The sequence below is a fragment of the Oceanobacillus sp. Castelsardo genome (assembly GCF_001659985.1).
Taxonomy (GTDB): Bacteria; Bacillota; Bacilli; order Bacillales; family Amphibacillaceae; genus Oceanobacillus.
Genome location: NZ_LYCS01000007.1, coordinates 1 through 57,671 on the forward strand (window position 1 = coordinate 1; position 57,671 = coordinate 57,671).

The window sequence follows — 57,671 nt, forward strand, 5'->3', positions numbered from 1 at the left end:
ATGATCAGTTACTATCATACTTGTTCTTCCCTAACAACAGAGTTTTACGATCCGAAAACCTTCTTCACTCACGCGGCGTTGCTCCGTCAGACTTTCGTCCATTGCGGAAGATTCCCTACTGCTGCCTCCCGTAGGAGTCTGGGCCGTGTCTCAGTCCCAGTGTGGCCGATCACCCTCTCAGGTCGGCTACGCATCGTCGCCTTGGTAGGCCTTTACCCCACCAACTAGCTAATGCGCCGCGGGCCCATCTGTAAGTGACAGCTTACGCCGCCTTTTAAACTTCTTATTATGCAATAAAAAGTGTTATCCGGTATTAGCTCACGTTTCCGCGAGTTATCCCAGTCTTACAGGTAGGTTGCCCACGTGTTACTCACCCGTCCGCCGCTCTTTCCACTACTTTCATCCCCGAAGGGATGAAAGTAGCTTCCAGCGCTCGACTTGCATGTATTAGGCACGCCGCCAGCGTTCGTCCTGAGCCAAGATCAAACTCTCCAAAAAAAGTTTGTTCAAATTGACACCAATCAATTTGAAGTTCTTAGCTTTTCAGAGGTTAAATACCTCTATCTTCAAAAGAAAAACGAGTTTTCTTTTTCCTTGACATACTGGTTGTTTTTGTTCAGTTTTCAAAGAGCAAATGTTTTACGCCGCTTCGCAACAGCGACTTTATTAATATAACATGGTGTTTTTTAAAAGTCAACACTTTTTTTAAAACATCTTTTTTGTTGTTTCTCTTTTCTAAGAGAAGCAACGTTTAATAATTTACCATTTATTAATATTTAAATCAAGTACTTTTTTTAAAAAAATAAATTTAATTTATATCTCATGCTAATGATAACCTATTTCATATAAAATATGCATTACTATTTACTAACAACAAACCATGTAAAAGGCACTTGATTGCTTTCTTCTAAAACCAAGTTCCTTAAAACACATAGTCTCTTATTATATATAGACCGTATAACTATTCGCTTTAACTCTTCCATTCTAACTGACCTTCGCTTCAAAAATGTTTTCAGATTGAATTGTTAAGCAATCACTAATTTAATATTATTTCTATTGCTCATATATTTAGCTAAGTATCCTAGCAATATACCTTATTTCCATTAAATCACATTACTCTTACCACATATAACCCTATCAACTGTACCCGATATAGGTTCGACACAGATAAACACATACAATTGGATAAGAGTCTAACTTGTATTGATTTCTCCCTATTTAAACTATGCTTTTTACATTGCTTAAAAAGCTTTGAACTAATATACCGTAATTTAGTCCAAAGCTTTATATTATTATTTATTACGCATTTGAGGGAATAGAAGAACATCTCTAATAGAAGGTGCATTGGTTAATAACATGACAAGACGGTCAATACCTATTCCAAGTCCACCTGTTGGAGGCATGCCATATTCCAATGCCTCTAAGAAGTCATCATCCATAAGATGTGCTTCATCGTTTCCTTCTTCTCTTTCCTTAACTTGTGCTTCAAAACGTTGGCGTTGGTCAATTGGATCATTCAATTCACTAAATGCATTCGCATGTTCACGGCCAACAATAAATAATTCGAATCGGTCTGTAAATCGTTCATCTTCTTTATTTTTCTTAGCTAATGGTGAAATTTCCACCGGATGGCCGAATATAAAGGTTGGCTGAATCAATGTTTCTTCTACCTTTTGCTCAAAGAATTCATTAACAACATGTCCAAATGCCATCGTGTCTTTCACTTCAACACCATGTTCTTTCGCTAGTTGGCGCGCTTCCTCGTCACTCATTTCATTCCAAAAATCTACACCTGTTTGTTCTTTAACTGCGTCTACCATATGAAGTCTCTTCCATTTCGGCTCTAGGTCCACTTCGTATTCGCCATAGGTAATTTTCGTTTTCCCAAGTACATCTTTTGCGATATGGGCAACTAGGTTTTCCGTTAATTCCATAATATCGTGGTAATCAGCATATGCTTCATATAGTTCGATCATTGTAAATTCAGGGTTATGACGTGTCGATACACCCTCATTACGAAACACTCGTCCAATTTCATAAACCTTCTCTAGTCCACCAACTATAAGACGTTTCAAATGTAATTCAATAGCGATACGCATATATAGCGGGATGTCGAGTGCATTATGATGCGTAACAAACGGACGTGCCGACGCTCCGCCAGGGATACTATGCATCATTGGTGTTTCTACTTCTAAATAACCATGGTCATTTAAATATTTACGCATGGATTGAATAATTTTACTGCGTAGAATGAAAGTTTCTTTGCTTTCCATATTCGTAATTAAATCTAAATAACGCTGACGATAGCGTTGCTCCACATCTTTCAATCCATGATATTTTTCAGGCAATGGACGTAATGATTTGGTTAACAGGTTAAATTCCTCCACTTTAATGGATAATTCACCCATATTCGTACGGAAAATTTCACCCTTAACCCCTACAATATCCCCAAGGTCAATAGATTTAAATACTTCATACGCCTCTTCACCAATTTCATCTTTTCGTACATATATTTGGATTTGTCCACTTAAATCTTGAATATGAGCAAAACCGGCTTTTCCCTTTCCTCGTTTTGTCATGATTCTTCCAGCAACGGTCGCTTCTTCTTTAACTTCCTCTAAATCTTCCTTAGAAGATGATTCGAATTTTTTTATAATATCATTTGCTAAATGGGTTCTTACAAATTTGCTTCCAAATGGGTCTAATCCTTTTTCTATATAATCATTTAATTTCCCTCGTCTTACAAGCATCTGTTCGTTTAATTCTTCTGACACAATAAACCCTCCAGTCCTTTTATAGGTGTAAGTATATAAGAAAAAAGTATTTTATTCACGTATATAGCATTAAAACCTTATCTTCTTCTATGGCATTATTACCTTTTCATTTATTATAAATACTTCCTTATTCAAAAACCCGCCAGTAAAGCCACTAGCAGGTTTTTGACATGAACTTTAGATTACTCCATCGTAATTTCCTCTCTTGGTATATCAAGGACTTCCGAAATTTGATTCATTAATTCGTCTGTCACAGGCTTTGTCCCTCTTTCTACATTTCCAATTTGAGAAATAGAAACATTTAATGCCTTTGCAAAATCTATTTGGGTATATCCCTTCAATTTGCGAAAGGCTTTTATTCTTCTTCCAATTCGTTTCGAATCCATTTCCTTACTCCCTTTATGTCTGACTCTTGAAGTTTATTTAGTAAATCTCCTGCATGCTGATTCCATGTTGGGATCCTAAAATTAGGAGCAATTTCTTGTAATGGAATGAGCACAAAAGCACGCTCATGCATTCTCGGATGCGGAATAAGCAATTCTTCTACTGTACTATTTTCGTTATTATACGTCAAAATGTCAAGGTCAATTGTTCTTGGGCCAAAACGTATTTCTCTCTTTCTGCCCAACCTACCTTCAATGCTTTGACAATACTTCAGAAGCTCCATGGACGAAAGAGATGTTGTTATACCAATAACGATATTCAAAAAATCACTTTGTTCTGTATATCCAACAGGTGCTGTTTCGTAAATGGAGGATTTGTCTTTGATTGATATATCACCACTTTCCTCCAATAATTCTAGAGCATCATTTAAATAATCTATTCGTGGTTCAATGTTCGTTCCTAAGGATAAATATGCTTTGTTCATTTTGTCTTCTCCCGATATATCTCTACCGCGACGGATTCATAGTGTCCTGGGATTGGCGGGTCTGGCTTAATTACCTTTACTGTACAAGCATTTAAAAGATAGAATGAGGAAAGTAGTGTATCGGCTATATCCTCCGCTACGGCCTCAATCAAGTTTTTGGATTCCCCTTCTACGATTCTTTTCACTATTTCATATGCCTCGCCATAATGAATGGATTCTAACATATCATCTGTTTGTCCCGCTTTACGTAAATCCGTGTATAGCACGACATTTACTAAAAATCGTTGACCTAATCTTTTTTCTTCTGGCATTAATCCGTGGAATCCGTAAAATTGTAACTGATTTAAAAAAATCTTATCCATGTTGTCTTCCCCCCGCGCGTTGCATTGCATCCATCATTCTAGCGAGCTCAACATTTACTCTCACATTATGTACACGAACCATATGAGCACCTTTAGCTATTCCTAAGCATGTCGTTGCGCCCGTCCCTATGTCGCGCTGTGTTGGCTCCGTAATATTCAAAGTGTTGCCAATAAACCTTTTGCGTGAAGTAGCTAGTAAGAATGGATAGCCCATTTGTACAAACTGTTCTAAGTTATTCATCACTACTAAATTATCTGTTTCGGACTTCGCAAATCCCACCCCTGGATCGAGAATAATATTTTCCTTTTGCACACCAGCTTTTAAAGCTATTTCAATGCTTCCTTCTAAATCCTCTTTCATATCATGTATAAGGGATTGGTAATTTTCATTGTCACGGTTGTGCATTAAAATAATTGGCACATTATATTCTTTTGCAACTTTTGCAATCTCCGGGTCTTTCTTTGCTCCCCATATATCGTTAATAATATCTGCACCCGCTTCAACAGCATGTCGGGCTGTTTTCGCTTTAAAGGTGTCTATGGAGATGGGTAAATCAACGTGCTCCTTAATTGCCTTAATGATGGGCACAACCCTATCAACCTCTTCTTTGGACGATACAGGAACATGTCCGGGTCGTGTTGACTCTCCACCTATGTCTATAATATCTGCACCTTCTTGTTCCATTCTTTTCGCCTGGTCTATTGCTTTCTCAATGGTTGTATAATTTCCTCCATCAGAAAAAGAATCCGGTGTCACATTCAATATCCCCATAATGTGTGTACGCTCAGACAAATGTAATGTTTTACTTGCTGTCTTTAGTTCCATTTTACTGCCCTTCTTCCGATATTTGTTTTATCTTATCCTACCATACTATATAAAGCTCCATCCAGCTTTCTCCCTAGAAGAAAAAAAGACAAAGGATAAGTTCAAAACTAATCCTTTGTCCTTCCGTGCACTGCTAAACACGCACTTCCACTTTTGGTATTAATTCTCTTCTTCAAATTGGTAAAGCGGAGTAGATAGGTAGCGTTCTCCATTATCAGGAATGATTGCTAACACCTTTTTACCTTTACCTAATTCTTTTGCTACCTTTTTAGCCGCAGCAACTGCAGCACCTGCTGAGATACCGCCTAAGATTCCGTTCGTTTTTGCTACTAGACGAGAGGTTTCGAACGCTTCGTCGTTTTCAATCTTAATAATTTCATCATATATTTTCGTATCTAGAATTTTAGGTACAAAGCCAGCTCCGAGACCTTGGATTTTATGTGGTCCAGGGTTACCTCCAGATAAAATTGGTGATGCTGAAGGTTCAACAGCATAGATTTTTATATTCTCAAATTTTTCTTTTAGAACTTTACCAGCACCTGAGATAGTTCCACCAGTACCAATACCGGCAACAAATGCATCTAATCCATCAGACATTTGCTCTACGATTTCCTTACCAGTAGTACGTTCATGTACTTCAACGTTTGCTTCATTATTAAATTGTTGTGGCATGAAGTAGCCATTTTCTTTCTGTAATTCCTCAGATTTGGCAATCGCACCCTTCATCCCATCAGCCCCAGGAGTAAGAATAAGTTCCGCTCCATAAGCACGTAATAAATTACGTCGTTCCATACTCATGGTATCTGGCATAACTAAGATTGCTTTATATCCCTTTGCTGCGGCAACCATGGCTAAACCAATACCGGTATTTCCACTTGTTGGTTCAATGATGGTGTCTCCAGGTTTTAATACTCCTTCTTTTTCAGCTGCCTCGATCATAGCCATTCCAATACGGTCTTTTACGGAACTACCCGGATTAAAAAATTCTAATTTCAAGTATATATCTGCACTATTCTCATCTGTCATATTATTTAATTTAACGATTGGAGTTTCTCCAATTAAACCTATTACTGAATCCGCCACTCTCACAAAAAATTCCTCCCTCATCGTAATCCTAGTATTCTTATATGATTAATTTATAACGTTTGATCCATTCTGTCAAGCACAAAGGCGTAAGCGCCCGTTTAGCAACATACAAACTGGAGCACTCCGCAATGAGATAAAGGAAACACGGCGAGGTACGAGCCGATGTTGACTTATCGTAGTGGAGGAGTGTGAAGTTTGCTAGTTGCTGGGCGCTGAAGCCGGACGTGGCCTATGCTGTTCTTATCAATCCAATCCAATCCAATCCACGTTCAACTATTCCCATAGCACTTCTGCATAAAGGGTTCGGTTATTGCTCTAATGCTAATTCACTTTCTATATAAGGCTTTATTTCCTTATACGAAAACTTAATGGATGGAGTACAATGATAATACTGAACAGTAAATCTTTTGGACATTTTTAAGGTTCCTTTCATTACTGTTTTAGTTCTTCCAATTCTTCAACTGTAAAATGGTATTTTTCATTACAAAAATGGCAACTAGCCTCAGCACCCTGATCTTCTTCTATCATGCTTTGAATTTCTTCATTTCCAAGTCCCACGATTGCATTTGCAATTCGCTCCTTTGAACACTTACAACGAAACTCAACTGGCATTTTCTCATGAAACTTAACTTCGCCTTCTCCAAACAAACGTTCTAAAATTTGCTCAGGTGTACTTCCTTCTCGAATTAGCGTACTAATTGCAGGGATACTTTTTACCCTTTCCTCTAACTTACTAATTATTTCCTCATCTGCACCAGGCATCACTTGAACGATAAATCCACCTGCAGCTAAAATGGTATGATCTGGGTTAACAAGTACTCCAGCACCAACCGCACTTGGAACTTGCTCTGATGAAGCAAAATAGTATGTGAAATCTTCGCTTATTTCCCCAGAAATAATAGGAACTTCTCCCGTAAAGTAATCTCTAAGTCCCAAATCTTTAATAACACTTACTCGACCTTCGGTACCAACAGCCCTTCTTACGTCTAATTTCCCCTTTTCATTTAAATCAAAATCTACATGTGGGTTTATGACATATCCACGAACTTCCCCTTTCGCATTTCCATCCGTCACAATCCCACCAATTGGTCCATCTCCATCCACTTTAACCGTAATGGAGTCTTCTCCTTTTAACATAGCTCCCATCATTGCCGTAATGGTAAGTGTTCTTCCTAAGGCAGCTGAAGCCGTTGCCCATGTATCCTGTCTTCTTCTAGCCTCTTCTACCATCTCCGTTGTTGATGCTGCATAAGCGCGAATCATTCCATTAAACGCTGTTGCCTTTATCAAATAATCTTTCATCTATATTCTACTCCTTTAATTATGGTTTTCTTTAACAATTTCCTTATAAATAATATATAAACCCTTTAATGTTAAATGTGGATTTACCTTATCAATCGTGTTAGAATCCTTCGCTATTAACTGTGATAGACCGCCAGTTGCAATGACCTTTGGTGATGTATTTAATTCATCTTTCATTCGGTTTACAATCCCATCAACCATTCCAATAGTTCCAAAATAAATACCAGATTTCATCGCTTCAATCGTTGTTGTTCCAAGTACCTTGCCAGGGGAGTCAATCTCAACCCTTGGAAGTTTCGATGCTTTCGTGTACAAAGCCTCCATCGATATATTCATGCCTGGAGCTATTATTCCCCCACAGTACTCTTCTTTTTCATTAATATAGCAATAGGTTGTAGCCGTCCCAAAATCAACTACAATAAGTGGTCCGCCGTATTCTTTTATAGCGGCAACTGCATTTACTACTCGGTCTGCTCCAATTTCCTTAGGATTAGGATAATTCATTTTTAAATACGTACTGAAGGTTTCTTTACCAATGATATATGGTTCAATTTTAAAATAATCACGACTCATTTTTTCTAATGAGAACATGATTGGTGGGACTACAGAGGAGATTATAATGCTATCTATTTCTGTAAACTTAAGGTTATTAAATTCAAATAGTGAGTGAATTAACATTCCAAACTCATCTTCTGTTTTATACCGATCTGTTTTTATTCGCCATTCGTATTGTAACGTGTCATCTTCAAAAACACCTAATACTGTATTTGTATTTCCTACATCTATAACAAAAAGCATTGTTACCAAACCTTCCTTGAGCTATTCTTACACATATATTGCTCTTTAAAATCATGTATACACACGTGTAAAATATACCATATTTTATCTTTAAAACAAAAAGCGTAATATCTATTTAAGTATAAAAAAACAGCCACTTTAATAAAAAGTGACTGTTTTCTCTTATTTATTATCTTTGTCTTCATCTGAAACTTTGGTTTCAGGCTCTATTACTTCTTCAGCTTTAGTATCTTCAACTTTAGCCTTAGCCTCTTCAAATGAAGAACCTATAGCATCTTCATCATCTTTAGAGTTAATGTTCACTTTGACATCTTCCTCATGATCGATGACATCGGGGTCTGGCATTTTTCCTTCTTCAAATAGAGATCTAATTTGTTTCGCATCTAATGTTTCTACTTCAAGTAGAGTTTGTGCAATTAATTCTAGTTGTTCTCTATGCTCAGTAAGAATTTTCTTAGCCCGGTCATAACAATAATTAATAAAGTTTTGCATTTCTTTATCAATTTCATAAGCGATTGTATCACTATAAGTCGGTTCATTCTGAATATCACGACCTAAGAACACATTGCCACCGCCACCGCTTGAGAATTGTAACGGGCCAATTTTATCACTCATACCATACTCTGTAATCATCTTATGCGCAATATTGGTAGCACGTTGGAAGTCATTATGGGCACCAGTACTTACTTCGCCAAACATAATTTCCTCCGCAACACGTCCTCCGAGTAAACCAGTAATCTTGTCAAACAGCTCAGGTTTTGTCAAGAAGTAACGGTCTTCCCTAGGGAGCATTACCGCGTATCCACCCGCTTGCCCACGAGGTACGATGGTAACCTTATGCACCATATCGGCATCATCTAAGACCATTCCAATAACCGTATGTCCACTTTCATGATGGGCAACAATATTTCTTTCTTTCTTAGAAATAACCCTACTCTTCTTAGCTGGCCCTGCGATAACCCGATCGGAAGCTTCATCAAGATCATCTTTATTAATGGTATTACGATTATCTCTCGCAGCAATTAAAGCTGCCTCATTAAGTAAGTTCTCTAGATCTGCACCAGAAAAACCAGGAGTACGCATTGCAATTGCTTTTAAATCAACTGACTCATCTAGCGGTTTATTTCTAGCATGTACTTTAAGTACAGCTTCACGACCATTTACATCTGGACGGTCTACTGTAATTTGACGGTCAAAACGTCCAGGACGTAATAATGCTGGGTCTAGTATATCCGCACGGTTTGTTGCTGCGATAATAATAATACCTTCGTTTGCATCAAAGCCATCCATTTCTACTAGCAATTGGTTAAGTGTTTGTTCACGTTCATCATGACCACCGCCAAGACCCGCACCACGTTGTCTACCAACGGCATCAATTTCATCTATAAATATAATACAAGGAGCATTTTTCTTCGCATTCTCAAATAAATCACGTACGCGGGAAGCACCTACCCCTACGAACATTTCAACAAAGTCTGAACCACTGATAGAGAAAAACGGAACACCCGCTTCACCTGCAACAGCACGAGCAAGCAATGTTTTACCCGTTCCAGGAGGGCCAACAAGTAGAACCCCTTTAGGTATACGTGCACCAACAGCTGAGAATTTACGTGGGTCTTTTAAGAAATCAACCACTTCAACAAGTTCTTGTTTTTCCTCATCTGCACCTGCAACATCTTTAAAACGAACCTTTTTCTTCTCTTCCGTATACATTTTAGCCTTGCTCTTACCAAAGTTCATTACACGGCCGCCACCGCCACCGCCTTGGGCTTGACTAAAAATGAATAATATAAATAGTCCAATCAACAAGAAAGGAAGGATTCCGGTTAAGAAAGTTAACCAAGGACTAGGCTGTTCTTCTTCAATAACATTAAGAACCCCTTGTTCTGTTGCTGTTTGAGTAACTTGGGAAATAACATCTGTATTATCAGGTACTTGTGTAACAAAAGTTGTATTATCTCTTAAATTACCAGTAATACGGTAAATCCCATTTGCCGGTTGTAACGTCATGTCCTCAATATTTCCGGCATTTAATTCATCCATAAATTCCCTTACATTATATTGTTCTCTATCTTCACCTTGTCCATTGAATACACCTATAACTCCGATAACTACAAAGAATATAAGGATCCAAAAGAACACATTCCGAAAAATCTGATTCATTTCGTACCTCCTCCCGTATGGGGAAAACTATAGTTCATCGTATCATATGAAAAACTTTAATTACAACTAATTTAGCTAAAATATTCAATAAATACTAAAGTGAAACTTATTCAATAGGAGTTTTCGACACAAAGGACGTTCTAGTACCGATATTATGACAAATCTTTACGATTTAACGAGTAATTAGAGTCCAGGGACGTCGCAGTTTTTAGTCGGTATTTTTCATCCCTATTGAGTTAGTAAGCCAAATTGGCTTATTCTCCACCGTAGATTTTTGGCTTAAGCACACCTATGTAAGGTAAATTTCGGTATCTTTCGGCATAATCCAAGCCATACCCTACTACAAATTCATTTGGAACATTAAACCCAACTAAGTCCGCTTTTATATTTGCAGTTCTTCCTTCAGGTTTATCCAATAATGTAACAATTTTGATGGAATTTGCCTTACGATATTTAAACAAATCGACAAGATAGCTTAATGTTAATCCACTATCAATAATATCTTCTATAATGACTAAATCTCGACCCTCCACTTTTGTGTTTAGGTCTTTTACAATTTTCACTTCTCCAGAGGATTTAGTTTCATTTCCATAACTTGAAACATCCATAAAATCCATTTCAACATGACAGTCCATGTTTCTCAATATATCAGACATAAAAGGTAAAGCACCTTTTAAAACTCCAACCGCCAACGGGAACTTCCCTTTATATTCCTCTGAAAGTTGTTGACCTAATTCTTTACATTTTAACTTTATTTCTTCTTCTGATATTAATGTTCTCTCAATATCATCATGAATATAATCGTTCTGCATCCGTATCCTCCTACTAGTTAGCTGCTGTGTATTGTAATTGTATCCATTGCCCTTCCATTTGAGTTATTTTAGGGTTCCCTTTCTTTAAGCCGATAAGCCATAAAATCTCACCATTATTATCAACTAAAATAGGCCATCTATTCCGCTTATCAATTGGAATCTTTTCATCAATAAAGATATCCTTTATTTTTTTACTACCATTTAAACCTGTCCAACTCATGCGGTCCCCAGGTCTTCTCGTACGAATATGTAATGGCAAAGCAACTTGACTTGAATAAAACCCATATGTAACCCTATTTTGTTCTTTATTTCTATTCATTTGCGCAGATACTACCGATCCGTCCGGTAATGTAACTTCCCCCGGAATAGTTAATAGTTGATGAAAGGTACTATCTTCTTCATTCAGTGAATCAGAAAAAAGAAAAATAATTTTTTCATATGATTTTTCTACTCTTAATTGTGATGGAAAGTCGATACGATTGTTCGCCTTTTTTGAGTATAATAATGAAAAAAATTCTTCCTCATGAATATATGATAAATCAGAAGGTAAATCATTATATAGATAGTTTAATATTAGATGAAGCGCACGCCTTTGTAAAGCACGGGGCCTCATTTTAAATGTTTGAATTTGAAAGGTTGCTGTATTCGATTTTCTGTCAAATTCGACTAAACTTTTCACCATTTCTGACGCCTCTTCTTGGAGAAATGTTTCATCTTCATGAAGCGTTTCATTTAAATGCTGTATGGTAGTATGTATATTGCTATTTTTCTCTTTTATTAATGGAAGAATATATTTTCTAAAATAATTTCGAGTATAGGTAGTATCAAAATTTGTTTCATCAATTCGAGGTTGGATATTAATTTCCTTACAATAGTTTTCAATATCGAACTTGGTTATACATAAGAACGGACGAATAATCCACCCGGTTGAAAACTCTCGCTTCACAGGGATACCGGAGAAGGCTGTTGATGAGGCAGACCTTGTAAGGCTCATTAGCATCGTTTCAATTTGATCATCTCCATGATGACCTAATGCTAAATAATCTGCTTGGAAGGCTTCCATTTGTTCGGAAAAGAATTGATATCTTAACCTGCGGGCTGCAACCTCTGTACCTAGACGATTTCTTTCTTTATATGCTTTAACATCTAAAGAGTCAGAAACGAACGGGATACCCCATTTGTTACATATATCACGGACAAATTCCAAATCTAAAAGAGACTCTTCTCCTCTTAATTGATGGTCAACAGAAAGAGCAACCACGTTTATTTCCCATCTATTTCGATTACTATGTAGAAAATGGAGCAAAGCTATGGAGTCTGCTCCACCAGATACTCCAACTAACACAGTTGCTCCCTTTTTTATTAATTGATGTTGATTTATAAACTTAAAAACGCATTTTTCCATACGTCAAACCCCACTAAATTAGCAAACTATTGATTCTAGTTACCATTATATTAAAAAAAGCATAATCTCCTCAACTAAAGTGTTAGAAAATCAAAGAAAGAATATAAAATCCAATGGCAACGACCGAAATTCCTCCCATCTCTATGTAAAAAGGAATATTCGTAACTTTTTGATTGCTCTTTTTCTTTAATCTACTTTTATTTTGTGCTTGATAAACAATTTGCAGGACATCATTCTTCATTTCGGAACTCGTCTTATATTTCCCAGCAATCGCCTTTTTTAAGGGGTTACGATAAGGTTGCAACGGCTTTACTTCGTCAATTTTTTTGTAGATAAGTTTTTCAGAATATGTCGTTTTTTCAAATCTCCGTGGATAATAAATATGGAGGAAAACCATTACTAAGGCAAATAAATCATAACTAGGTTCTGCTTTTCTCGTTCCTAATCCCCAATAACCTCTATCATAAAACTCCGTATACTCCTTTATCGCGCGGCCTTTTTGAGTTGTCCCGCCAACATCAACCCACCGTACTCTCGAAGGGGATGATAGGACCATTAAATTATCTAATTTTAGATCACCAAAAACCCATCCAGATTGATGTAGTTGTTCTAAATCCTCAAGTAGTTGAAGTAGAAATACTCCTACCCATACATTTCCATGATTTTTAATAAAATAGGCCATGGATTCTCCTTTTAAATACTCCATCACATAGAAAGAGTAAGTTGTTCCATATGGGGATACCCAATCATCTACATCCAATAAATAAGGCCCAAGCCTAGTTCCTTGGACCTGACCGAGTGATTTTAATACATTTACTTCAACCGTCATGGAAGTACCTTTATCACTTATCTTAAGTGCAGCTAACTTTCCACCCGATTCACATAAATAAACGGTACCTATTGCACCCTTACCAAGCTTTCCTTTTATACGGTATTGATTTTTATACCACTTTCCTGTAATTTTTGTCCCAGGCTTAAAGTCAATATCCGAATTCTTCCACGTCTGTGCTCTCATTTCTTAAGCTCCTTAATAAGCTCTTTTTACCAAATTGATATATCGCTTCTCGTAATGCTGGTCCTGTAGGTGTGATTCCGCCACTTGTTAATTTGGGGAAGACTTCGGAAATAGAATTTAATTGTGGTGACCAGTCTAACACTTTCTGAATATCTTTTCGTTTTCCAGGAAAGCTAAAAATACAAAAGCGGTTTTTCCCAATCCTGGAATTTAGACTAATAGATAAGTCAATTAACGACTCCTTTACGGTAGGAAGCTTGTCGTGCATACTCGCACTAGTATCTACTAATACGACAACCTCCAAATCACTCGATTCTCCCAAATCTTCAACTACTTCCATGATTTCTCCACGTTTTTCTGGGTCTATATCCTCTATAGATTGGTTGGAACCTAGTATTTGTTTCAATTCTTTATTTACAAACCCCTGTATAGTTTGAGTCATTGCTTGACGTGTTACCATTTTTACTGTTTGTGATAATATTTCTGGATAAACAATTTGGCTTACACCACCACCTGAAAGGGCGATATCTTCTACTTCTTTTAGACCTCCCACCTCTTCTGTTTGATTATTCTCTAATATTCCAATCACATTCACTGTTATTCCTTGTTCATAAGCAAGAGCTGCCACTCCCGCGGGATCTTCACCTTTATTCGAGCAACCATCTGTTATAAGTAAAATCTGCTTTAACGTCCCTTTTTTCAAGAAAAAAACCTCCCTTTTCATTCACTAGCATCATCGCCAAGATAGAGAGGATTTATACATTTATCAAGCTTAGTTATAGATAGTCTAGCATTCTAGATTTGCGTAAAGATAAGGGTATATAAAATCTATCTTAATATACCTTATCACAAGGAATGCCGCGGCCAGCTCCAGCGCCCAACGACTAGCGAGACTTCCTTCACCTTCGTACGATAAGTCAACATCGACTCACTCCGTTCGCCGTGTTTCCTTTATCTCCTACGGCTGTAGAATGTCCGACTAAGACCGCCGCTATGCGCGGCAACATCGGACCACCTGGCATGGCCAGGCGCAGTCCGTACGTCGCTACGAAGCACAGGATGTGCGAGTACAGGCGTTGCGACAGGACGTCGCGTTCTTAGCCTGTAAGGGCGCTTGCGCTTTTGATCATCGGACTCCCTCTTGCTCGCACATCTGTGAGTAAATGTAAATAGCCTTTTACCCTCCTTGTTCCGCTCACACTCGAGAAAGCATTCACAAAAATGAGAGCCTCTTTCCCAATAGTTATATTTGCAATTATTTTATCCTTAATATTAGACATTCGCTTTAATCCCGACTGGATCAATGTTTCTATTTGTTTCGCCCGAATCAAATAAATGTAAGCAATTAAAAATGTTGTTATCATGGAATTCATCTACTAACACTCCTTATAATGCTTTGTTATTATATAGTGGAACGGAAGCCCATTTTGGTTTGTTTTTATTAATCTTTGCTACTAGTACAGTCATATCATCATCTATCGTTCCAGATTTTGTCCGGATTACTTCTTCTAACAATAGATCGGCAATTTCCTGTGGGTCATCTGTTGCCATTTCTTTTAGTTTCCTTCTCATCCACATATCCGTATTTTCGATATGCATTGGACCATCAAATATACCATCGCTCATCATAATAAGCAGATCCTCTGACAACAGCTGTTCACTTACAATATCTACATCAAAATCCTGTATGATTCCGATTGGTAGATTACTAGCTTCTATCTTAATAATATCCTCCCCTCTTTTTATAAAGCTTGGTGTTGATCCAATCTTAAGAAATTGAACAAAGGCATTGTGCAAATCAATAACTGCTAAATCAAGTGTTGCAAACATTTCATCTGTCGTCCGCAATGATAGAATAGAATTAATGGACTTAATCGCTACTTTTTCCGGTATTCCGGTCTGCAGTATTTGTTGAAGTAGTCTTAGTGTCTCTACACTTTCTTCCCGAGCACGTTGGCCATTCCCCATTCCATCACTTATCGCCATTGCATATTTACCAGCCCCCAACTCAATAGTCGTATAACTGTCACCCGATATAATCCCTCCACCTTTTGCGGCATTTGCAGCACCAGTTGTTACTACAAATTCCCTTGCTGACCCAAAAGCTAAATAACTTGTACCATTTGGAAACGGTGAAATATCTTCCTGTTTCACTACAATCATTTCACTTAATATGTCGGATAGTACTGGAGCAATTAATTTCGACCCCTCCCCGTGATAATTGTAGAAGGATACTTTCATTTCAATATCAACATTGCCCTTTTCTAAAGAATAGATATCCAGTTTCTCTAGTTCGATTCCCATCGTTTTTAACCCATGTATAATTTGCTCCTCTTGTATTTCATGATTTTGCCTTTCTTTTAAAATTTCTTTAGCAAAATCACCCATCACCTCCGAAACACCTTGTAACTGATCGGCAACTAAACGCTTACTTTCTAACACTTGTTGTCTAAGTTTCCGATTTGCTTCAAATAAAGTGATTTCTTCCTTCATAACATCAATTACCTTCTTCGATTTTACACAGTGGTTTTCAAATTCCCTCCATACTTTATGATTAGGCGTATATCCGTCTTCAATATCATTTTTCATTTCTTCCATTAAAGAATAAGTGGTATCAAATTCCTTTTGCCAACACCTGTCTTTCATAAAACATGTTTGACATGATCTCTCTGTTACTTGCGATAAAAAATAATCCGTTTCCCTCCTTTTCTCTGTTTCATCCACAGCATAAATTTCTGTCGTATCAAAGCTTTTTGCTAATGCGTGAAATACACCAGAAAATTGTTCTACACGTCTAGCGGTTACATTTCGAACCTTTTGTAAGTAGCGCTCTTGCTCATGCGTATACTCCTCTGTTCCTGGTATATATCTAGAAATTCTATTAGACCAAGAAGCAGGAGTAAGAAAGAATAAGGTAATAGCAATCAATGATTCAATAAGAGAAGGGATTAATTCCGCTGAACTGCCATAAATACCTATCAGAAAAGTACCGACGAGTAATCCAATCGCTACTCCTATTTTTTTCCCCTCTTTTAATAGGCCACCAAGCAATCCCGAAAATGCTAAAAGACTCATTTGATAGAGATTGGCTACGCTTGCTAAAGACAGAATTAATCCCGCTACTACCCCAACTGTTGACCCAATAGCCGCGCCACCTACAAAGGCAAATAATAATACAAAATAGCGAGAGAAAACCTGTTCAATGGAAGCACCATAAACTTCCCAACCTATTGTTCCGGTCAATATGGAAGCAATAAGGATAATCATACAAACTATTTCTTCATTTTTTAATGTGGACTTATATCTTTTTGGTGATATTAGTGGAATGCTTTGCATAAAGATTAATACTAGTACCGTTCCTAATACTCCTTCTATCGCTAAAAGTACCCACTCATAAGAGGTTAATTGATTTTGTATAGAATAAAGAAATACTCGGGACAATATGGTAGATAGAAATACAAATAAAGGTACTAGAATTTGCTGGCTCTTTTTATTCTTAAATATGGCTGCTAAAAAAATAAATACTGTCATCGCCATTACTAGAAATAGACTATGAGTGAGAGAATAACTAACAGAGCCTACTAGAATAGCGAGCATCGTTGGAAAGGTCTTGGCTCGATCAACGAACCAAATGGTAGCCAAAAAGGCAACCGCAAAAGGAGAAACCTCCGTTAAGATAACTGCTCTACCTAATAAAAAGCCAACTAAGAAGAATAACCAACCCTTTTCAAATAATTGAGACTTACATTTTAATAGTAGTCTCTTGTGGAACTTGCTTATTCGTTTATTTTTATCTACACCAAATCCGCTCGATTCCATTTTTGGGATAGAACTCATCATATTACCACTCCTATCTTTTCTATTAGTAAACCACACTATGTCTTGTTTTTTTGTCAAAACAACGGTGCAACATTTAAAATTCGTTCGACGTCTTTCTAACTAATAAGCAAAATTCAACAATCTAGCATAAACCTAGTAATATATAGGTTTTGCCTTAACTCTGTCTCTACTTTCTCATCAACCTAAGCACTTATTTCAGATTTATAGGCTTTTTTTTATTTCAATCTTTGCCGAATTGTCTTCTGACTTGACGAATAAAGTAACATTATTATATTTCTTTATCGCATTTATACATTTTTCATCATAGAATAGAATAGAATAGAATATTTAATCTTCTCTTTTTTCTATTGACAGAAGTAATGGTATATAGTATGATATTTTTTGTTGGCATTTGGCGGCGTAGCTCAGCTGGCGAGAGCGTACGGTTCATACCCGTGAGGTCGTGGGTTCGATCCCCTCCGCCGCTATTATAAAGGAAACAGCTATCACAATCGTGATAGCTGTTTTTTTGGGATTACCGTTTATCAAAAGTAAAAAAGCAAGGTATCTGCATAAAAACAGACACCTTGCTTTTTCGTATATACAAGAGCATTCGCTACAATTCATAGACAGCAACTGCTAGCCTCGCTTAGCACCTCGACCTCCGCGTTTGGATTCCGTATGCTTTTTCAAAGAGGCTAAACGATCCTCAGAATCTTTGAGAAAGCGGCTCATTTTAGCTTCAAAGTTCTCTTGGCGTTCTTTCTTTACTTTTGGACGGGCAGGACGCGCAGGGCGGTCTATTGCTTTCTTGATAGAAAGTCCAATTTTACCATCCTTTTCGACATTAATGACTTTTACTACTACTTCATCCCCAACTTTTAGATGGTCGTTAATGTCTTTTACATAATTGTCGGCAACCTCACTAATATGAACAAGACCTGTCTTTCCTTCTCCAAGTTCAACAAATGCACCAAAATTAGTGATTCCAGTTACCTTTCCTTGCAGCTTGCTGCCTACTTCGATTGACATAAAAAAAATGCTCCTCCTTAAAAGATTAGATAAAGTGATACTAAAGATCCCTTTAGTTCACTTATAGTATATTAATCAAATGAAAAAGTGTCAATATGATGGTTCTTCATCTGGAATAGTAAAAATCAATTCCCCTTCTTTAGATAAGAAGTAATTTGTTCTGGCGATATCCAAAACGTAGTCCTCATTATTTAGCAATTCAATTTCTTCTTTTAAATTCTTTTCCGATTGCTTTAATTCATTTAACTCTTTTTCCAATTGCTCGTGCTGCGCCACTTTTTCTGCATGAATAGCACGCTGCTTCATATGATATCCTGCCATGCACCCAAATATAATTAACGTAGTTACTGCGAATAAGACTAACCGACGAACTAACCGTTGTTTCTTTCTTTTCTGTCTTTCTATGTAAGTGTCATATTGTTGCATATAGCTTGAATCGATTTTAGCAACGGTAGTTTTTCGAGAAGACAAAGCTTCTACCTCCTCATTGATTGAAATGCATGTCCAAAAGGAGGATGAAAAGGAACAAGACAGCTAAAGCTGCAACGTCCTATTGCATACCGAAATGTCATTTTCACCGGACCTTTTGAACAAGCTCCTTAAGAATTTTAAGCCATTTTACTAATATATTCTTTATTTTACTATAAAATCCTGCAATTCGCTTTAAAAAGTTTTTAAAACTATTTGGCAGGATATAGTAAATGGCCTTTAAAATCCATCCTATTGGAGTAAGTAGAAGCTTTAAAATGAATAAAATCAATTTCCATATAACACGAGCAATACCTAAAATAATCGTGACCAATAAAGTAATAGTCCATATGATTGGTTGAACGATAAGGGCTTGTACAATCCTTTTACAGAAGCGATAAATATTGGTGATGATTCGAATAATTTGTTCTAATACTTTTTTATATATAGTTGCAGCAAATACTTGATATATAGCAAACCCTAATAAGCAAGCAATAAAAATATAAAACCTAATTTCACCTGAATTAACCTGGAATAGAATGTAAAACAATACGACCGTTTGGGTTAGCCAAAAGCAAATTTCCATAAAGTAAGTTAAAACTATTTTACGCTTCCAATATGGAGTGAATCGACGAAAAGTATCAAGGGCTATTCCTAAGTAAAAGCCGCTTAGAACCATGGAAATCATGGTCATAAACTGAACACTAAGCGTCATCTAAATAACTTACTAAAGAATCCTTTAGCTTTCTCCTGCCCCTGATCATCTACGTAGGAAAGCTCATAAATTTTACCCTTAATCGCCACAACTCCTTCTTGTACATCAAGATTCTTTAATTGTAAATTTTGGCCGCGTACGATTAAATATCCCATTACTGTTTCCAGTAAGAACTCTTCATTGTCAAAACTATCGACCTCTTTAACCCCGGTAATTTCCAAATTTCTTCTCTGATTTAGCTTTAAAAAGTGATCAGTTTGTTTACTTGTCACGTTTTCCCTATTCTCATAATAATTCATAATAAAACGCCCTCCTTATCACTATTAATTTATGAAAGGAGGGACAAGTATAGAACTAGTCTTTTGCATTATTGTATTGACAATCTTTTCATCGCAAGCAGTGTAAGTATACTCTTAAATTTTCTCTTCTTTTACTAATGTATAAAGGGTCTCTGCTTCGTCTTTTTTTACTGTTTCTCTAATATCATTTACCTTAAATGTTACGATCTTTTGTCCAAATTGAATCGTCAATTCATCGCCTTTAGCTAATGTGGAGGAAGCCTTTGCCTGATTTCCGTTTATTTTAATCCGACCTTGTTCTGCAACTTCCTTCGCTAGAGTACGTCGTTTAATAATTCTTGATACTTTTAAAAATTTATCTAGACGCATCCTAAATCACTCTCTTTCTTTCGCTTGATCCCAATATTTATCCATCACTTCTAATGATGCTTGTTTTATATCCACACCATCACTCTTTAATTTTTCTTCTATATAGGTAAACCGAGAAATAAACTTTTGATTCGTTCTTTCTAACGCTGTTTCAGGGTTAATTTTATAAAATCTTGTTAAATTAGCGAGAACAAATAGAACATCACCAAATTCTTTCTCCATTTCTTCGCTATCCTGTTGTGCAATAACCTCTTGGACTTCCTTCATTTCCTCATCAAGTTTTGCCCATATATCGGACACTTGATCCCAATCAAACCCTACCTTTGCAGCCTTTTTCTGTATTTTATACGCCTTTAATAAAGCGGGTAGTGGTTTAGGAACGCCATCTAAGATGGATTTCCGTTTTTCTCCCTTTTCCTGCTTCTTTAGTTCTTCCCAATTATCCACAACCTCTTCAGAAGAGTCTACCAATACATTACCGAACACATGAGGATGGCGGAAAATCATTTTATTTGTAACTCCACGAATCACATCATCTACGGTAAAGTACCCATCATCTTCCCCAATCTGGCTATGTAGCATAACATGCATAAAGATATCGCCAAGTTCCTCAATAATTCCTTCATCATCTTGGTTATCGATAGCTTCTATTAATTCATATATTTCCTCAATAGAATGTTCTCTTAATGACTCATGCGTCTGCTCACGGTCCCATGGGCAACCATCAGGGGCTCTTAATCTCCTCATTACTTCTCTCAAATTATCAAACGTGTGATTCAATAGATGATTTGGCACTGGTGGAACATAAACACTCGTTAAATTACTTATCTCCACTTGGCGATCTAACTCTACTAAGGGAACGGTTATAATTTTCTCCTTTTCACTTCCAGCCGCTTCTACAATAGTGACTTCATAATCAGACGGTAAATCCTCTAATAGAGCAAGCTTTACATCTGATGCGATAAATGGATCATATACTTGACAAAAAATGACATGTCCACGATATGAAATGTCACTTCTTGCAAATGAGGTACCATCTAAAAATTGAAACCCATCAATTGGATCAATTTTTAATGCGGTAAATAGGTCATCCAAATAACTTTGTCCTCCACTAATATTTATTTCGACCTCATCTTGTTCCAATAATAGTTGAACCGTCCTTTCCGCAAGCATTGGATGGCCTGGAACCGTATAAACGATATAAGCTGATTGTTTAGCTGCTTCCATCAATGTAGAAACAATTCGTTTATACACTTCTTCAAATGTTTCCTCTTCTTCATATAAGTAATCAAAGGATTGGAAACCTACCCCTTCCTCTTTTAACACCTGAATAACAGGATGGTCTAACGTACGGGTATATACCAATCCATCCATGTTTTTCATCTTTTTATAAATTCCTAATGGGAGCTGGTCCATGTCTCCAGCACCTAATCCGAGCACATCAATTTTTGCCATTATGTTTCCCTCCCTTATATATATGAATAAACCAAGATGCTTTAGGTAACAAACTTAATTGTCCTTCCGATAATGCCTTTCCTCTAATTAGCGTAAATAAAAAAATACATGCACCTATCATAACAACAACGATGACATAAATGAATAAATGAAGTCGGCTGTTAAGAACATGATCCTGAATGATTAGATCTGTACCAACAAGAAAAACAATCATATAAAACGAGGACTTTATTAGCGTTATCCATCTTATATTTTTGATAAATTTCAACTCTGGTAAATTTCGTTCCAAGTCTATTAAAACAATTACTAGTAAACCTAATAGGCTAATTACCGTTGCGATGGCCCCACCTGTAAGCCCAAATAACGGGATAAGCCATAGATTGAATGCCGCTTTAATGATAAATATTATAAATATAATGATTGCTGTACGTTTAATATACCCCAAACCTTGTAATATGGATGACGCGGTAATTGCCAAGGAACTTAAGAAAAGTGACATGACAAGTATTTGTAAAGCGAATGTTCCTTTATCATCTTTAAATAATAAGATGTTAATTTCCGGTAATAGGATAATCAAACCAATCATGGCAGCAAAGGCTAAATAAAAACTAAACAGTAACGCACTACGTATGTAAAAGTAGAATTCGTCCTTTTCGTGTTGCAATCTTTCCTTTGAGATGGACGGAATAAGTGCTAGTGCAAAGGAAGACCCTAAAACAGTACCTATCTGAATTAATGGTTGGCCTCTATCAAATACTCCTTTTGCTTCCATCGCTTCAAATGAAGTTAAACCAAAATCCATTAATCCCGAAACGAGTGTTAATGAATCGGCAAATTGAATTACTAATAAAATCATATGATTTACTGTTGCAATTACACCAAATATCACAAGTGTTTTAACATACATGTTCCACGGAATAGGATGCGAATCCAAAGATATAGGTCTTTTGGAAAAAAAGAAAATAAAAAGGATTATAATAGCCGTTATTGCTCCTGCCAAAGCAGCAATGACTGCTGCATTCCCAATGTTGTAAATATCAAATACTTGATTTGCAATAAGTGTTGCAGCCATTAAAATGAGAAATACACGAATGAGTTGTTCCCCTATTTGGGAATACGCCGTCGGTTTCATATATAAATTCCCTTGAAAAACACCTCGTATTAAGGCAGTAAAAGGAACGAGTAAAAAAGTAAAGGAAGCATATTTATAAGTAGAAGCTAGATTAGGGTCATTTACCCAATTAGCTATCGGATTTGCAAAGAGAAATAAAGATACAAAAAAAACACCATTTAAAATAAATAAAATGGAAAGTATCGGGATGTAAAAGCTTGTAAAGGATAGTTTTATTCCTTCCTTTTTCATTTCTATTATTATTTTAGATATCGCTTGGGGAAATCCATACAAAGATAACATCATTGCAATTCCCAAAATAGGATACACCTGCTGATAAATATAAAACCCAACATCCCCAGTTAAATTTTGCAATGGTATGCGGTAACCGGCACTTAAAATTTTACTAATCAATCCAGCTAACGTTAAGAGTAGTGCTCCCTTAACTAGCCGATTAGATTTATTTTCTTCCATTTGTCTAACAACCTCAACTAATATTAGCTCTATAGTCTTATTTCCATTTTTTTCATTATAGCATAGTTGCCTTCGCAGGAAGAAAGGGATATATCTTCTATCTGCAAAAATAAGCAAAAACCAGATTTAGCTGATTTTTGCTCATTTAACTTTACTCCATTTGTCTTGCCAAAAAGCCTGAAGCAGTTTCTGCTGACTTTTGTTCTACATTGGTAAGTTTGTTTCCATCTTTTGAAAACATGAGTACACAACCAATTGGGTCACCATTAGCTATAATTGGACTTACACAATAAGAATTTATTTCTTGTTCATGGCCATCTAAAATTTCTACATGTTTTGTTTCTGTTTCAAAAACTGTTGAACGGTTTTCAATTATTTTTGTTATTTCGGAGCTAATAATCTTATTTAAGTAGTCTTTCTTAGACTCCCCGGAAACCGCAATAACTTCATCACGGTCACAAATGAGTACTGGAACTTGTAGTGAATCAAAAAGTGCTTCAGCATATTCTTTTGCAAAATGCCCTAATTCATTAATCGGTGAATACTTTTTCAGAATAACCTCGCCTTCTCGGTCGACGAAGATCTCTAGTGGATCACCTTCACGAATCCGTAAAGTTCTTCTAATTTCTTTAGGAATAACCACCCTTCCTAAATCATCAATTCGACGAACGATACCTGTTGCCTTCATTTGAGTAGCCTCACTTTCTATGATGATTACACATAATCCGTTTGTGAAATATGTTCGGGATGTTCCTTAATCACCAGGTGTGCTTTTAGTATAAGACAACTCCATAAGAACTATACATTACCTACCATTTTTTTAGCCAATTCTATCCACTGTATCTAATTTTTTAATAAAATCCTCGACTATTTTATATCTTTCATTCGTTTTATCCGTGTATTTAACCGTAATCTTAAGCTTATTATTTTCCGTTCCTAATTGTACATTTCGACCAAACTCATTTGCTAGTTCAAATAATTTTGATCCGTCAATTGATTGACTTCTATCTTCACTTACAAGCAGCGTAATTTTATTGTTCTTTTCCGAGATAGATTCCACTTTTTCCTTCTTTGAATACATCTTTAATGAGGAAACGATAAATAAGTTCTCAACCTCAATCGGATAATCCCCATAGCGATCAACTAATTCTTCTTTTAATTCACTTATTTCCTCAGCTGTTTCTAATGAGCGGAAATGTTTATAGATTTCAATCTTTTGCCTTTCATCGTTCATATACTCATCCGGTATATACGCGTCTAATTTAAGGGTCAGCTCCGGTTCGAATAGAGTAATGCTCTCTTCTTCTTTTCCTACCTTACGAGCTTCAATTGCCTCTTTTAGCATTTGGGAATACAGATCAAATCCAACAGAATCAATAAACCCATGTTGTTGGGAGCCTAATAAGTTCCCCGTACCACGGATAGATAAATCCCGCATTGCAATCTTGAATCCAGAACCCAATTCAGTAAATTCCTTTATTGCCTGAAGTCTCTTCTCTGCAACTTCTGTTAAGACTTTATCTTTTTGGTACGTAAAATACGCATATGCCACACGATTGGATCTACCAACTCGTCCGCGTAATTGATAAAGCTGACTTAACCCCATCCGGTCCGCATTACTTATAATTAATGTATTTACGTTAGGGATATCTACCCCTGTTTCTATAATCGTAGTACTTACGAGAACATCATATTCGCCTTCTAAAAAGCTAACAATAATATTTTCTAATTCTGTTTCCGTCATTCTCCCATGAGCAACACCAACTCTTGCTTCGGGTACTAGCATTCCTAAATCCCTAGCTACTTTATCAATATTCTCCACTCGGTTATACAGGAAGAAAGTTTGTCCACCACGAGCCATTTCTCTTTCGATTGCTTCCCTTACTAATATCGGATTATATTCCATTACGTAGGTTTGAATCGGGAAACGGTTTTCCGGCGGTGTTTCTATAACAGATAGATCACGAACACCAAGCATAGACATATGCAATGTCCTTGGAATTGGGGTTGCTGTAAGTGTCAAAACATCTACATTTGATTTTAATTGTTTAATTTTTTCCTTATGTTTTACCCCGAAACGCTGTTCTTCATCAACTATTAATAGACCAAGATCACGAAACTCCACATCTTTTGATAAAACACGATGTGTCCCGATAACGATATCTATCGTACCTTTTTTCAATTCATTAATGGTTTCAGTTTGTTGTTTTCTCGTACGAAATCTGCTTAATAAACCGATGTTAATCGGGTACCCTTGAAAACGCTCTCTGATTGTTTCGTAATGTTGTTGTGCTAGGATTGTCGTTGGAACTAAAATGGCCACCTGTTTTCCATCCATGATTGCTTTAAAAGCTGCACGTATGGCAACTTCGGTTTTCCCATAACCAACGTCCCCACATAGCAAACGATCCATTGGGCGCTCATTTTCCATATCCTTTTTAATTTCCTCTATACATCTTAACTGATCTTCTGTTTCTTGGTATGGAAATGCAGCTTCAAACTCTCGTTGCATTTCGGTATCTTCTGAAAAAGCATACCCTTTTCTCGATTCCCTCTCTGCATAGAGCTTAATTAAATCATCCGCAATATCCTCCACACTTGATTGGACCTTTTTCTTTACCTTTGTCCACTCTGTGCCACCAAGCTTATAAAGTTTAGGCTCTTTCCCTTCTGCCCCAACGTATTTTTGTACAAGGTCGATTTGGTCAATTGGGACATATAACTTATCATCACCAGAATAACGGATAAGCATAAAGTCTTTGTGAAGATTTTGTAGTTTTAATGTTTCAATTCCTAAGTATTTTCCAACCCCGTGATTTGCATGAACAACATAATCGCCGACTTTTAATTCTTGGTAACTTTTTATTCTTTCAGCATTAGAAACCTTTTGCTGTCTTCTTGTTCGTTTCACACGTTTTTTAAATAACTCATTCTCTGTTATAAATACGAGTTTATGCATTGGTAGCTCAATACCGCTACTAATATTCCCAACTGTAATCGCCGGCTTTTCTATCGGGAGCTTTAATTCTTTTGTAACAGCTGATTCTATATCATAATCCGACAAAATGGAGTGGATTTTCTCTGCTCGTTGTTCATCTGGTGCTAGTATGACAACTGAAAATCCTCCTTTTTCCCAACGTAGCAATTCATTCTTAAATAAATGCATTTGGCCATGAAATTCCTGCATGACCCTAGAAGAAAGGTTAACAATGTTTTGTGGGTTCGTATTCGGTATATGGCGTAAAAATACAGACATGTACAATCGTTGTTGTGACATATTGTCTATAACAGCTTGCCAATCATACGAAAATCTACTATTTTGAACCATCTTACCCGACTCTAATAAGCTTGAATACCACTCTGCTTCTTCTGTGTCTAAGTTCATCGCTGTTTCTTGAACCCTACTCATCTCATCTAAAATAACTAAACCATCTTTGGTAAGATAATCTAACAAACTAGCAGGTTCATCGTATAAATAACCAATATATTTATACATTTCCTGAAACCGCTCGATATTCTTAAATCGACTAATGTCTTCTTCTATTACCTCAATTAGATGCTCTTTAATTTCTGACTTCTTCATTTTTTTTAATGAAACAGCTAAAGCATCCTCTAATTTCCCTGATGCTGCCATAATATCCTGATCTGTTAATAATAATTCAGTGGCAGGCTTTATAATAATCTCATCTAATTTAGATAAGGAACGTTGTGTTTCTGCATCAAAGAAACGTATGGAGTCAATTTCCTCATCAAATAATTCAATTCGAATAGGGTTTTCCTCTGTTAAAGGGTAGATATCGATAATTCCTCCACGTTTACTAAATTCACCTGGAGTTGTTACCATAGATGCTCTTTCATAACCCATATCTATCAAAAAGGTAAGATATTGTTCTATATCTATTTCCTCACCTAATGTAAAAGTTAGTTGATATTTATTCCAATAATTTGGTGGGGGCAATATCCGCTTTAAGGCGGCAACAGGAGCAATTAAAATCCCTGATTTATTTTTCGTCCATTCTGTTAATGCCTCAATTCGCTGACTTCTTAACTCTGGACTTGAAAATGCAATTTCAGAAGCTATCAGTTCATTAACTGGATATAAATGAACATTTCCCTCCCCTACCAATACGACTAAATCATCATATAAACTTTGAGCGTGTACAAGTTGGTGTGTAACTAATAAAACTGGCTTTGTAATAGACTGGTTTATAACAGAAACTAGCATACTTCTTGCGGAACCAGATAAACCAGCAACTAGCTGTTCGTTCATACCACTTGTAATACCGTTAATAACGGATTGTATGTCTTCTTTTGATTGTAAATATTGATTAATTCCTTTCATCATGTACCCCCGCTTATACTACAATTAAGCGCAAAAACGCTTTGGTCTAAAACCAAAGCTCGTCTTGCTTATCTTTTAATGTGTGAAGATTCCTTTATTGTAAAAAGTGATCAAGCTCGTGATAGTGCGGATTCCTCCCTAATGTTTCTTCACAACTTTCACAAATCGCTATTACAAGGACATCACCATTATCACGATATTGTATCATTTCTTCCTTTTCCTTTTCGGATAATTGATTAAACCCTAACAAGGAAGTATCAATCATTTGGTTATCTAGCTTACCAATATTTTGTCCGCAATGTCTGCAATTATAGACAATTGACAAAGAAACTCCTCCTTAAATATTAGATTCCTTATTTAAGAAGTTTAACCTTATTGCACTATAATATACATGTACGGACTATTGCTGAATTCCTTCATCTATTATTGATTAAAGGTATTCATTACTTCTAAAAATGGCTTTCCTTTTAACCATTCTTCACATGCATCAGCTGATTTATGAATACTTTCTGTTATGTTTTCTTCCTCTTCTTTTGGAAATTCCCCAAGGACAAAATCAACTACTGGTATATTAAACTTTGGCCTTCCAATACCAACACGAATTCGGTTGAAATCTTTAGTCCCTAAATGATCAATTGTATTTCTTACACCATTATGTCCGCCATGGCCACCCTTTTGGCGCAATCTAATTTTCCCAGGAGAAAGATCTAAGTCATCGTAAATAACAGCAATGTCTTCTAATTCAATATTGTAGAAATCCATCATGCCACGTATGGATTCACCTGATAGATTCATAAACGTTTCAGGCTTTAGGAGAATTACCTTTTCTCCTTCAAAATGTTCCACACAAAAGCTTCCCTTAAATTTAGACTTATTTAGACTCCAATTATGGCGACTAGCTAACTCATCTATAACCATAAAACCTACATTGTGTCTCGTCTTTTCATACTTCTTCCCTGGGTTACCTAAGCCTACTATACATTTCATTTTTTCGTTGTTTCCTTTTTTAAGATTTTTTCTATTAAATAATAACATCTTATTCGTCTTTACCTCATTATATTAAAAATCTGCTTAGGAAAAATACAATAACCCCTCCTATAAGAAAAGGTATTTCATTTCTTGAAGGAGGGTTATTGTTAGCAAATATTTAAAGTTATTATTTTTTCTCTTCCGATTCCGCAGCTTCCACTTCTTCGGCATGTTCTTCAGATACTTCATTATCAGGAGCCAATACAGTTGCAACAGTTGTCTCAGGATCATCTAATAATTCAAAATTCCCCGTTACAGGTATGTTGGATACTGTAATTGTATCACCAATTTCAAGTCCAGAAGTTTCAACAACAATTTCCTCTGGGATCTCGTTAGGTTTGGCTCGTACTTGTAATTCGAATAAAGGTTGTTGTAGTATACCTTGTTTTGGCTCTCCCTCTAATCGCAAAGGAACGGTAACGTCGATTGCTTGGGACATATCCGCCATATAAAAATCAACGTGAATTAATTCACCTTTTAATGGATCCATTTGATATTCATGAAACAACACATCTACTTTGTTTGCAGAATCAATATCTAAAGATAAAACAGCATTTCTTCCTTCGCTACGAATTACCTTTATTAGCTCCATTTCATCAACAAATATGGTCTGTGCATCTTTCTCTTTTCCATATACAACACCTGGAACTTGTCCACTTTCTCTAAGAATCCTATTTTGAGACCTTGTTAAACTTTCTCGCTTTGATGCTTTTAATGACACTGACATATTATCCATCCTCCAAAATTTTATTCAAAATCAAACACACATTAAGAAAAGCTTAGACGCCCGTTTAGCAACGTACAAACTGGAGCACTTCGCAATGAGATAAAGGAAACACGGTGAGCTGGAAGCGAACCGATGTTGACTTATCGTAGTGAAGAAGTGTGAAGTTTGCTAGTTGCTGGGCGATGACGCTAGACATAAAAATACGTATTCCATCTTTCTTAAACCTTGGATCTTCTATGTGATTATATAGCCAATACATTTATTCCCTTATCTAAGCAGGTCTAAACATTTTTAGGCAAATTAGGAAAGTATAAAATTCTCTTCCTATACAACAATTGTACCTTATAGCGAATGCCTAATCAAAGAGAATACTAACAGATTGTAGTTCATGAACACGAATAATCGCTTCTCCAATAAGCGGTGCTACAGATAATTTAGTTATATTTTCAATTTCTTTTTCCGGTGGTAGAGGGATACTATTCGTAACTACCAATTCTTTAATTTGTGAATTCTGAATTCGTTCAATTGCCGGACCTGATAATACAGGGTGTGTACAACAAGCATAGACTTCCTTAGCACCATGTTCAATTAATGCATTTGAAGCTAATGTAATCGTACCTGCTGTATCTATTATATCATCTATTAAAATTGCCGTCTTGCCTTCGATGTTTCCGATGATATTCATCACTTCCGCTACATTTGGACGAGGTCTGCGTTTATCAATGATACCTATTGGAGCTTTTAGACGATCAGCCATTCTACGCGCACGAGTAACCCCACCATGGTCTGGTGATACCACAATCACATCTTCTAATCCTTTAGACTCAAAATAATTAGAAAGGATTGGAACACCTTGTAAATGGTCAATTGGAATATCAAAGAATCCTTGGATTTGTGGAGCGTGTAAGTCTAATGAAATAACACGATCCGCACCTGCTGTTTCAATTAAGTTTGCAACTAATTTTGCCGCTATTGGTTCACGTGCACGAGCTTTTCGGTCTTGTCTTGCATACCCATAGTAAGGCATGACAATATTAATTGATTTAGCGGATGCTCGTTTTAAAGCATCTATCATAATTAATAATTCCATTAAATGTTGATTAACTGGAGCACAAGTCGATTGTATAACGTAAACATCACAACCACGAACACTTTCTTCAATATTAATTTGTACTTCCCCATCACTAAATTTTGAAACAGTACATTTCCCCAAAGATACTCCTATATGATCAGCTATCTCTTGTGCTAACTTAGGATTTGAATTTAGTGATAATACCTTCAAGGAACCATCGGTATAATTAGATGACATGAATTTGAACCTCCGTTAATCTCTTTTTCTGTTTTTTAGTTTTGAAGCATAGCCTTCTTTATTCGTTTGCCTTGCCCGAGCAACAGATAGTGCCTCTGATGGAACATCCTTTGTAATCGTAGATCCTGCCGCTACATAGGAGCCTTTTCCAATGGTTACTGGTGCTATTAAATTAGAGTTACAACCAATAAAAGAATCATCTTCAATAGTAGTTAAATATTTATTTACTCCATCATAGTTCACTGTAATTGTACCACAACCTATATTAACATTGCTTCCTACTTGTGCATCTCCAATATAACTTAAATGGGAGGCTTTACTTCCCTCACCCATGACAGACTTCTTAATTTCAACAAAATTACCAACCTTAGCCCCATGACCAATCGTTGAATCAGGGCGAATATGTGCAAATGGGCCAATGTTAACGCGGTTACCAATCTTACTATCACTGGCAACACTATGTCTGATAACCGTAGATTCTCCTACTTCACAATTAATTATTTCACTATTAGGGCCAATCTCTGCATTTTCTTTAATAATGGATGCCCCTTTAATGATAGTCCCCGGATGGACGACAACATCAGATTCAATGATTACCTCCGGGTGAATGTATGTGTTTTCTGGATCTATGATGGATACACCATTTCTCATATGTTTTTCATTAATTCTTTCTTTCATCGTCTTCTCAGCCTTAGCTAAAGCAACACGGTCATTAACTCCAAGTGTTTCATCGAAATGATCCGTCATAAATGCAGTAACCTTTTTCGACTGATTACGTAATATTTCAATGACGTCTGGTAAATAATACTCACCTTGTACGTTGTCATTGGATACTTCTTTCAGGGCTTGGAACAGAGCCTGATTATCAAAACAGTATGTACCTGTATTAATTTCTGTAACTTGGAGTTCCGCTTCATTCGCATCCTTATGTTCAACGATTCGTTCCACTTCGTTCTCCGCATTACGAATTACTCTACCATATCCAGTAGCGTCATCCGCCTTAGCTGTCAGGATGGTAGCACTTGCGCCTTCTTCTTCATGATGTTTAAATAAAGCTTCAAACGTATTATTGGTGATTAATGGAGTATCTCCACAAACGACAATAGTTGTTCCCTCTTTATCCTGTAATAACGATTTTGCTTGAATAACTGCATGACCTGTTCCTAGTTGTTCTTCTTGAATGACAAATTTACTTTGGTTTCCGATTACTTCTTTTACCATTTCTGCACCGAAACCAACAATTGTAACTGTTTCATCTAGATTTAGGGGAGTTAATTGGTCAATAACATGTTGAACCATTGGGCGCCCCATTACAGGATGTAAAACTTTATAAAGCTTAGACTTCATTCTTGTACCTTGACCAGCCGCTAAAATCACAGCATACCGATTCGTCATAAGGATACCTCCAATTATTACTATTTTCCATAATAAAATATATCCTAAACAAGTTCTGATTTCAACACATTGATAATTGTAAACCATTGGATATTTACTATTTTGCCCAATTTTTGGATGTTGTTACTAATTTATGTAGATGATTGTTAAAGAGGGTTACAAAAGGGGTTTTTATTAAGAACAAAGGCGCAAGCGCCCGTTTAGTGACGTATAGACTGCGCCTGGCCATGCCAGGTGGTCCGATGTTGCCGCGCAAAGCGGCGGTCTTAATCGGACATTCCACTGCCGTAGAAGATAAAGGAAACACGCCTCTTCATAGAGGTGTGCCGACGTTGGCCGCAAAGGCCGATCTTAGTCGGCCTTCCTTAAACACCGAACCGATGTTGACTTTCACCGCAAGGGTATAAGTGCGACTAAGCCTCTGGTTTCACCAATCGGCAAGTCTTCTTTATCGCACGGAGGTAAAGGAAGTCTACTAGTCACTGGGCGCTGGAGCCGGACGTGGCTATTTCGATATCTAAGGTATTCACAGCCATACAAATTTTATAATTTCCTAGAATATAAAAAAAGAAGGCCAACCTTATTTAAAAGATTCGACCCCTTTTATTGATCATTTTAGGAAGCTCCTGCTTCTTCATATTCAACTTCTGCCTCACCCACACGGTGGTATTCTTCTAACACTGCGTCTTGAATCTTCGCACGTGTTCCAGAATTGATTGGATGTGCTATATCCCGGAATTCGCCGTCTGGAGTTCTCTTCGAAGGCATAGCAACAAATAAGCCATTATTACCGTCAATAACACGGATATCGTGCACTACAAATTCTTGATCCAATGTAATGGATGCGATCGCACGCATTCTGCCCTCTGTGTTTACGCGGCGCAATCTTACGTCGGTTACTTCCATGATGTCTCACCACCTTTTCCATTTAAACTTACTAAACTTATTCAACAAAATTAATTAAATTCCTGCTAAAAATAGAAAAAAGATTATTTATTTTTCAAAATATGTATTTTCGGTATAAAAATGGAGCCAAAATTCCTAAGTATTTAAGGCTTTTTGGCTCCATTATATTTTTTAAGACTTTCTTGCAATTAAAACGAAGGCATCCTTTAGACGAATGCCTTATTTTCTAATCGAACTATCATACTAAAGAAATATTACCATTTTGAACATCAATCGTTTTATGTAATAGATCTACATTAGATATTTTTATCAAAGAAGTATAGTCCGTAACAACTCTTTCTTCTTCATCATCATCAGCTTCCGCTAAGACTCCAATAGCTTGTACTTTTGCATCAAATTCTTCTAATAAGCTAATCATACCATTTATCGTACCGCCAGCTTTCATAAAGTCATCAATGATACATACATTGCTTCCTTCTTTTAAACTTCTCTTCGGTAGCACCATGGTTTGTATTTTTTTTGATGAACCAGATACGTAGTTGATACTTACGGAAGAGCCTTCTGTTACTTTTGGGTCCCTTCGTACTATCACAACTGGAACATTTAAGAATGATGCAACAGAATAAGCCAAAGGTATCCCTTTTGTAGCCACTGTTACTACTACATCTATGTTTAATTTTGAGAAACGCGAAGCAAAAACACGCCCAATTTCCCGGACTAGTTTAGGATCTCCTAAAATATCACTCATATAGAGATACCCACCTGGTAGTATTCGACTAGGATCCTCTAATTCATGACGTAGCTTATCAATAAATTCCTTGTTTCTGTCTGACGAAACCTCCGGAATATACTTAACTCCGCCTCCAGCCCCTGTTGTTCGTTCAAGGTACCCTAATTGTTGGTTTTTTAGGACATGGTCAATGATATCTAAATCTTCACTTACAGAAGACTTTGTGGTATCACATAGATTCACGAAAAAAGGTAATTGAATATGTTTTCTTGGGTTTTCCAAAAAGTACTCTGTTAAAATAACTAATCGGTTACTCCTTTTCATTACTACACCTCAAAGCCGTATATTTGTATCTTAATATACCACCTTTATACGCAAATTGGCAAACACTCATCCTAATATCCGAACTAAATAAACTTCAGCACAGAATCCGCGCATTCCATTATAAATTCTTCGTGCCTTGTTCTCTTGTTCCACTAAACCGTAAACAGTAGGTCCACTTCCACTCATTAGAACACCATTTGCCCCCATACCCTTCATCGCTCGTTTTATTTGAAATACCTCAGGATGCATAGAGGAGGTAATTGGCTCTAATGAATTACCCATATAATGGCAAAGTTTATAAAAATTGCCTTCAGATAATGCCTCTAACACTTTTATAGTATTAGGGTGATGCAATTCACTCATATTAATCCGATTAAAGACCTTCCAGGTGGATACCCCAATATTTGGCTTCGCTAAGATTACCCAACAGGGTGGGGGGGATGTTAATCCTTGGATTTTTTCACCATATCCCCTAGCTATAGCTGTTTTTCCATAAATGCAGAATGATACATCTGCACCTAAAGTTGCTCCTAATTCTGCTAATTCATCCATCGGAATATTTAATTTCCATAACCGATTAAGACCCCTTAATACCGCAGCTGCATCCGTACTACCCCCACCAAGTCCTGCAGATACAGGTATACTTTTCTCTACAGAAATATGAACACCTTTTTTTACTCCATATTTATTTTTAAAAGCCTGTGCAGCTTTATATGCTAAATTCCGCTCATCGTCTGGGACATATCTACTTTCAATTGATATTTCTATTTTATCTTCATGAAGTGGCTTTAATTCAATACGATCAGATAAATCAATGGTCGTCATAACCATTTCCACATCGTGAAAGCCATCTTCCCTTTTCCGCAATACATCTAGAGATAAGTTTATTTTTGCTGGCGCCCTCTCAATCAGTGCCATCCTGTCACCTACTTGTACCATCAAAAGATATCCAAATTGTAACATATTCAAATATAAGAGGCGAGAATTTATTCAAGAACAAAAGCACTGGGGCTGGTCGTGCGTGGCCTTTCTTTGATAAGGTTTATTATGCCAAATTTCCGTTTAATGAAAAGAAAGGCAATTCAACATTATGAATTGCCTTTCTCAGCTATACTTTGTTGAGCAATCTCAACAGCCCTTTTCACCATATTACCAGCATCTCTAGCGGTAATACCTCCCCAGCCATCTCGTTGTACAGTGTCGTAAAATCCTAACTCTTTAGCAATCTCTTCTTTCATTTGGTTTGACATCATTCCTCCGCGTCTTGCCATGAAAGAACAACCCCTTTCAAGTTTGTTTACGACATTTTCAGTTTATGCGATTTAGGCTGGAACACTCTCGGTAATTATATGCAAAAGAGGAAATTTTACTTTTTAAGAAAAAGGGGGTAGGTTGAGGTTCTTTACACAAACTTAAAATAGTTACCATAAATAGCTCGAGTATTACAAAAGCTAACTATGAACAACAAAAACAAGAAAAAACAGTAGACGAATGGCTGTCCACTGTTTCACAATTAAATAATGGAAGTATTATGATCTTCTAAAAAATTAATTTCTACCGTTTCAGTTAGTACGTCTGCATAGCTGTAAGAAACACGCTCGAATGCATTTTCGTCTTGGTCTAACTCGACAATGAATACAGAAGGGTATGTTTCTGCTAAAGTTCCTTGTCGTACAATTGTCTTTCTTCTACCACCGTTAGCTTTTAATTTAAGCCTTCTTCCTACCTGACCTTCAAGACCTTGCTTAATTTCGAATAATGTTTTAGCCAATACACTCCACCTCACTATGAATAGTATAGCACAAACTTGTATAATAGTCAAAAAGTTATATTATAACAAGATGTGTTTTTCCATGTCAACAAAGAGTTTTGTCTACTTTTCATATTATTTGTCAAAGTTTACAAAATATGTATCGATATTTATGTTTTTATTACATTTCCTTCTAGTTGAACCACGATAAAAAAACTTATCCAATATTAGGATAAGTCCTTTCAATCATTATCATTATAATCTACCTCATCATCTAATAAATACGGCATGCCTGTGCGTAGTAAACCTTTCGTTTCTACTCCACCCATTCCCTTTTCGCCCGTCAACGTATTTCTAATTGCATCCCATACACTTACACGTTCCATGAAAGAGGTATAAGCAATTTTTGCTGCAATATAAACAGGATCTAACGCATGAATATTAATTCGCGTTGGGGAACTTGCAAAGTTTGCTCCTGCGCGTATAAGTGATTCAAAATGAGACTGACAAGCTCCTGCAAAGATGACGAGTTGATCAAGATTAGGATTGATTCGCCTAGCTTCTCTAACGGTCTCAGCGAAATACCTTGAATGTCGATAGGCCCTTAAGTCCTTTTTTGTTCCTTTATTTTTTGAGAAAGAATCGTGTCCTGTAATGACAATCACATCTGGCTGAATTCTTTGAACTAATTCGCCAATTTGATTGGGCATATCCTTTTCATTTAAATGGACACCATGAACTTGTAAACCTATCCGCTGATAAAGTTCAATACACTTCCTTAAGTACATTTGATCACCATCTAGGTGAAGAACTTTTGCAGGTAATTGAAAGTATTTTGCATAGTTTTGATATCCATCTGATGCCTGATAATCACGTTTCTCCTTCATTAATTGATAATCTTGGCGAAATAGCCTATACGAGAATTCCTCTTTCTCCTTTTCCTTTTTTCTTCTTGTTTCTAAATCTCTATCTTCAATTCTCTGGAGGTCTTCTAATGGCGCATCTGCCTCAAGTCGCATCTCTTCTCCATATAAATTTGCCATATTATCTTTAATATTTGCAATACGAAATAATAAATCATGGTTATAGGATTTTCTAGTTACTAAATTGTTTTTTGTTAGGTCCATACATTCACCCCATAGTCTACATTAAAACGAAGCTTACCCACTATAAACTATGAATCGAAAATTGGTTTTGTGCCTTATATAATTGGCAATGTTCGTAAGCACTGTGTTAATTAAGGAACTCAGTCTAAAAAGATAAGCTATCTGCCGTAGCAGATAGCTTATTTTTGAAGTGACTTAGTAAACGTATTTGCTAAATGTGCAAATTCCTCAATACTTAAGGATTCACCACGCCTTTTGGCATCTATTCCAGATTGTTGTAGAATATCCGTAATCATGTCTTTATCATATTTGTCTTTGAAATAGCTTTTTAAATTATTTTGAAGTGTTTTACGTCTTTGTGCAAAGCTTGATTTTACCAATTCAAAGAAAAAGTCTTCATCCTCTACATGAACTGGAGGTTTCTCTCTCATTTCTAACTTTAATATGGCTGAGTCCACGTTTGGCTGTGGCATAAAAACAGTCTTCGGCACAATCATAACTACTTCTGCACTCGTGTAATACTGCAGGGCAATTGTTAAGGACCCGTAACTCTTTGTATTTGGTTTTGCTGCCATTCTTTCTGCAACTTCTTTTTGAATCATCACGGTAATACTTGATACTGGTAATTTATCCCGAACTAATTTCATCAAAATTGGAGTTGTGATGTAATATGGTAAATTGGCAACGACATGTACAGGTTGGTTTTGGGCAAAGTTTTCTTCAATTACTTCCTTTACATTCGCTTCTAAAATATCCTGATGGATGAGATTAATATTAGAATAATCACCTAAGGTATCTTTCAATATCGGTAATAATCTTTGGTCAATTTCAAAGGCAACCACCTTATCCGCATGGATTGCCAATTGTTCCGTAAGTGCTCCAATTCCAGGCCCTATTTCGATAGCACCTGAGTCTTTATTTATACCGGCATGTCTCACTATATTTTTTAATATATTTACATCGACTAAAAAGTTTTGGCCTAAGCTTTTTTTAAATGTAAACTTATATTTATTTAAAATTTCCTTTGTACGAGATGGTGTGGCGATGTAATTACTCATCTTCTTCCTCCTGATCCAACTTTATAATCGCTTGGTCAAATTGTTCCTTCGTTATTTGAAATATGGTTAAACGTTTTAATAACTGCTTCCCATTCGTATGACCTATTTGAAGAATCTCACCTAGTCTTTCCCTTCTTTTTCGTGCTTCGTTTGTCCCTAGTAGTCGTGCTTGAATAATATCTTCTTGGCCGATTTCACTTTGGATAGGTTCCGCTAATTCATGAACGTCCTTTAGGGCCTTCCTTATATCGTCTATACTTGCATGTTCTATCCCTAAACTTTTATTATGCGGGTTTTTTGCCCTTGCTTTATCTTGCGTTAAAAAGGCATGTTTACAGCCTGGAACATGTTCATTAATAATTTTCCTAATTCTTTCACCAGGATAGTCTGGATCTGTAAAAATAATGACCCCACGTTTTTCCTGTGCATGTTTAATTTGAGTAAGTGTATACTTATTAATTGCCGATCCATTTGTTTCTATCGTATCTGCATCGACAGCAAGTTTTATTTTCGTAGTATCGTCTCTACCTTCTACTACTATAACTTCTTTAATTTTCATTGCTTTCCCCTATCATCAATTGTTAGTTAGCATCTTTTCAAAAGGCTAGTCTAGCTCCAGCGCTTTTCAATATAAAAATACTCCTACCATTTATCATGGTAAGAGCATATAACTTACATACATGTTAATCAAGGATTTTCACTTGGACATTGCGAACTCCCCAACTGTGTGCTTTTGATTTATTTGGTACATGAACATCAATTCGGCTTCCTTTAATATTACCACCAGTATCACCAGCAATAGCTTCTCCATATCCTTCTACCCATACCCTTGATCCTAAAGGAATAACATTTGGATCTACTGCAATTACCTTTTTATTCGGATTAGCCTTCAAATTAATTCCCGTTGCTGTGTAACCAGAACAGCCACTACAGCTTGCTGTAAATGCACTTGCAGTCACGCTTATTGTTTTTCCACTTGAAGCTTGACTACTTGAACTAGAGGTAGAAGTTACGGATACCATTTGAGCAGGCTCTTTCGTACCAACTGCCACTACGCGATCTACCTTTTCCTCCTGAATCGCCTCATCTAATAATTCACGGCTCACCTCTTCACCATTCTCTAAAGTAACTTCAAAGGTTTTAAGGACCTTTCCTTTTTTCCCTTCCGTCATAACCTTTTCTTTTCCTTTTTCAAGTGAGGAGTCCTTTTTTGTTTCCGTATCAAAAGCTATTTCTTCTTCAAGTTTTTCTTCCTTTTTTTCCACACGGGTAATGGTTACAGAAGTATCTTTTGTAACTTCATCATCTAATGAAGGAGATATCTTATCTAGTTTGTTTAACTCAATCTTACTTTCTTCTAATAAGTCTTTTACCGTTCCACCTGTAACTTGTGATGACTTCTCTTTTCCTCCATCATTTACCGTTACTTCAAATGCCTTTTTCACTTTTATTTCTTGTCCATCTTTTAATATGTCATTATTTTGGAGCGACACTTCATCGTATTTCGAGAATGAAAGGCCTAGTTCCTCAATAAATTCTTTTAATGTTTGTGCTGTTGAATAATATGTATTAGTCTTACCATCTATGTTTAAAACAAGCTGTTTTGCAGATTCATATTCAATTTCCATACCATCTTCAATTTTGGCATTTAAGTTATGGGATAATTCATCATAATCCCCTACTTCGATACCTTCCTGATCAAGTAATTCACCAACGGTATTTTTATGTGTCTTTATTTTTTTCTCTTCACCGTTACTTGTCATGGTTACTTCTACTTTCATTAATTCAAAAACAACCATACTGGTAAATAAAACTAGTGCAAGCACACCTATACTAGAAATAACCAGCTTCATTTTTGATGCCGGCAATAGCTTTGATAAAAATCGCATGCATCTTGCCCCCCTTTGTATGAACGATTATATTAACAAATTATGCGTAAAGTAAATGCTTTTCCCTTTACGGTTGCTTTACAATTCTATTACGCAAGCCTATTCGACATCGTTTTACATTACTTAAGGGGTGGTGGGAACCATTGATACTAAAAGGTTATGTCGGAATCTAAAAGTAAAATAAAAATAGAGACCAGCTAAGCGCCGATCTCTATTTTCGCCATCATTCTTCTATTATTTCAATCTAATTTAGTATTATTTTACTAGAATATTACAGTTCTATTTCATTTCAGTTCTTTAGATATTAAAATAAGGCATACTTTTATTAAAACGAAAAGAAAATATCAAAAATACATTTCCTAAACGACATTTGAATGAAAATTATTCTAATCCAAAAAAGCGAAATGCATTTTTTGTAGTTATTTCACTAATTTCTTCATAGCTCATATTCCTTAATTCGGCAATTTTCTCTGCTACTAGTTTTACATAAGCTGGTTCATTTCTTTTACCTCTATTAGGATGCGGTGCTAAATAAGGTGCATCTGTTTCTATTAATAGGCGGTCTAAAGGAACATATTGCGCTACTTCTTTTGGTAGAGGGGCATTTTTAAATGTGACAGGTCCTCCCAAGGAAATATAGAAGTTCATGTCTAAACAATCATCAACATATTGGACAGAATCACTATAACAATGCATGATGCCTCCAATTTCCTTTGCATCTTCCTCTTTTAAAATTTGAATAATGTCCTCGGTTGCTTCTCGATTATGAATGATGATTGGCATTTTTAATTTTTTAGCCAAGCGGATTTGCTTCCGGAAGACATCTTTTTGGACATCTTTTGGTGATTTATCCCAATGATAATCAAGTCCCATTTCACCTATTGCTACTACTTTTGGATGTTTTGCTAATACCTCTATCCAATCTAGTTCCTTGTCTGTCATATCGATTGCATCAACAGGATGCCAGCCAACAGCGGCATAGATTGTTTCATATGCTTGCGCAATTTCTATGGCTAGTGGGATTGTTTCATGGTCAAAGCCAACTACTGTCATGTATTTTACACCAGCATCAAATGCACGCTGTATCGTTTCTTCACGGTCTTCTGTAAATTGTCTCGCATTTAAGTGGACGTGTGTGTCAAATAGCATACGTATAAGTTTACCTCCTTATGAAAAATCCAAGTTCTAGAAAGAGTGACCTTTTGTATTATTTCTTTATAAGTTAAACACCTTGGTTATGTCGCAGCCTTATATAAATTTCATTAAAAATTACACCATATATTATTACTTCACAACAGATCCGTTTGGTAGGGATGAGTCTACAGTTGCTAGAGATAGGTTTCCTTTTTCGTCTTCGCCTGATAAAATCATACCTTCTGACATTTCTCCGCGTAGTTTGACAGGTTTTAAGTTTGTTACACAAATTACCTTTTTACCTACTAATTGTTCTGGCTCATAATATTTCGCAATGCCTGAGACAATTTGGCGTTTTTCTGTTCCAAGATCAAGTTGTAGTTTTAGTAATTTATCAGCCTTTTTTACTCTTTCCGCCTTTAATACTTCACCAACTCGTAGGTCTAGCTTCATAAAATCGTCATACACGATTTGTTCTTTTTGATCTTCCTCTTTTTCCGGCTCCTCTACGACTGGCTTCTTCATCATTGCTTTAATAGCTTCAATTTCCTTTTCTACATCAAGTCGTGGGAATATGGGGTCACCCTTTTGAATTTTAGTTCCAGCCGGAATTTCTCCATCTCGATAAACACTTTCCCAATCTTTCAGCGATTCAGCTGTTACATTTAACTGACGGAAGATTTCTGCCGGTGCTTCTGTTAAGAATGGCTGAAGCATCACAGCTGATTTCCTCAATGATTCAGCTAAGTGTGCCATTACATTCCCCAATCGCTCTTTATTTTCTTCATCTTTTGCAAGTACCCATGGTTGAGTTTCATCAATATATTTATTTGTTCGACTAATATATTGCCATAGGGAAGAAAGCGCAACAGAGAACTGCATATTTTCCATTGCTTCTTCTACTTTGTTAATTGTATCTTTGGCAAATTGCTCAAGTTCACCATCCACTTCTGTTTCAGATGACTCATATGCAGGGATTTCCCCATCAAAATATTTTTCAATCATTGCCACTGTTCGATTTAATAAATTACCTAGGTCATTTGCTAAATCATAATTTGTTCTTTCGACGAATCCCTCTGGAGTAAAGACACCATCATGACCAAATGGGACTTCGCGTAATAAGTAGTAACGTAAAGCATCTAGTCCATAACGATTAATTAGGCTAACTGGGTCTACTACATTCCCTTTTGATTTGGACATTTTCCCATCTTTCATCAAAATCCATCCGTGTGCAAATACCTTTTTCGGTAATGGTAGGTCAAGCGCCATTAACATAATTGGCCAGTAAATCGTATGGAAGCGAACAATTTCTTTACTCATTAGGTGAACGTCTGCAGGCCAATATTTCTTAAACTTCTCATTATTTTCGGTTCCATAGCCAAGTGCGGTAATATAGTTTGATAATGCATCTACCCACACATAAATAACGTGTTTTGGATTTCCTGGAACTTTAATTCCCCAATCAAAGGAAGTACGCGATACCGCTAAATCTTCCAAACCAGGTTTAATGAAGTTATTAAGCATTTCGTTTTTGCGACTTTCTGGCTGAATGAATTCGGGATTATCTTCATAATATTGAACAAGTCGGTCTACGTATTTACTCATTTTAAAGAAATAAGATTCTTCTTTAACTTTGTCAACTGAACCACCACAGTCTGGGCAACTTCCTTCATTTAATTGTCTCTCTGTAAAGAAAGATTCACAAGACGTACAATACCAACCTTCATATTCATCAAGGTAAATATCCCCTTGTTTTACTAGCTGATCAAAGATTTTCTCAACAACATCTTTATGTCTATTTTCTGTTGTACGGATAAAATCGTCATTTGTAATTTTTAATTTTTTCCACAGATCCTGAATACCACTAACAATTTCGTCTACATACTCCTGTGGCGTAACCCCTTTTTCTTCTGCCTTCTTTTGAATCTTTTGTCCATGCTCGTCCGTTCCGGTTAAATACATTACATCATAGCCACGCATCCTCTTATATCTAGCAATTGCATCACCTGCAACTGTAGAATATGCATGACCTATATGTAAGTTACCACTTGGATAATAGATTGGTGTAGTGATATAAAAAGTCTTATTCTCCTCTAGCATACTGCTACCTCCTTAAAAAAACTTGGTTTAACCAAGTATTCAACAAATTCCCACATTTTTCTACAAGGTTCTACTTAAATATTAATAAAATCCACAAAAGTGTCATTTTTAAACTATTACTATTGTAGCTATTATAACGTATTTTGCCAAATACTGTGCAATATTAATTATTGACAAAATCAAGCTGAGATAAGCATTTACCATAGCCTTTTTATAAAAGAAAGAGATGAAATCAAATCGTATGTTTGACAGATTTCAAGTGATTATAATATTAAATGATTCAAAAAAGGATAATTTCCTACAATTTTCTATTTACAAAGTCTTAAGCCCTTGTTACAATCAATTAAAAGCCCAAAGAGAGCTGACGCATGCAAAAGCACGTCAACTCTCTTTTATTTTGGAATAAGAAGGTAACAAATTTAACTTCAATCCACATGAACATGATAGGTTTGGTAGACTTCTCGTTTTGGCATTTTTCTATCAATAGCTACTTGCTTTATAGCCTCTTTAGAAGATAAGTGATTTTCATTGATGTAGTAATCTACATGTTCCATAACGTTTAAGTCTTTCCACCATAATTCCGTTTCTATCTCTTCTGAATCACTACCAGAGACAACGAGGCAGAACTCCCCTTTTTGTTCATTCTGATCTGTCCACTCCATTAATTCTTCTACAGACCCTCTGATGAATTCCTCAAACCGCTTCGTTAATTCCCTAGCAATTACGATTTGTCTATTTCCAAGAACTTTATTCATGGCAAGTAGGGTTTCTTTAATACGATGTGGTGATTCATAAAATAATAAAGAAGCTTGAATATATTTTAAACGTTCTAATTCTGCTTCCTTATCCTTTTTCTTTCGAGGCAAAAATCCATAAAAATAGAACGCATTCGTGGAAAGCCCAGAGCCTACTAAAGCACATAGGGCCGCATTTGCTCCTGGTAAAACAACTACTTTCAATTCTTCCTCTATTGCCGATGTTACTAATTCATATCCAGGATCTGAAATAGCTGGCATTCCTGCGTCACTTACAATAGCTATCGAGTCACCTTTTCTTACCCTTTCTAATAATTGTTCTTCTCTAGAAAGCTTATTATGCTCATGATAACTAATTAGGGGCACGTTTATTTCAAAATAGTTTAAAAGTTTCTTTGTATTTCTCGTATCTTCTGCTGCAATAATGGATACACTTTTTAACGTATTCAAAGCCCTAAAAGTAATATCTTCTAAATTTCCAATTGGTGTTGGTACCACATAAATAGTACCTAAGTTTTCGTCATTAAAGCTCTTTTGAATTTTCATTTTGAACCACTTCTTTCAACCAATTCTGGATTAGTAATAATTTCCCTTTTCTTTTTAGTTGTTTTACTTCATACTCTCTTTTTAAAGCTTCTTCTTTCGTCTCAAATTTTTCAATGTATACAACTTGAAAGGGACCTCTACCTCTTGTATATTTTGCCCCTTTTCCGTCTCTGTGTGCTTTTAAACGGTTCTCTAGATTATTTGTATATCCTGTATATAAGGAATTGTCTTTACATCTCAACATGTAAACTAAATGTTCCTTATCATCCATATATAATTTCCTCAGCTTCCTTTGTATACGTGCCATCTTCATGATATATATATAACGGTGGCAAAATTTTCAAATCTGGTTTACCGTCCCGAATTCCTTCTATTAAGAGCATATTTGCTTCTTTACCCATTTTCGGAAAGACTAACTGCATACGTTTTGGTTCAATATTATACTTTCTAAATAAATTTATAATATCTACAAGTCTTCCTGGCCTGTGAACCATTGCTACTTTCCCCCCTGATTTCACATGTAGTTTACATGCCTTTACAACATCCTCTAATGTACAATAAACTTCATGTCTTGCGATGGTTAAATATTCATTGTAATTTTGCTCATTACTGGAAGGGGTTTTAAAATAAGGAGGATTACATGTCACCACATCATACGTGCTTTGTCCTAAAACATGTTTCATCTCTTTTAAATCACCGTGAACAAGATGTATTTGTTCCTGCAATTTATTCAACTCAATACTTCTCTCTGCCATACTAAATATACGCTCTTGAATTTCAACACCGGTCATTTCAACTTTTGTTTTTCTCGATAACAATAAAGGAATAACCCCATTACCTGTACATAAATCTAAAACCTTTCCTCTCCTTTTCGGAACGGAGGCAAAATGCGCAAGTAGTACAGCATCTAAAGAAAAAGCGAAAGCAGTCGCACTTTGAATAATACTCATACTTTCGTCAGCTAATAAAGAATCTATACGTTCATCACCAAATAATTGTACCATCTTTTTCTCCTACCTAATCAAAACTTTAGCCTTTGTCATTTATCTTGTCCATATGAAAAGAAAACTGCCTCTATAGAGAGACAGTAATTTTCATGTGTGGCTTTTAAACTCTATTTTGTTTTATCAAAGAATTCCAGACAAAACATACAATCTTCATTCCTTCTTGGTCTTCCAAATTCTAAATTACAAATATGGAATCCCTCATCATACAGCCTTGCTAAGTTGTCATATCCTTCACTTGGTAAGTTATCTTTTTTCTTCGTAGACTTCTTTTTATTCGATGATTTTTGTTTGCCCTCTTCTATCGTATCCAAATGGTTTCTTAGATTATGATTTTCCATAGCAAGTCGATGATTTTCTTCTAGTAATTCACTTAGCTTTTGTTTAAGATCACCAAGTTGCTGATATAATTCTCCAATTTGTTTTTCCATATCAGACACTTGATCAAAGATTTGTCGATTCCTCACGCCCACTCACCTCGTTATCTTTGGCCCTGAGCTAAAATTCCCTCATCAATTAATTCATCTAATGTATATTCAATCACTCGTTCTTTTTCTGGGATTTCAATTTGAATTAATTTCTCAAGAATATTTAATCCAACCACTTTCCCTTTTCCATATGGAGTAGTTATAGCTTCCCCTATATCTGGTAATTCGCGCTTGGCACTTTCATATTCATCATTTTCGTACTTTAGACAACACATAAGACGACCACAGAGACCAGAGATTTTAGCTGGGTTTAGAGATAGATTCTGATCCTTTGCCATTTTAATAGATACTGGTTCAAAGTCTCCTAAAAAGGTTGAACAACAAAGCATTCTTCCGCATGGTCCAATTCCACCAAGCATTTTTGCCTCGTCCCGAACACCAATTTGTCTTAACTCAATACGGGTTTTGAACATCGCTGCTAAGTCTTTTACTAATTCCCGGAAGTCTACACGACCATCGGAGGTAAAGTAAAAGATTATTTTATTACGATCAAACGTATATTCTACCTCTACTAGATTCATATCTAGCTGATGTTCCTTTATTTTTGTAGTACATATATCAAAAGCATTTTTTGCTTCTTCCTGATTTTCTAAAACGGTAAGTTTATCTTTTTCATCCGCTACCCTGATTACTTTTTTCAAAGGCAGAACAACATCTTCCTCGTCCACCTGTTTGTTTTGTATGACTACTTTTCCAAACTCAACGCCACGTACCGTTTCCACAATGACGTAATTGTTTAGTGAAATATCTTCACCATCAGGGTCAAAGTAATAGATCTTCCCCGCCTTTTTAAAGCGAACACCAATAACTTCTATCATTTGTTTCACCTCTGTATTTGAAGAACCAATTGTTCAAACACCAATGTAGGTTGAACATTTTGCTTCAGTTTTCTTTTAGCTTTTAAAATAGCATTTAAAACATCCATAATTTGCTCTTCAGAAAATGACATTGCTGCTTTCTCAAGTAAAACATCTGTCGATTGATAGAATGTAGGTTCATTTTCATTGCCGATATGATAATAAAGAATATCTTTAAATGCCAATAATAATAAATCGAGCGTTCTTTCTTGATCTTTTCTTTCTTTTAAGAGAGGTATCAAATGACTATGGATAAATAAGTAAACATCTTCTGGTTTGGTTGAAAACATTTCAACCAATTGTATCACTAACTTCCTAGCTTCGGCAAACCACTCATCATTTGACCATTCAATCGCTTCCTGAAGGTTATTTGTTAAGGCACTAAATAGGATTGCATCTTGTTTATTTATCCCATTTTCTAGTAGTTTATTTTGAAAGGAAACTGAATTAAGTGGTTTTAAGTCTATAATTTGACAACGAGAACGAATCGTTGGGAGTATAGCTTGACTGTTTTCTGTAAGCATAATTGCTGTTGTTTGTCTTGTTGGCTCTTCTAAAAATTTTAAGATTCGATTAGAGGCATTTACAGTAAGCGTATCAGCATCTTTTATTACATATACTTTCCGATTAGATTCAAGTCCAGAATATGTAAATTCCTTTTGCAGATTTTCAACCTGCTCCTTTTTTATAGACTTTCCTTCTGGTTCAATCCAATGAACATCAGGATGGTTATGGGATTCGATTCGTCTACAATTTATACAGTGATTGCACGGTTCTATTCCATTAGGTTCCATACAAAATAGAACCTTTGTAAGAATAGTAGCGATTTCCTCTTTTCCGGTACCACGTTCGCCATGAATTAAGTACGCATGTGAAACCCGGTCTTTTTTAATACTATTTGTTATAACTTTACTCGCCAAAGGCTGTATCTCTGCAATCTCAGACCATGTCTTCATCCAATATCCGTCCTATCAAATTACAATTATTTCTTAACTAATAGGGAAAATTAACTTATTATACCTTATCGCAAAAAGGGTCACATCCGTGAAGCGCCTTTGTTCCTATATATATATATTAATCAATAACCCTTTTATTTCCCCTATTAACCCAAGTATATCAACCGTTTTCTTCTCTTGGCTCATTATTTGCTCGGTTAATTCTATAAGCTTTTCGTCCACTTGTTTGATTAATGTTAAATGGTTACTTCCATTTCTATTAAAACTCTGTTCCTTTTTAATACGTAAACCGCCAGATACCGTTTCTCCTAAAAAGGATTTAATCATCTTTTTAAATTTAGCAAGCTCTTTGAAATTACGGGAACGGGCTAACTTTTCACCTTGTAAGGAAATATTCTTCATCATATTGTCTAGTTCCTGTTTTTTTTGCGATAAATATTGGGACTGAAGTGAATGTTGGAATGATTTCGTTTCTGTAGGTGCTTGTCTAGCATATGATGTATCTCTTTGCCTATGCACATCATTTATAATTTTCATTTACTTCGCCCCCTTGAAGAGATTGTTCAAAAGGTCAGGTAAAAATAACACTTCGGCACTAGAGACCTTTTCCTAAGGTTCCGGTACTCAAAGCTTCGCCGACTCGGTCCTTTTTATCCGCCTTTTGAACATGCACTTATCATTTAAAATTGGTAAAATGACTCAATCGGTAAAACAAATACAGTTGCTCCACCAACCTCTACTTTAACAGGATTCGGTATATAAGAATCCGCATTTCCCCCCATAGGAGAAATAGGTGCAACCATTTGTTCACGGTTCGAACAATTATCTTTAATGATTCGTAACACCTTATCTACATTTTCGTCGTTACATCCAATCATTAATGTTGTGTTACCTTCTTTTAAAAACCCACCAGTTGAAGCAAGCTTCGTAGATTGGAAATCCTCCTCACCTAAAGCATTCGTTAAGCGATTTGTATCCTTATCTTGAACAACAGCCATTATTAGCTTCATACTAGTCCCCCTCTAATTTTATTTAATCAAATACTGATTAATATACATTATGAGATCTTGCATCAAGAGTGACGAATAGAGATTTCGCGCCAATAAGATTATTTTTTAATATTAATAAGAATCTTATTCAAAACCTCTTCTTCAACCTGTTCCAATGGTTGGTCTGCATTGATGGATTGAATACGGTTTGGGAACTTATCTAATAGGATTTTGTAACCTTCATACACTTTCTCATGAAAAGAGACAGTTTCCAGATCCAAACGATTTCTTTCTCTATCTTTATTCGACGCAATACGGCTTAACCCTTTTTTCGGTTCAAGATCAAATAATATAGTCAAATTAGGCATCTGATCTTTAATGGCAAATTGATTGATTGCAAATACTTCATCAATTCCAAGCCCTCGTGCATATCCCTGATACGCCAAACTACTATCGATAAATCGATCACAAAGAATAATTTTCCCTTGTTCTAATGCTGGGATGACCTTTTCCACTAGATGTTGTCTTCTAGCAGCGGCATATAGCAATGCTTCTGTTCTTTCTTCCATTTTGGTATTGTTTGTATCAAGAATAACATGACGTATTTGCTCAGCAATTTCAATCCCGCCAGGCTCTCTTGTTGAGATTGCATCATACCCTAATGACTTTAATTTCACGAGAGTGTTTTGCATGATCGTTGTTTTTCCTGCACCCTCGACACCTTCAAAAGTAATAAAATATCCGTTCACTTCTTGTATTAACTCCTTTTATGTCTAGTTCAAGCGCCTAGCAACTAACAAGATTTACTTACTTATCCTTTATTATATATCTTGATACCTTTTGTTCTTTGTTGTATGGTAACCCCTTGCTTAAGCAAGTGATTCACAGTCATAGCTTGAGTTTTTGTTATTTTTTCCCCTTTTAAAATAAGTGGAATTCCAGGTGGATATGGAATAATCGATTCAGCAGCAATATTCCCTAATCCTCTATCAAGAGCGACATTTGTATATGTTAATTCATTCATTTGTTGATAGGTTAAAGCTAATTCAGAAATTGGTTCTGGAAAGAGCTTTGATATATCTATTGTAGCATGGATTATATCTTTTTTTAATCGTTCATTGATTCTTTTTACCGCCTTTTCTAATGGAATAAAATGCTCAAACGGTGCTAATCCATGAATGAGTAATAGTTGACGATCTGTCGTTAATTCAGGGTATATATGAAATTCTTCTAACCCTAAGATGATTTGTTGAACAGAATAGGACGGTTTTACATGTAAAGTAATTTTTAACATGTCGTCTTTACCAGTTAATGGTAATACATCCAATCCCTCACAACGCCCAAGTATCTCTCGTACTTTAAAAACGCTACTTATGATTTTTTCTATATCCTTATCTGTTCGTGTAGCTAAATAACTCCTTGCTATATCCAATGATGCCATTAGCGGATAAGAAGGACTACTAGATTGGAGCATCTGCAAGTAATAGGCAACCTTATCCTTAAGATTAAAAGCACTATTAATATGTAAGTAGGAGGATTGGGTCATGGCGGGAGCTGTTTTATGTGCAGATTGGACTACGATATCCGCTCCTAACTGAAGGGAAGATGTCGGAAAGGGATCTCCTAAAGAAAAATGTACTCCATGAGCCTCATCTACTAAAACAGGAATATGATAATGATGAATGGATTCTATCATTCTCTTAATATCATAAGTTCTTCCAAAGTAATCTGGATACGTAAGAATAACAGCCTTTGCATCTGAATGTTTCTGAACTGCTGATACTACAGTTTCATAACTCGGTGATGTAAATCGACCAACTTCCTTGTCAAACTCAGGGGCGATGAAAATAGGCTTTGCACCGCTTAATTCTAATCCATGCATAATGGATTTATGGCTATTACGTTGCACAATGACTTTATCACCTGATTGAACACAGGCCATGATCATTGCCAAATTACCAGCCGTACTTCCACCAACGAGAAAAAAGGTGTGATTTGACTTAAAAAAATCTGCGGCAAGTTGTTCTGCCTCTTGAATGGCCCCTGTTGGAGCATGTAAATCATCCAAACCAGGAAGTTCGGTGACATCTAATTTTAAAACCTGCTGAAAATATGAACTAGCAAACTCTAGAAAAATCTCTCCATTTTTATGGCCAGGAACATGAAAAGAAGTAGAATGTTTCATTGCAAATTTATCTAATAATGAAAACAAAGGTGTACTGGACTGGTCCATTTCTTATCTCCATTCTATTTTTATTTTAACTATTATAATAAGACAAGAAAAAAAGCCTTTGCAAGCAAAGACTTGGATTAGGAGTATAATTTCGGTGTACTAATATTTTTCAACTTTTGTAAATAATATTTATACTTTTCTTCTCTTGGCTCCGTATGAATCATGTTATGTTCACACTCTGAACAGATAAACATGTTGTATAAATGAATCCCAGTCTCTTTTTCGTCCTCACAAATCCCACAGCATTCAAATAGATTTACTTGTTCCATCCTTTCCACCTCCGTTAGTAACTTGGCATTCGCTATTAGATTGGGCAGATGCCATAGTTGCTCTTATACAGACGGGAAAGATTTTTATACTTTCCTACCTGCTTAAAAATTAGTATCTCCTAATCTAACGGGAAGTATACAAGGAATCTTTGAAACTTTAATTTCATCTAAATGATAAATAGATGAATGGCGGTTAAGGAAGCTACTCCAAATAAACCTAAAAACCCAGCCACAATAGCGGTATACATATTGATAGGAATATGTAGACCAATTGCACCGCCAAAGACATTGACAAAAAACAGAAATAAAATGCCAATGCCAATTTTAACAGTAGCCTGTCCAATAAATCTCATTGGTTTTATGGGAGCTCCGACAAACAATAAAAGGACGATTAAAGCAACCATAATCGTAATAATGAGTGTTGAACTCATAGAAAATCAACCCCTCTTTTACCTACATTTATGTTTATCCTATATTTATGACCTTTAAAAGGGAAAAAGAACTAGATTAAAAAAAGACAAGGATTTATCCCTGTCTTAAAGTTATCTCAATAATTCTCTTAATCTACTTTAATTTAAGTGCATGCAAATTCCGATGTCTTGCCTCTTTTAATAAAAAGATATACTTTGCTTGGGCAAGTGATTCCTGAAGACGGCCAATTTGAGAAGCCTCCACACTATGCTCCATGATGGAACGAATTTGTTTCCATTCCGATTCTAATTGGTATATCGAATGTAATAGTTCTGCGTCGACATCTTTTTTCTTTATTTTTTTCCCCATGATTTCACCTTTTTGAACAATCTTTTTATCGCAGGTTAACCGGCTGTAAGACCCCCACTGATTGAAGTTTCACTTTATAAGTCCCTTCTACCTTCTAACGCTTTGGACAACGTCACTTCATCCGCATATTCCAAATCTCCACCTACTGGAAGGCCATGTGCAATTCGGGTCGTGCGAATACCGGATGGTTTCACAAGGCGTGAAATATACATTGCGGTAGCTTCACCTTCTATATTCGGATTCGTTGCAAGTATAATTTCCTCGACCTCCTCATCCTTTAAGCGTTTCAGTAAATCAGGGACATTAATATCTTCTGGACCAATTCCATCCATTGGGGAAATTGCACCGTGAAGAACATGATATTTACCACGGAATTCCTTCATCTTTTCCATAGCAATAACATCTTTAGGATCTTGTACAACACAAATAATTGAATTATCTCTAGACGTATCCGAGCAAATTGCACATGGGTCTTGGTCCGTAATATGACCACAAACCGAGCAGTGCGTTAATTCCCGTTTCGCGTTCACTAGAGCGTTCGCAAAATCCATTACGTCGTCATCTTTCATATTGATAACGAAAAAGGCCAGGCGTACAGCTGTTTTTGGCCCTATACCTGGCAATTTGGTAAAACTATCAATTAATTTTGAAATAGGTTCCGGATAATACATGTTGTGCCTCCTAGAACATTCCTGGCATATTTAGCCCTTTCGTAAATTGTCCCATTGTTGCATTTGTTTTGTCATCAACTTGTTTTAAAACATCATTTGTAGCGGCAAGGATTAAATCTTGAAGCATGTCAATATCGTCAGGATCTACAACTTCCTCTTTAATTTGGACATCCGTAATTTCCTTTTTACCATTTGCAATGACCGTTACCATTCCGCCACCAGCAGAAGCTTCAAATGTCATTTCAAAGAGTTCATCTTGAGCCTTCATCATTTTCTTTTGCATTTTTTGCATTTGTTTCATCATGTTATTCATATTTCCTTTCATGGAAATACCTCCTCTATATTATATATTTATTAGACAAATCTAATCATGTATTTCTACTAAATCATCACCAAAAAGCTTCTTTGCCTCATCTACTACAGGGTCTGGTTGTTCTTTAGAATCTTCAGGACTATTTTTCTCCTGACTTTGGATAAAGTCGGCACGAAGTTCTTGCCAATCACGATCAGGTATAGCAATCATTTCCATTTGCTTTCCTAGTACACTCATAAGTACAGATTGAACCGTATCTTTATGGTCTAAAAACAGGGAACAATGTATTTCATATTTAAATGACACTACGATTGCTTGATCAGATGCAGCAACTGGTTTACTATCCTGAATGGTAGCATGTGCTGGGGCATTTGTCCCTTTTAACTGACTCAAGAAATTTGCCCAGCCGGATTGAACCTGTTTTAAGGAAGGTTTATTTGCTTCTTTAAGAACCCCACGAATTCTCTCATACGGAACTTTATAACTACTCTTGCTAGTAGCTCTTTGTGGTCTTCTTTTTTCCACTTGAGGTGGGTTAGTAGTTGGAGCCGGATTTTGCCTCAACTGTTGTAATTGAGATTCAAGCCCAGATATCTTTTGGTTTAATTTCAATATGGCATCAGAATCGATAGATCCAGGCTGTTGTTCTTCCCTATGATAGCGATTCGTAATCGTTAAAATTGCAATTTCAATAAAAACCTTTGGACTATTTGTCCATTTTATTTCTTGCTGGCATTGATTCAATTGCATAATGGCATCTTGTATCCAGTCGTTGTTAATGGTTGATGAAAGAGCTTGAAATGCCTCATCAGCCCTAGCCCTTTCCAATAATCCTTCAAGAGCGGGCGCACTTTTGTATAAAAGTAAATCCCGCAAGAAGTAGATTAAATCATATACAAAACGACCAGGGTCTTTTCCATTTTGAATAATATCATCTAATCGTTTTAAAGCTTCTTGAACGTCTTTATTATACATTGCATCGACTATTTCGGTAAGTACCCCTTGAGATACTCCGCCGGTAACAGCTAGGACATCGTCTAACTCTACAACATCTTCACTGTATGAAATAGCCTGATCTAAAATACTTAATGCATCACGCATACCGCCCTCTGCAGCAAGAGCTACAGTTTCTAAAGCTTCTTCCGTAACGGATATGTCCTCCGCTTCTATGATTGTCTTCATACGATTCACTATCGCCTGATTAGAGATTGGTTTAAAGTCAAATCTCTGACATCTCGATAAAATGGTTAACGGAATTTTATGTGGCTCTGTTGTTGCTAAAATAAACACAACATGTTTTGGTGGTTCTTCTAGAGTTTTCAATAAGGCATTAAACGCATTATTAGAAATCATGTGTACTTCATCGATGATGTACACCTTGTAAGGAACGGAGCTTGATGCATATTTTACATTTTCCCGTATTTCCCGAATGTCATCCACACTTGTATTGGAAGCAGCATCAATCTCGATCACATCTTGAATCGTACCATCTTGTATTCCTCGGCAGGCTGCACATTCATTACACGGTTCTTTTACTGGTGCATGCTCACAATTAATTGCTTTAGAGAAAATTTTGGCAGCACTTGTTTTCCCAGTCCCTCGTGGTCCTGAGAATACATAAGCATGCGAAAACTTTTGTTCCACAATCGCATTTTGTAATGTACGAGTAATATGTGTTTGTCCTGCTACGTCTTCAAATTTCCTTGGACGCCAGACTCGGTATAATGCTTGATAGCTCATAGCGTAAATTCCCCTTTATATTCTATTCTTATTATACCCGATTTGAGGGGTGAATGTGAACTACCACGAAAAATTCATTTAATTAAAATAGCTATATATAAATATTAGAAAACTTAGCTTATCGCCAAGGGCTCAATCGTATATTTTGTTGCTTTTTAATTCGCACTTGAAGGGAAATGCGACAATATTTTAGAAATCAGCCTCGCCAAGTCTATATTGAAAGCTTTAGTTTTTCTTATACTTTAATCTTTTACAAAGTTAAAATTCCTTAAAGCACAAAAAAAGTTAGAGACAGTATCTCTAACTTTTAATAATCTATGTATACCGTGCACCCATTGTCGATGAAACGATTATATGCGTTACTTAAGTTCATGGCTCAGCCTAGGCTTCCCTACGGCACACAGAAATGACCACTTACTGCTGCTTCCTTCCGGACCTGACAGGGTTCATGGGTTTCTGTTGCGTAGGACCCGGGCGTCAACACCAATTCCTTAAGGACAGACCATACAATCGCCCACCTCGAATGGGGATTCGGCCTCGCTATAGCGGATTGCGAGTACAGGGCACCGCTACCTCCCCGCTTAGCACGGTAATTATCATTATATAGACTTTGGATTCATTTTGCAATGGAAATAATGTGAAATTCCATTCAATAAAGTTCCATCACATATATTAGCTAGTACTTCCACAATGAATAATAACCTGAATTCCTGTTGCACAATGAAAAGCCTGTTATTAAATGGAACTAAGAATAGGCCTTTTTATCAATCATTCTGGAAATAACTCTGATGATAAGTAGCGTTCACCAGTATCAGGAGCGATGCATAAAACTTTTGCAGAGGACGGAAGGGCTTTCGCTAATTGAATTGCAAAAAAGGCTGATGCCGCACTAGAGGCCCCTACAAAAATTCCTTCTTTAGCGGCAAGACTTCTAGCCATTTTTTGTGCTTTTTCATCTTCAATATGAAGAATTTCATCAAAAATTTCTTGGTTTAAAATGTTTGGAATAAATCCTGGCCCTGTTCCTGGAATCTTATGTGGACCTGGTTTACCACCAGATAAAACGGGAGATCCTTTTGGTTCTACAACATAAATTTTTAATTGAGGAATTTGCCTTTTTAATTCTTCCCCGGTTCCAGTAACTGTTCCGCCTGTACCAGCTGTCAACACTAATGCGTCCAGTTGTCCATCAAAGGCTTCCATAATTTCCACAGCGGTTGTTTCTCGATGTGCATCCACATTTGCTTTGTTTTCAAACTGCATTGGAATGAAGCTACCTGGTGTCTTTTCGGCAATTCTATTCGCTTCATCTATAGCACCTTGCATTCGCTGGCTTGACGGGGTTAAAATAACTTCTGCTCCATATGCTTTCATAATTTTAACCCGCTCTTTTGTCGCATTATCAGGCATCGTAATTATACAACGATAGCCTTTTACGGCACAAACCATACAAAGTCCAATCCCAGTATTACCGGATGTTGGTTCAATGACTGTGCTTTTTCCCGGAATCAGCTTTCCTTCTTTTTCCGCCTGTTCAATCATATTTAATGCAGCTCGATCTTTAACACTACCACCAGGATTAAATGATTCTAATTTCATAAAAACATGTGCACCATTTTCATCCGGCAACCTATTTAATTGTACAATTGGGGTTTTACCGACAAGGTCAAGAATAGTTGAGTATAATTTCATCCTGACTCCCTCCTTCTACCTATGAAAAATCAATTCCCACTAAGTTAATGTGTATACTTTATTTTATCGCATTAAAAGGTTCGTAACAATAGAATTTTTGATTTTTAACTAATTTTTCAAAATGTTATTGACTTTCGCAACTACCAGCATATAATTAATTATAACTATTCCGATTAACTAAGTATGTATTATGTGAATATGAAAAGGTGGGAAAAGGTATGTTCCTAACGATTAAAAATATACAGAAGAGTTTCTCGAACTATGGGAATCCCGAACAAGTATTAAAAGATATTAATTTATACATCAAAGAAGGCGAATTCGTATCTCTTTTAGGACCTTCTGGTTGCGGTAAATCGACCCTCCTCAACATTGTTGCGGGGCTCCTGAATCCAAGTAAAGGGGAATTGCACTTGGAACATAACAAAATTACAAAACCAGGAAAAGACAGAGGAATGGTTTTTCAGCAAGCAGCCCTTTTTCCATGGCTGTCTGTTGAAGAAAATATCATGTTCCCTCTAAAGAATGAAATGAAAAAGAAAAAAGCAAGGGAGATTGCGCAAGAGTATTTACAATTGGTTCAGTTAAGTTCTTATGCAAAACACTCCCCACATGAACTATCGGGAGGGATGCAGCAAAGGGTTGCCATTGCTAGAGCCCTAGCCATGAACCCGCGTGTTCTTTTAATGGATGAACCGTTTGGCGCTTTAGATGAGCAAACGAGAATAAGACTTCATGGTGAACTTGAAAGAATATGGTCCGAAACGAAAAAAACGATTCTTTTTGTTACACATAGTATCCAAGAGGCTATTAAATTATCAGATCGAATTATTGTGATGGGCACACACCCAGGAAGAATTTTAAAAGTGATTCCCGTAAATATGGAACGCCCGCGTGAAAAACATATACAACAAATCGCTCACTATGAGGAAATGATTATGAAATTATTAAAAAATGAGATGGATAAAGTCGCAGAAGAGGAGTCACAGTATGCAGTTAGCTATTAAGCGAATTATTTTTTTTGCGGGTTTATTTGGGTTCTGGGAATTAGCAATCAGAATCTTTAACATTCCAGCCGTCATTTTGCCATCACCGGTAGATGTTCTGTTAAGTCTTCGGGAAAGTTTAGTTGATGGTTCCTTATTAGAAGATTTAGGGGCTAGTTTTACTAGATTAATCATTGGTTTATCCATTGCACTTATCATTGGTGTTTTATTAGGCGTATTCTTGGCCAAAGTGAGAACAGCTGATGAGACATTGGGATCACTTATACTGGCACTTCAAAGTATTCCAAGTATTGTCTGGCTTCCCTTAGCGATTATGTGGTTTGGACTCAATGAAAAATCAGTTATTTTTATTGTTATATTAGGTGCCGCTATTGTTATGACGATTAATATGCGAACAGGAGTTAAAAATGTTCAACCACTTT

Annotated in this window: 59 protein-coding genes, 1 tRNA gene, 1 rRNA gene and 1 other RNA gene (1 of these 62 running past the window's edge); 3 read left to right on the plus strand and 59 right to left on the minus strand. The window is 36.3% G+C overall.

Going from position 1 to position 57,671, the window contains the following annotated elements; genetic code table 11:
* From A9178_RS12455 to spoIIE, 16 genes are all read right to left on the minus strand, one after another.
* Window positions 1–498, minus strand: a 16S ribosomal RNA gene (locus A9178_RS12455); the annotation flags it as partial.
* A gap of 794 nt (window positions 499–1,292) precedes the next feature.
* Window positions 1,293–2,774, minus strand: coding sequence for a lysine--tRNA ligase (gene lysS, locus A9178_RS12460; protein ID WP_068675786.1), 1,482 nt, complete (start codon window positions 2,772–2,774; stop codon window positions 1,293–1,295).
* Window positions 2,775–2,956: 182 nt separating this feature from the next.
* Window positions 2,957–3,160: a helix-turn-helix domain-containing protein gene (locus tag A9178_RS12465; protein ID WP_068675788.1), complete on the minus strand. Its 204-nt coding sequence runs from the start codon at window positions 3,158–3,160 to the stop codon at window positions 2,957–2,959.
* On the minus strand, window positions 3,130–3,642 hold the full coding sequence (gene folK, locus A9178_RS12470) for a 2-amino-4-hydroxy-6-hydroxymethyldihydropteridine diphosphokinase (protein ID WP_068675790.1): 513 nt from the start codon (window positions 3,640–3,642) through the stop codon (window positions 3,130–3,132). The genes A9178_RS12465 and folK overlap by 31 nt, the downstream gene beginning before the upstream one ends.
* A complete protein-coding gene (folB, locus tag A9178_RS12475) occupies window positions 3,639–4,004 on the minus strand; it encodes a dihydroneopterin aldolase (protein ID WP_068675792.1) in 366 nt (121 codons plus the stop codon). Before folB ends, folK begins: the two co-directional genes overlap by 4 nt.
* Window positions 3,997–4,830 carry a dihydropteroate synthase gene (folP, locus tag A9178_RS12480; protein ID WP_068675794.1) on the minus strand — a complete coding sequence of 278 codons (834 nt, stop codon included), beginning with the start codon at window positions 4,828–4,830 and terminating at the stop codon, window positions 3,997–3,999. The genes folB and folP overlap by 8 nt, the downstream gene beginning before the upstream one ends.
* A 159-nt stretch (window positions 4,831–4,989) precedes the next feature.
* The gene (gene cysK, locus A9178_RS12485; protein ID WP_197482193.1) at window positions 4,990–5,919 is read right to left on the minus strand and encodes a cysteine synthase A; all 930 of its coding nucleotides are present in this window, start codon (window positions 5,917–5,919) and stop codon (window positions 4,990–4,992) included.
* Between the two features lie 429 nt (window positions 5,920–6,348).
* Entirely contained in the window at window positions 6,349–7,218 is an 870-nt protein-coding gene (gene hslO / locus A9178_RS12490; protein ID WP_068675798.1) for an Hsp33 family molecular chaperone HslO, read from the minus strand.
* A gap of 15 nt (window positions 7,219–7,233) precedes the next feature.
* The gene (locus A9178_RS12495; RefSeq protein WP_068675800.1) at window positions 7,234–8,016 is read right to left on the minus strand and encodes a type III pantothenate kinase; all 783 of its coding nucleotides are present in this window, start codon (window positions 8,014–8,016) and stop codon (window positions 7,234–7,236) included.
* A 162-nt stretch (window positions 8,017–8,178) separates the two neighbouring features.
* Window positions 8,179–10,179, minus strand: a complete 2,001-nt coding sequence (gene ftsH, locus A9178_RS12500; protein ID WP_068675802.1) for an ATP-dependent zinc metalloprotease FtsH — start codon at window positions 10,177–10,179, stop codon at window positions 8,179–8,181.
* Between the two features lie 254 nt (window positions 10,180–10,433).
* The gene (hpt, locus tag A9178_RS12505; RefSeq protein WP_068676100.1) at window positions 10,434–10,976 is read right to left on the minus strand and encodes a hypoxanthine phosphoribosyltransferase; all 543 of its coding nucleotides are present in this window, start codon (window positions 10,974–10,976) and stop codon (window positions 10,434–10,436) included.
* Between the two features lie 28 nt (window positions 10,977–11,004).
* A complete protein-coding gene (gene tilS / locus A9178_RS12510) occupies window positions 11,005–12,396 on the minus strand; it encodes a tRNA lysidine(34) synthetase TilS (protein ID WP_068675804.1) in 1,392 nt (463 codons plus the stop codon).
* A gap of 82 nt (window positions 12,397–12,478) precedes the next feature.
* On the minus strand, window positions 12,479–13,411 hold the full coding sequence (locus A9178_RS12515; protein WP_068675805.1) for a protein kinase domain-containing protein: 933 nt from the start codon (window positions 13,409–13,411) through the stop codon (window positions 12,479–12,481).
* The gene (locus A9178_RS12520) at window positions 13,377–14,114 is read right to left on the minus strand and encodes a vWA domain-containing protein (RefSeq protein WP_068675807.1); all 738 of its coding nucleotides are present in this window, start codon (window positions 14,112–14,114) and stop codon (window positions 13,377–13,379) included. The genes A9178_RS12515 and A9178_RS12520 overlap by 35 nt, the downstream gene beginning before the upstream one ends.
* 394 nt (window positions 14,115–14,508) lie before the next feature.
* Window positions 14,509–14,784 carry a hypothetical protein gene (locus tag A9178_RS12525; protein WP_068675809.1) on the minus strand — a complete coding sequence of 92 codons (276 nt, stop codon included), beginning with the start codon at window positions 14,782–14,784 and terminating at the stop codon, window positions 14,509–14,511.
* A gap of 13 nt (window positions 14,785–14,797) precedes the next feature.
* The gene (gene spoIIE / locus A9178_RS12530; RefSeq protein WP_068675811.1) at window positions 14,798–17,251 is read right to left on the minus strand and encodes a stage II sporulation protein E; all 2,454 of its coding nucleotides are present in this window, start codon (window positions 17,249–17,251) and stop codon (window positions 14,798–14,800) included.
* A 393-nt stretch (window positions 17,252–17,644) separates the two neighbouring features.
* Between spoIIE and A9178_RS12535 the strand changes: the two genes are divergently transcribed.
* A tRNA-Met gene (locus A9178_RS12535) sits at window positions 17,645–17,718 on the plus strand.
* Window positions 17,719–17,869: 151 nt separating this feature from the next.
* Here A9178_RS12535 and A9178_RS12540 read toward each other — a convergent pair.
* The 43 genes from A9178_RS12540 to cysK (A9178_RS12750) form a co-directional block, all read right to left on the minus strand.
* Window positions 17,870–18,262: a S1 domain-containing RNA-binding protein gene (locus A9178_RS12540; protein WP_068675814.1), complete on the minus strand. Its 393-nt coding sequence runs from the start codon at window positions 18,260–18,262 to the stop codon at window positions 17,870–17,872.
* Between the two features lie 90 nt (window positions 18,263–18,352).
* The gene (locus A9178_RS12545; RefSeq protein WP_068675816.1) at window positions 18,353–18,733 is read right to left on the minus strand and encodes an FtsB family cell division protein; all 381 of its coding nucleotides are present in this window, start codon (window positions 18,731–18,733) and stop codon (window positions 18,353–18,355) included.
* 103 nt (window positions 18,734–18,836) lie between these two features.
* Window positions 18,837–19,445: a spore cortex biosynthesis protein YabQ gene (gene yabQ / locus A9178_RS12550; RefSeq protein ID WP_068675818.1), complete on the minus strand. Its 609-nt coding sequence runs from the start codon at window positions 19,443–19,445 to the stop codon at window positions 18,837–18,839.
* A complete protein-coding gene (yabP, locus tag A9178_RS12555) occupies window positions 19,442–19,744 on the minus strand; it encodes a sporulation protein YabP (protein WP_068675820.1) in 303 nt (100 codons plus the stop codon). Before yabP ends, yabQ begins: the two co-directional genes overlap by 4 nt.
* A gap of 114 nt (window positions 19,745–19,858) precedes the next feature.
* Entirely contained in the window at window positions 19,859–20,113 is a 255-nt protein-coding gene (locus tag A9178_RS12560) for an RNA-binding S4 domain-containing protein (protein WP_068675822.1), read from the minus strand.
* Window positions 20,114–20,119: 6 nt separating this feature from the next.
* Window positions 20,120–21,568: a bifunctional methyltransferase/pyrophosphohydrolase YabN gene (gene yabN / locus A9178_RS12565; RefSeq protein WP_068675824.1), complete on the minus strand. Its 1,449-nt coding sequence runs from the start codon at window positions 21,566–21,568 to the stop codon at window positions 20,120–20,122.
* Window positions 21,555–23,153, minus strand: coding sequence for a putative polysaccharide biosynthesis protein (locus tag A9178_RS12570; protein ID WP_068675826.1), 1,599 nt, complete (start codon window positions 23,151–23,153; stop codon window positions 21,555–21,557). The genes yabN and A9178_RS12570 overlap by 14 nt, the downstream gene beginning before the upstream one ends.
* A gap of 151 nt (window positions 23,154–23,304) precedes the next feature.
* On the minus strand, window positions 23,305–23,841 hold the full coding sequence (gene spoVT, locus A9178_RS12575; RefSeq protein ID WP_068675828.1) for a stage V sporulation protein T: 537 nt from the start codon (window positions 23,839–23,841) through the stop codon (window positions 23,305–23,307).
* A 132-nt stretch (window positions 23,842–23,973) separates the two neighbouring features.
* Window positions 23,974–27,495 (minus strand): transcription-repair coupling factor, encoded by a 3,522-nt coding sequence (gene mfd, locus A9178_RS12580; protein ID WP_068675830.1) that lies wholly within the window; start codon window positions 27,493–27,495, stop codon window positions 23,974–23,976.
* Window positions 27,496–27,589: 94 nt separating this feature from the next.
* Window positions 27,590–27,820 carry an anti-sigma-F factor Fin gene (gene fin, locus A9178_RS12585; RefSeq protein WP_068675832.1) on the minus strand — a complete coding sequence of 77 codons (231 nt, stop codon included), beginning with the start codon at window positions 27,818–27,820 and terminating at the stop codon, window positions 27,590–27,592.
* 98 nt (window positions 27,821–27,918) lie between these two features.
* Entirely contained in the window at window positions 27,919–28,482 is a 564-nt protein-coding gene (gene pth / locus A9178_RS12590) for an aminoacyl-tRNA hydrolase (protein WP_068676102.1), read from the minus strand.
* A 169-nt stretch (window positions 28,483–28,651) separates the two neighbouring features.
* Window positions 28,652–29,251 carry a 50S ribosomal protein L25/general stress protein Ctc gene (locus A9178_RS12595; protein WP_068675834.1) on the minus strand — a complete coding sequence of 200 codons (600 nt, stop codon included), beginning with the start codon at window positions 29,249–29,251 and terminating at the stop codon, window positions 28,652–28,654.
* Between the two features lie 355 nt (window positions 29,252–29,606).
* Entirely contained in the window at window positions 29,607–30,560 is a 954-nt protein-coding gene (locus A9178_RS12600; protein ID WP_068675836.1) for a ribose-phosphate diphosphokinase, read from the minus strand.
* A 15-nt stretch (window positions 30,561–30,575) separates the two neighbouring features.
* Window positions 30,576–31,955, minus strand: coding sequence for a bifunctional UDP-N-acetylglucosamine diphosphorylase/glucosamine-1-phosphate N-acetyltransferase GlmU (glmU, locus tag A9178_RS12605; protein WP_068675838.1), 1,380 nt, complete (start codon window positions 31,953–31,955; stop codon window positions 30,576–30,578).
* A gap of 615 nt (window positions 31,956–32,570) precedes the next feature.
* Window positions 32,571–32,861 carry a septation regulator SpoVG gene (gene spoVG, locus A9178_RS12610; protein ID WP_047186898.1) on the minus strand — a complete coding sequence of 97 codons (291 nt, stop codon included), beginning with the start codon at window positions 32,859–32,861 and terminating at the stop codon, window positions 32,571–32,573.
* A 238-nt stretch (window positions 32,862–33,099) separates the two neighbouring features.
* A complete protein-coding gene (gene purR, locus A9178_RS12615) occupies window positions 33,100–33,915 on the minus strand; it encodes a pur operon repressor (protein WP_068675840.1) in 816 nt (271 codons plus the stop codon).
* A gap of 66 nt (window positions 33,916–33,981) precedes the next feature.
* Entirely contained in the window at window positions 33,982–34,833 is an 852-nt protein-coding gene (ispE, locus tag A9178_RS12620; RefSeq protein WP_068675841.1) for a 4-(cytidine 5'-diphospho)-2-C-methyl-D-erythritol kinase, read from the minus strand.
* A 170-nt stretch (window positions 34,834–35,003) separates the two neighbouring features.
* On the minus strand, window positions 35,004–35,186 hold the full coding sequence (locus A9178_RS12625; RefSeq protein ID WP_068675843.1) for a small, acid-soluble spore protein, alpha/beta type: 183 nt from the start codon (window positions 35,184–35,186) through the stop codon (window positions 35,004–35,006).
* Between the two features lie 242 nt (window positions 35,187–35,428).
* Window positions 35,429–35,686, minus strand: coding sequence for a biofilm formation stimulator Veg (gene veg / locus A9178_RS12630; RefSeq protein ID WP_068675845.1), 258 nt, complete (start codon window positions 35,684–35,686; stop codon window positions 35,429–35,431).
* A gap of 221 nt (window positions 35,687–35,907) precedes the next feature.
* Window positions 35,908–36,792, minus strand: coding sequence for a sporulation peptidase YabG (yabG, locus tag A9178_RS12635; RefSeq protein ID WP_068675847.1), 885 nt, complete (start codon window positions 36,790–36,792; stop codon window positions 35,908–35,910).
* Window positions 36,793–36,950: 158 nt separating this feature from the next.
* Window positions 36,951–37,829: a 16S rRNA (adenine(1518)-N(6)/adenine(1519)-N(6))-dimethyltransferase RsmA gene (rsmA, locus tag A9178_RS12640; RefSeq protein WP_068675848.1), complete on the minus strand. Its 879-nt coding sequence runs from the start codon at window positions 37,827–37,829 to the stop codon at window positions 36,951–36,953.
* Window positions 37,822–38,388, minus strand: coding sequence for a ribonuclease M5 (rnmV, locus tag A9178_RS12645; protein WP_068675851.1), 567 nt, complete (start codon window positions 38,386–38,388; stop codon window positions 37,822–37,824). The genes rsmA and rnmV overlap by 8 nt, the downstream gene beginning before the upstream one ends.
* A gap of 124 nt (window positions 38,389–38,512) precedes the next feature.
* Window positions 38,513–39,718, minus strand: coding sequence for a resuscitation-promoting factor (locus A9178_RS12650; RefSeq protein WP_068675853.1), 1,206 nt, complete (start codon window positions 39,716–39,718; stop codon window positions 38,513–38,515).
* 381 nt (window positions 39,719–40,099) lie between these two features.
* A complete protein-coding gene (locus tag A9178_RS12655) occupies window positions 40,100–40,867 on the minus strand; it encodes a TatD family hydrolase (protein WP_068675855.1) in 768 nt (255 codons plus the stop codon).
* A 135-nt stretch (window positions 40,868–41,002) separates the two neighbouring features.
* Complete coding sequence (gene metG / locus A9178_RS12660) at window positions 41,003–42,952, minus strand: methionine--tRNA ligase (protein ID WP_068675857.1); 1,950 nt, start codon at window positions 42,950–42,952, stop codon at window positions 41,003–41,005.
* 425 nt (window positions 42,953–43,377) lie between these two features.
* Window positions 43,378–44,253 (minus strand): 16S rRNA (cytidine(1402)-2'-O)-methyltransferase, encoded by an 876-nt coding sequence (gene rsmI / locus A9178_RS12665; RefSeq protein ID WP_068675859.1) that lies wholly within the window; start codon window positions 44,251–44,253, stop codon window positions 43,378–43,380.
* Window positions 44,231–44,524, minus strand: coding sequence for a GIY-YIG nuclease family protein (locus A9178_RS12670; protein WP_068675861.1), 294 nt, complete (start codon window positions 44,522–44,524; stop codon window positions 44,231–44,233). The genes rsmI and A9178_RS12670 overlap by 23 nt, the downstream gene beginning before the upstream one ends.
* Window positions 44,517–45,257, minus strand: a complete 741-nt coding sequence (locus tag A9178_RS12675) for a tRNA1(Val) (adenine(37)-N6)-methyltransferase (protein ID WP_068675863.1) — start codon at window positions 45,255–45,257, stop codon at window positions 44,517–44,519. The genes A9178_RS12670 and A9178_RS12675 overlap by 8 nt, the downstream gene beginning before the upstream one ends.
* A gap of 110 nt (window positions 45,258–45,367) precedes the next feature.
* Window positions 45,368–45,724, minus strand: coding sequence for a DNA replication initiation control protein YabA (gene yabA / locus A9178_RS12680; protein ID WP_068675865.1), 357 nt, complete (start codon window positions 45,722–45,724; stop codon window positions 45,368–45,370).
* A gap of 14 nt (window positions 45,725–45,738) precedes the next feature.
* Window positions 45,739–46,563: a PSP1 domain-containing protein gene (locus tag A9178_RS12685; RefSeq protein WP_068675867.1), complete on the minus strand. Its 825-nt coding sequence runs from the start codon at window positions 46,561–46,563 to the stop codon at window positions 45,739–45,741.
* Window positions 46,564–46,568: 5 nt separating this feature from the next.
* A complete protein-coding gene (gene holB, locus A9178_RS12690; protein ID WP_068675868.1) occupies window positions 46,569–47,558 on the minus strand; it encodes a DNA polymerase III subunit delta' in 990 nt (329 codons plus the stop codon).
* 105 nt (window positions 47,559–47,663) lie between these two features.
* A complete protein-coding gene (locus tag A9178_RS12695) occupies window positions 47,664–48,095 on the minus strand; it encodes a YaaR family protein (RefSeq protein ID WP_068675871.1) in 432 nt (143 codons plus the stop codon).
* Window positions 48,096–48,238: 143 nt separating this feature from the next.
* Window positions 48,239–48,568, minus strand: coding sequence for a cyclic-di-AMP receptor (locus A9178_RS12700; protein WP_068675873.1), 330 nt, complete (start codon window positions 48,566–48,568; stop codon window positions 48,239–48,241).
* A gap of 98 nt (window positions 48,569–48,666) precedes the next feature.
* Window positions 48,667–49,296: a dTMP kinase gene (tmk, locus tag A9178_RS12705; protein ID WP_068675875.1), complete on the minus strand. Its 630-nt coding sequence runs from the start codon at window positions 49,294–49,296 to the stop codon at window positions 48,667–48,669.
* A gap of 62 nt (window positions 49,297–49,358) precedes the next feature.
* Window positions 49,359–50,780 (minus strand): aminotransferase class I/II-fold pyridoxal phosphate-dependent enzyme, encoded by a 1,422-nt coding sequence (locus tag A9178_RS12710; protein ID WP_068675877.1) that lies wholly within the window; start codon window positions 50,778–50,780, stop codon window positions 49,359–49,361.
* Window positions 50,781–50,857: 77 nt separating this feature from the next.
* On the minus strand, window positions 50,858–51,049 hold the full coding sequence (locus A9178_RS12715) for a sigma factor G inhibitor Gin (protein ID WP_068675879.1): 192 nt from the start codon (window positions 51,047–51,049) through the stop codon (window positions 50,858–50,860).
* Between the two features lie 167 nt (window positions 51,050–51,216).
* A complete protein-coding gene (locus tag A9178_RS12720; protein ID WP_068675882.1) occupies window positions 51,217–51,480 on the minus strand; it encodes a pro-sigmaK processing inhibitor BofA family protein in 264 nt (87 codons plus the stop codon).
* A gap of 133 nt (window positions 51,481–51,613) precedes the next feature.
* A complete protein-coding gene (locus A9178_RS12725; protein ID WP_068675884.1) occupies window positions 51,614–51,829 on the minus strand; it encodes a YaaL family protein in 216 nt (71 codons plus the stop codon).
* 74 nt (window positions 51,830–51,903) lie between these two features.
* Complete coding sequence (gene recR / locus A9178_RS12730; RefSeq protein WP_068675886.1) at window positions 51,904–52,500, minus strand: recombination mediator RecR; 597 nt, start codon at window positions 52,498–52,500, stop codon at window positions 51,904–51,906.
* A gap of 10 nt (window positions 52,501–52,510) precedes the next feature.
* A complete protein-coding gene (locus tag A9178_RS12735) occupies window positions 52,511–52,831 on the minus strand; it encodes a YbaB/EbfC family nucleoid-associated protein (protein WP_369801984.1) in 321 nt (106 codons plus the stop codon).
* A 33-nt stretch (window positions 52,832–52,864) separates the two neighbouring features.
* Window positions 52,865–54,553 carry a DNA polymerase III subunit gamma/tau gene (dnaX, locus tag A9178_RS12740; RefSeq protein WP_068675890.1) on the minus strand — a complete coding sequence of 563 codons (1,689 nt, stop codon included), beginning with the start codon at window positions 54,551–54,553 and terminating at the stop codon, window positions 52,865–52,867.
* Between the two features lie 324 nt (window positions 54,554–54,877).
* Window positions 54,878–55,143, minus strand: an RNA gene (gene ffs / locus A9178_RS12745) — signal recognition particle sRNA large type.
* Between the two features lie 178 nt (window positions 55,144–55,321).
* Window positions 55,322–56,245: a cysteine synthase A gene (gene cysK / locus A9178_RS12750; RefSeq protein ID WP_068675892.1), complete on the minus strand. Its 924-nt coding sequence runs from the start codon at window positions 56,243–56,245 to the stop codon at window positions 55,322–55,324.
* Window positions 56,246–56,463: 218 nt separating this feature from the next.
* Between cysK (A9178_RS12750) and A9178_RS12755 the strand changes: the two genes are divergently transcribed.
* Together A9178_RS12755 and A9178_RS12760 are read left to right on the plus strand one after the other, a co-directional pair.
* Entirely contained in the window at window positions 56,464–57,249 is a 786-nt protein-coding gene (locus tag A9178_RS12755) for an ABC transporter ATP-binding protein (protein ID WP_068675894.1), read from the plus strand.
* Window positions 57,233–57,671, plus strand: partial view of an ABC transporter permease gene (locus tag A9178_RS12760; protein ID WP_068675896.1) — the 5' portion only. The gene runs 329 nt beyond the window's last position; only the first 439 of its 768 coding nucleotides appear in the window; the start codon lies at window positions 57,233–57,235; the stop codon falls past the right edge of the window. Before A9178_RS12755 ends, A9178_RS12760 begins: the two co-directional genes overlap by 17 nt.

Excerpts from the sequence above, each read along its gene's own strand:
- A9178_RS12465 (WP_068675788.1), bottom strand. The coding sequence starts at position 3,160 with ATGGATTCGAAACGAATTGGAAGAAGAATAAAAGCCTTTCGCAAATTG.
- folK (WP_068675790.1), bottom strand. The coding sequence starts at position 3,642 with ATGAACAAAGCATATTTATCCTTAGGAACGAACATTGAACCACGAATA.
- folB (WP_068675792.1), bottom strand. The coding sequence starts at position 4,004 with ATGGATAAGATTTTTTTAAATCAGTTACAATTTTACGGATTCCACGGA.
- folP (WP_068675794.1), bottom strand. The coding sequence starts at position 4,830 with ATGGAACTAAAGACAGCAAGTAAAACATTACATTTGTCTGAGCGTACA.
- hslO (WP_068675798.1), bottom strand. The coding sequence starts at position 7,218 with ATGAAAGATTATTTGATAAAGGCAACAGCGTTTAATGGAATGATTCGC.
- A9178_RS12495 (WP_068675800.1), bottom strand. The coding sequence starts at position 8,016 with ATGCTTTTTGTTATAGATGTAGGAAATACAAATACAGTATTAGGTGTT.
- ftsH (WP_068675802.1), bottom strand. The coding sequence starts at position 10,179 with ATGAATCAGATTTTTCGGAATGTGTTCTTTTGGATCCTTATATTCTTT.
- tilS (WP_068675804.1), bottom strand. The coding sequence starts at position 12,396 with ATGGAAAAATGCGTTTTTAAGTTTATAAATCAACATCAATTAATAAAA.
- A9178_RS12515 (WP_068675805.1), bottom strand. The coding sequence starts at position 13,411 with ATGAGAGCACAGACGTGGAAGAATTCGGATATTGACTTTAAGCCTGGG.
- A9178_RS12525 (WP_068675809.1), bottom strand. The coding sequence starts at position 14,784 with ATGAATTCCATGATAACAACATTTTTAATTGCTTACATTTATTTGATT.
- spoIIE (WP_068675811.1), bottom strand. The coding sequence starts at position 17,251 with ATGATGAGTTCTATCCCAAAAATGGAATCGAGCGGATTTGGTGTAGAT.
- A9178_RS12540 (WP_068675814.1), bottom strand. The coding sequence starts at position 18,262 with ATGTCAATCGAAGTAGGCAGCAAGCTGCAAGGAAAGGTAACTGGAATC.
- yabQ (WP_068675818.1), bottom strand. The coding sequence starts at position 19,445 with ATGACGCTTAGTGTTCAGTTTATGACCATGATTTCCATGGTTCTAAGC.
- yabP (WP_068675820.1), bottom strand. The coding sequence starts at position 19,744 with ATGAATTATTATGAGAATAGGGAAAACGTGACAAGTAAACAAACTGAT.
- A9178_RS12560 (WP_068675822.1), bottom strand. The coding sequence starts at position 20,113 with ATGCGTCTAGATAAATTTTTAAAAGTATCAAGAATTATTAAACGACGT.
- yabN (WP_068675824.1), bottom strand. The coding sequence starts at position 21,568 with ATGGCAAAAATTGATGTGCTCGGATTAGGTGCTGGAGACATGGACCAG.
- A9178_RS12570 (WP_068675826.1), bottom strand. The coding sequence starts at position 23,153 with ATGGAAGAAAATAAATCTAATCGGCTAGTTAAGGGAGCACTACTCTTA.
- spoVT (WP_068675828.1), bottom strand. The coding sequence starts at position 23,841 with ATGAAGGCAACAGGTATCGTTCGTCGAATTGATGATTTAGGAAGGGTG.
- mfd (WP_068675830.1), bottom strand. The coding sequence starts at position 27,495 with ATGAAAGGAATTAATCAATATTTACAATCAAAAGAAGACATACAATCC.
- pth (WP_068676102.1), bottom strand. The coding sequence starts at position 28,482 with ATGAAATGTATAGTAGGCTTAGGTAACCCAGGGAAGAAGTATGAAAAG.
- A9178_RS12595 (WP_068675834.1), bottom strand. The coding sequence starts at position 29,251 with ATGTCAGTGTCATTAAAAGCATCAAAGCGAGAAAGTTTAACAAGGTCT.
- A9178_RS12600 (WP_068675836.1), bottom strand. The coding sequence starts at position 30,560 with ATGTCATCTAATTATACCGATGGTTCCTTGAAGGTATTATCACTAAAT.
- glmU (WP_068675838.1), bottom strand. The coding sequence starts at position 31,955 with ATGACGAATCGGTATGCTGTGATTTTAGCGGCTGGTCAAGGTACAAGA.
- spoVG (WP_047186898.1), bottom strand. The coding sequence starts at position 32,861 with ATGGAAGTAACCGACGTAAGATTGCGCCGCGTAAACACAGAGGGCAGA.
- purR (WP_068675840.1), bottom strand. The coding sequence starts at position 33,915 with ATGAAAAGGAGTAACCGATTAGTTATTTTAACAGAGTACTTTTTGGAA.
- ispE (WP_068675841.1), bottom strand. The coding sequence starts at position 34,833 with ATGGCACTGATTGAGAGGGCGCCAGCAAAAATAAACTTATCTCTAGAT.
- A9178_RS12625 (WP_068675843.1), bottom strand. The coding sequence starts at position 35,186 with ATGGCAAGACGCGGAGGAATGATGTCAAACCAAATGAAAGAAGAGATT.
- yabG (WP_068675847.1), bottom strand. The coding sequence starts at position 36,792 with ATGGACCTAACAAAAAACAATTTAGTAACTAGAAAATCCTATAACCAT.
- rsmA (WP_068675848.1), bottom strand. The coding sequence starts at position 37,829 with ATGAGTAATTACATCGCCACACCATCTCGTACAAAGGAAATTTTAAAT.
- rnmV (WP_068675851.1), bottom strand. The coding sequence starts at position 38,388 with ATGAAAATTAAAGAAGTTATAGTAGTAGAAGGTAGAGACGATACTACG.
- A9178_RS12650 (WP_068675853.1), bottom strand. The coding sequence starts at position 39,718 with ATGCGATTTTTATCAAAGCTATTGCCGGCATCAAAAATGAAGCTGGTT.
- A9178_RS12655 (WP_068675855.1), bottom strand. The coding sequence starts at position 40,867 with ATGCTATTTGACACACACGTCCACTTAAATGCGAGACAATTTACAGAA.
- metG (WP_068675857.1), bottom strand. The coding sequence starts at position 42,952 with ATGCTAGAGGAGAATAAGACTTTTTATATCACTACACCAATCTATTAT.
- rsmI (WP_068675859.1), bottom strand. The coding sequence starts at position 44,253 with ATGAAAATTCAAAAGAGCTTTAATGACGAAAACTTAGGTACTATTTAT.
- A9178_RS12670 (WP_068675861.1), bottom strand. The coding sequence starts at position 44,524 with ATGGATGATAAGGAACATTTAGTTTACATGTTGAGATGTAAAGACAAT.
- A9178_RS12675 (WP_068675863.1), bottom strand. The coding sequence starts at position 45,257 with ATGGTACAATTATTTGGTGATGAACGTATAGATTCTTTATTAGCTGAC.
- A9178_RS12685 (WP_068675867.1), bottom strand. The coding sequence starts at position 46,563 with ATGATAGAAGTTATTGGTGTTCGCTTTAAAAAGGCGGGGAAGATCTAT.
- holB (WP_068675868.1), bottom strand. The coding sequence starts at position 47,558 with ATGAAGACATGGTCTGAGATTGCAGAGATACAGCCTTTGGCGAGTAAA.
- A9178_RS12695 (WP_068675871.1), bottom strand. The coding sequence starts at position 48,095 with ATGAAAATTATAAATGATGTGCATAGGCAAAGAGATACATCATATGCT.
- A9178_RS12700 (WP_068675873.1), bottom strand. The coding sequence starts at position 48,568 with ATGAAGCTAATAATGGCTGTTGTTCAAGATAAGGATACAAATCGCTTA.
- A9178_RS12710 (WP_068675877.1), bottom strand. The coding sequence starts at position 50,780 with ATGGACCAGTCCAGTACACCTTTGTTTTCATTATTAGATAAATTTGCA.
- A9178_RS12715 (WP_068675879.1), bottom strand. The coding sequence starts at position 51,049 with ATGGAACAAGTAAATCTATTTGAATGCTGTGGGATTTGTGAGGACGAA.
- A9178_RS12720 (WP_068675882.1), bottom strand. The coding sequence starts at position 51,480 with ATGAGTTCAACACTCATTATTACGATTATGGTTGCTTTAATCGTCCTT.
- A9178_RS12725 (WP_068675884.1), bottom strand. The coding sequence starts at position 51,829 with ATGGGGAAAAAAATAAAGAAAAAAGATGTCGACGCAGAACTATTACAT.
- recR (WP_068675886.1), bottom strand. The coding sequence starts at position 52,500 with ATGTATTATCCGGAACCTATTTCAAAATTAATTGATAGTTTTACCAAA.
- dnaX (WP_068675890.1), bottom strand. The coding sequence starts at position 54,553 with ATGAGCTATCAAGCATTATACCGAGTCTGGCGTCCAAGGAAATTTGAA.
- cysK (WP_068675892.1), bottom strand. The coding sequence starts at position 56,245 with ATGAAATTATACTCAACTATTCTTGACCTTGTCGGTAAAACCCCAATT.
- A9178_RS12755 (WP_068675894.1), top strand. The coding sequence starts at position 56,464 with ATGTTCCTAACGATTAAAAATATACAGAAGAGTTTCTCGAACTATGGG.